At 56.8% G+C, this 56,760-nt stretch carries 60 protein-coding genes (2 of these 60 running past the window's edge); 48 read left to right on the top strand and 12 right to left on the bottom strand.

Annotation, left to right across the window (positions count from 1 at the left end; genetic code table 11):
* The 34 genes from fliJ to G5179_RS05000 all read left to right on the top strand — a co-directional run.
* Positions 1-198: the end of a flagellar export protein FliJ gene (gene fliJ / locus G5179_RS04835; protein WP_216951813.1), read on the top strand. 243 nt of this gene lie to the left of the window's left edge; only the last 198 of its 441 coding nucleotides appear in the window; the start codon falls outside the window, past its left edge; its stop codon occupies positions 196-198.
* A 67-nt stretch (positions 199-265) separates the two neighbouring features.
* Complete coding sequence (locus G5179_RS04840; RefSeq protein ID WP_421257979.1) at positions 266-2,200, top strand: flagellar hook-length control protein FliK; 1,935 nt, start codon at positions 266-268, stop codon at positions 2,198-2,200.
* 57 nt (positions 2,201-2,257) lie between these two features.
* Positions 2,258-2,773, top strand: coding sequence for a flagellar basal body-associated protein FliL (gene fliL, locus G5179_RS04845; RefSeq protein ID WP_227341088.1), 516 nt, complete (start codon positions 2,258-2,260; stop codon positions 2,771-2,773).
* A 7-nt stretch (positions 2,774-2,780) separates the two neighbouring features.
* Entirely contained in the window at positions 2,781-3,851 is a 1,071-nt protein-coding gene (gene fliM, locus G5179_RS04850; protein ID WP_005343961.1) for a flagellar motor switch protein FliM, read from the top strand.
* A gap of 49 nt (positions 3,852-3,900) precedes the next feature.
* Entirely contained in the window at positions 3,901-4,293 is a 393-nt protein-coding gene (gene fliN / locus G5179_RS04855) for a flagellar motor switch protein FliN (RefSeq protein WP_005343964.1), read from the top strand.
* Positions 4,290-4,670, top strand: a complete 381-nt coding sequence (gene fliO / locus G5179_RS04860; RefSeq protein ID WP_421209535.1) for a flagellar biosynthetic protein FliO — start codon at positions 4,290-4,292, stop codon at positions 4,668-4,670. The genes fliN and fliO overlap by 4 nt, the downstream gene beginning before the upstream one ends.
* Positions 4,657-5,430, top strand: a complete 774-nt coding sequence (gene fliP, locus G5179_RS04865; RefSeq protein ID WP_421209533.1) for a flagellar type III secretion system pore protein FliP — start codon at positions 4,657-4,659, stop codon at positions 5,428-5,430. The genes fliO and fliP overlap by 14 nt, the downstream gene beginning before the upstream one ends.
* A gap of 25 nt (positions 5,431-5,455) precedes the next feature.
* Entirely contained in the window at positions 5,456-5,725 is a 270-nt protein-coding gene (gene fliQ, locus G5179_RS04870) for a flagellar biosynthesis protein FliQ (RefSeq protein WP_005334727.1), read from the top strand.
* Positions 5,722-6,519, top strand: coding sequence for a flagellar biosynthetic protein FliR (fliR, locus tag G5179_RS04875; protein ID WP_216951808.1), 798 nt, complete (start codon positions 5,722-5,724; stop codon positions 6,517-6,519). Before fliQ ends, fliR begins: the two co-directional genes overlap by 4 nt.
* The gene (flhB, locus tag G5179_RS04880; protein WP_421257980.1) at positions 6,512-7,642 is read left to right on the top strand and encodes a flagellar biosynthesis protein FlhB; all 1,131 of its coding nucleotides are present in this window, start codon (positions 6,512-6,514) and stop codon (positions 7,640-7,642) included. Before fliR ends, flhB begins: the two co-directional genes overlap by 8 nt.
* A gap of 107 nt (positions 7,643-7,749) precedes the next feature.
* On the top strand, positions 7,750-9,855 hold the full coding sequence (gene flhA / locus G5179_RS04885) for a flagellar biosynthesis protein FlhA (RefSeq protein WP_216951806.1): 2,106 nt from the start codon (positions 7,750-7,752) through the stop codon (positions 9,853-9,855).
* 16 nt (positions 9,856-9,871) lie between these two features.
* On the top strand, positions 9,872-11,296 hold the full coding sequence (gene flhF, locus G5179_RS04890; protein WP_227341085.1) for a flagellar biosynthesis protein FlhF: 1,425 nt from the start codon (positions 9,872-9,874) through the stop codon (positions 11,294-11,296).
* Positions 11,297-11,330: 34 nt separating this feature from the next.
* Positions 11,331-12,173, top strand: a complete 843-nt coding sequence (locus tag G5179_RS04895) for a MinD/ParA family protein (protein WP_408082997.1) — start codon at positions 11,331-11,333, stop codon at positions 12,171-12,173.
* Complete coding sequence (locus G5179_RS04900) at positions 12,166-12,885, top strand: RNA polymerase sigma factor FliA (RefSeq protein WP_216951804.1); 720 nt, start codon at positions 12,166-12,168, stop codon at positions 12,883-12,885. Before G5179_RS04895 ends, G5179_RS04900 begins: the two co-directional genes overlap by 8 nt.
* Before the next feature lie 111 nt (positions 12,886-12,996).
* Positions 12,997-13,380, top strand: coding sequence for a chemotaxis response regulator CheY (cheY, locus tag G5179_RS04905; RefSeq protein ID WP_041234108.1), 384 nt, complete (start codon positions 12,997-12,999; stop codon positions 13,378-13,380).
* A gap of 12 nt (positions 13,381-13,392) precedes the next feature.
* A complete protein-coding gene (locus tag G5179_RS04910) occupies positions 13,393-14,142 on the top strand; it encodes a protein phosphatase CheZ (protein WP_421257981.1) in 750 nt (249 codons plus the stop codon).
* An 11-nt stretch (positions 14,143-14,153) separates the two neighbouring features.
* A complete protein-coding gene (locus G5179_RS04915) occupies positions 14,154-16,373 on the top strand; it encodes a chemotaxis protein CheA (protein ID WP_421257982.1) in 2,220 nt (739 codons plus the stop codon).
* 32 nt (positions 16,374-16,405) lie between these two features.
* A complete protein-coding gene (locus G5179_RS04920) occupies positions 16,406-17,515 on the top strand; it encodes a protein-glutamate methylesterase/protein-glutamine glutaminase (protein WP_266134061.1) in 1,110 nt (369 codons plus the stop codon).
* 2 nt (positions 17,516-17,517) lie between these two features.
* Entirely contained in the window at positions 17,518-18,255 is a 738-nt protein-coding gene (locus tag G5179_RS04925) for a flagellar motor protein (RefSeq protein ID WP_227341082.1), read from the top strand.
* A gap of 2 nt (positions 18,256-18,257) precedes the next feature.
* Entirely contained in the window at positions 18,258-19,178 is a 921-nt protein-coding gene (locus tag G5179_RS04930) for a flagellar motor protein MotB (protein ID WP_421172546.1), read from the top strand.
* Positions 19,179-19,182: 4 nt separating this feature from the next.
* On the top strand, positions 19,183-19,977 hold the full coding sequence (locus G5179_RS04935) for a ParA family protein (RefSeq protein ID WP_266134059.1): 795 nt from the start codon (positions 19,183-19,185) through the stop codon (positions 19,975-19,977).
* Positions 19,974-20,846, top strand: coding sequence for a chemotaxis protein CheW (locus tag G5179_RS04940; protein ID WP_421172547.1), 873 nt, complete (start codon positions 19,974-19,976; stop codon positions 20,844-20,846). Before G5179_RS04935 ends, G5179_RS04940 begins: the two co-directional genes overlap by 4 nt.
* A gap of 69 nt (positions 20,847-20,915) precedes the next feature.
* Complete coding sequence (locus G5179_RS04945) at positions 20,916-21,404, top strand: chemotaxis protein CheW (protein ID WP_005343991.1); 489 nt, start codon at positions 20,916-20,918, stop codon at positions 21,402-21,404.
* Between the two features lie 28 nt (positions 21,405-21,432).
* Positions 21,433-21,810: a DUF2802 domain-containing protein gene (locus G5179_RS04950; protein WP_005334692.1), complete on the top strand. Its 378-nt coding sequence runs from the start codon at positions 21,433-21,435 to the stop codon at positions 21,808-21,810.
* Between the two features lie 293 nt (positions 21,811-22,103).
* Positions 22,104-22,739 (top strand): cytochrome c biogenesis heme-transporting ATPase CcmA, encoded by a 636-nt coding sequence (ccmA, locus tag G5179_RS04955; protein ID WP_216951798.1) that lies wholly within the window; start codon positions 22,104-22,106, stop codon positions 22,737-22,739.
* Positions 22,740-22,744: 5 nt separating this feature from the next.
* A complete protein-coding gene (gene ccmB / locus G5179_RS04960; RefSeq protein ID WP_216951797.1) occupies positions 22,745-23,413 on the top strand; it encodes a heme exporter protein CcmB in 669 nt (222 codons plus the stop codon).
* A gap of 171 nt (positions 23,414-23,584) precedes the next feature.
* A complete protein-coding gene (locus tag G5179_RS04965) occupies positions 23,585-24,325 on the top strand; it encodes a heme ABC transporter permease (protein WP_216951796.1) in 741 nt (246 codons plus the stop codon).
* Positions 24,326-24,327: 2 nt separating this feature from the next.
* Positions 24,328-24,534 carry a heme exporter protein CcmD gene (gene ccmD, locus G5179_RS04970; RefSeq protein WP_216951795.1) on the top strand — a complete coding sequence of 69 codons (207 nt, stop codon included), beginning with the start codon at positions 24,328-24,330 and terminating at the stop codon, positions 24,532-24,534.
* A complete protein-coding gene (gene ccmE / locus G5179_RS04975) occupies positions 24,531-25,022 on the top strand; it encodes a cytochrome c maturation protein CcmE (protein WP_005344003.1) in 492 nt (163 codons plus the stop codon). The genes ccmD and ccmE overlap by 4 nt, the downstream gene beginning before the upstream one ends.
* Positions 25,019-26,974: a heme lyase CcmF/NrfE family subunit gene (locus G5179_RS04980; RefSeq protein WP_216951794.1), complete on the top strand. Its 1,956-nt coding sequence runs from the start codon at positions 25,019-25,021 to the stop codon at positions 26,972-26,974. Before ccmE ends, G5179_RS04980 begins: the two co-directional genes overlap by 4 nt.
* Positions 26,971-27,501, top strand: a complete 531-nt coding sequence (locus tag G5179_RS04985) for a DsbE family thiol:disulfide interchange protein (protein WP_227341077.1) — start codon at positions 26,971-26,973, stop codon at positions 27,499-27,501. The genes G5179_RS04980 and G5179_RS04985 overlap by 4 nt, the downstream gene beginning before the upstream one ends.
* 11 nt (positions 27,502-27,512) lie before the next feature.
* Positions 27,513-27,992, top strand: a complete 480-nt coding sequence (locus tag G5179_RS04990) for a cytochrome c-type biogenesis protein (protein ID WP_227341076.1) — start codon at positions 27,513-27,515, stop codon at positions 27,990-27,992.
* A complete protein-coding gene (gene ccmI / locus G5179_RS04995) occupies positions 27,989-29,257 on the top strand; it encodes a c-type cytochrome biogenesis protein CcmI (RefSeq protein WP_421257983.1) in 1,269 nt (422 codons plus the stop codon). Before G5179_RS04990 ends, ccmI begins: the two co-directional genes overlap by 4 nt.
* 85 nt (positions 29,258-29,342) lie before the next feature.
* Positions 29,343-30,155, top strand: coding sequence for an MlaA family lipoprotein (locus tag G5179_RS05000; RefSeq protein ID WP_021229893.1), 813 nt, complete (start codon positions 29,343-29,345; stop codon positions 30,153-30,155).
* Between the two features lie 112 nt (positions 30,156-30,267).
* Here G5179_RS05000 and sodB read toward each other — a convergent pair whose 3' ends face one another.
* Positions 30,268-30,852, bottom strand: a complete 585-nt coding sequence (sodB, locus tag G5179_RS05005; RefSeq protein WP_005334664.1) for a superoxide dismutase [Fe] — start codon at positions 30,850-30,852, stop codon at positions 30,268-30,270.
* Positions 30,853-31,140: 288 nt separating this feature from the next.
* On the opposite strand from sodB, the gene G5179_RS05010 reads away from it, so the two are divergent.
* The 6 genes from G5179_RS05010 to G5179_RS05035 all read left to right on the top strand — a co-directional run bounded on the left by G5179_RS05010 (position 31,141) and on the right by G5179_RS05035 (position 38,394).
* On the top strand, positions 31,141-31,485 hold the full coding sequence (locus G5179_RS05010; protein ID WP_005353650.1) for a Grx4 family monothiol glutaredoxin: 345 nt from the start codon (positions 31,141-31,143) through the stop codon (positions 31,483-31,485).
* Between the two features lie 359 nt (positions 31,486-31,844).
* Positions 31,845-32,849, top strand: a complete 1,005-nt coding sequence (gene tdcB / locus G5179_RS05015; RefSeq protein WP_227341074.1) for a bifunctional threonine ammonia-lyase/L-serine ammonia-lyase TdcB — start codon at positions 31,845-31,847, stop codon at positions 32,847-32,849.
* Between the two features lie 11 nt (positions 32,850-32,860).
* On the top strand, positions 32,861-34,192 hold the full coding sequence (gene tdcC / locus G5179_RS05020; protein WP_421257984.1) for a threonine/serine transporter TdcC: 1,332 nt from the start codon (positions 32,861-32,863) through the stop codon (positions 34,190-34,192).
* A gap of 201 nt (positions 34,193-34,393) precedes the next feature.
* A complete protein-coding gene (gene tdcD / locus G5179_RS05025) occupies positions 34,394-35,602 on the top strand; it encodes a propionate kinase (RefSeq protein ID WP_421257985.1) in 1,209 nt (402 codons plus the stop codon).
* 44 nt (positions 35,603-35,646) lie between these two features.
* Positions 35,647-37,941, top strand: coding sequence for a formate C-acetyltransferase (pflB, locus tag G5179_RS05030; protein ID WP_421257986.1), 2,295 nt, complete (start codon positions 35,647-35,649; stop codon positions 37,939-37,941).
* A gap of 69 nt (positions 37,942-38,010) precedes the next feature.
* Complete coding sequence (locus G5179_RS05035; protein WP_216951785.1) at positions 38,011-38,394, top strand: RidA family protein; 384 nt, start codon at positions 38,011-38,013, stop codon at positions 38,392-38,394.
* Positions 38,395-38,474: 80 nt separating this feature from the next.
* Here the strand turns inward: G5179_RS05035 and G5179_RS05040 are convergent, their stop codons facing one another.
* Positions 38,475-39,686, bottom strand: a complete 1,212-nt coding sequence (locus G5179_RS05040; protein ID WP_058052860.1) for an RsmB/NOP family class I SAM-dependent RNA methyltransferase — start codon at positions 39,684-39,686, stop codon at positions 38,475-38,477.
* A gap of 222 nt (positions 39,687-39,908) precedes the next feature.
* On the opposite strand from G5179_RS05040, the gene G5179_RS05045 reads away from it, so the two are divergent.
* From G5179_RS05045 to G5179_RS05080, 8 genes are all read left to right on the top strand, one after another.
* On the top strand, positions 39,909-41,915 hold the full coding sequence (locus tag G5179_RS05045; RefSeq protein ID WP_216951784.1) for a reprolysin-like metallopeptidase: 2,007 nt from the start codon (positions 39,909-39,911) through the stop codon (positions 41,913-41,915).
* Entirely contained in the window at positions 41,912-42,241 is a 330-nt protein-coding gene (locus tag G5179_RS05050; RefSeq protein WP_216951783.1) for a hypothetical protein, read from the top strand. The genes G5179_RS05045 and G5179_RS05050 overlap by 4 nt, the downstream gene beginning before the upstream one ends.
* A 252-nt stretch (positions 42,242-42,493) precedes the next feature.
* Positions 42,494-44,458 (top strand): reprolysin-like metallopeptidase, encoded by a 1,965-nt coding sequence (locus G5179_RS05055; RefSeq protein WP_421257987.1) that lies wholly within the window; start codon positions 42,494-42,496, stop codon positions 44,456-44,458.
* Entirely contained in the window at positions 44,437-44,772 is a 336-nt protein-coding gene (locus G5179_RS05060; protein WP_323912681.1) for a hypothetical protein, read from the top strand. Before G5179_RS05055 ends, G5179_RS05060 begins: the two co-directional genes overlap by 22 nt.
* A gap of 175 nt (positions 44,773-44,947) precedes the next feature.
* Entirely contained in the window at positions 44,948-45,586 is a 639-nt protein-coding gene (pdxH, locus tag G5179_RS05065) for a pyridoxamine 5'-phosphate oxidase (protein ID WP_103251238.1), read from the top strand.
* Between the two features lie 36 nt (positions 45,587-45,622).
* Complete coding sequence (locus G5179_RS05070) at positions 45,623-46,237, top strand: glutathione S-transferase family protein (protein WP_323912678.1); 615 nt, start codon at positions 45,623-45,625, stop codon at positions 46,235-46,237.
* On the top strand, positions 46,237-47,877 hold the full coding sequence (locus G5179_RS05075; RefSeq protein WP_421257988.1) for a GNAT family N-acetyltransferase: 1,641 nt from the start codon (positions 46,237-46,239) through the stop codon (positions 47,875-47,877). Before G5179_RS05070 ends, G5179_RS05075 begins: the two co-directional genes overlap by 1 nt.
* 6 nt (positions 47,878-47,883) lie before the next feature.
* Complete coding sequence (locus tag G5179_RS05080; RefSeq protein ID WP_167556828.1) at positions 47,884-48,423, top strand: GNAT family N-acetyltransferase; 540 nt, start codon at positions 47,884-47,886, stop codon at positions 48,421-48,423.
* 96 nt (positions 48,424-48,519) lie between these two features.
* Here G5179_RS05080 and G5179_RS05085 read toward each other — a convergent pair whose 3' ends face one another.
* The 10 genes from G5179_RS05085 to uhpT form a co-directional block, all read right to left on the bottom strand.
* Positions 48,520-48,933, bottom strand: coding sequence for a hypothetical protein (locus G5179_RS05085; RefSeq protein WP_335873548.1), 414 nt, complete (start codon positions 48,931-48,933; stop codon positions 48,520-48,522).
* 182 nt (positions 48,934-49,115) lie between these two features.
* The gene (locus G5179_RS05090) at positions 49,116-50,246 is read right to left on the bottom strand and encodes a JmjC domain-containing protein (protein WP_421257989.1); all 1,131 of its coding nucleotides are present in this window, start codon (positions 50,244-50,246) and stop codon (positions 49,116-49,118) included.
* A 139-nt stretch (positions 50,247-50,385) separates the two neighbouring features.
* Positions 50,386-51,756 (bottom strand): adenylosuccinate lyase, encoded by a 1,371-nt coding sequence (gene purB, locus G5179_RS05095; protein ID WP_005334624.1) that lies wholly within the window; start codon positions 51,754-51,756, stop codon positions 50,386-50,388.
* A gap of 130 nt (positions 51,757-51,886) precedes the next feature.
* Positions 51,887-52,501: a high frequency lysogenization protein HflD gene (gene hflD, locus G5179_RS05100; RefSeq protein ID WP_047434253.1), complete on the bottom strand. Its 615-nt coding sequence runs from the start codon at positions 52,499-52,501 to the stop codon at positions 51,887-51,889.
* Between the two features lie 23 nt (positions 52,502-52,524).
* The gene (gene mnmA / locus G5179_RS05105) at positions 52,525-53,631 is read right to left on the bottom strand and encodes a tRNA 2-thiouridine(34) synthase MnmA (RefSeq protein WP_005353619.1); all 1,107 of its coding nucleotides are present in this window, start codon (positions 53,629-53,631) and stop codon (positions 52,525-52,527) included.
* A 157-nt stretch (positions 53,632-53,788) separates the two neighbouring features.
* Positions 53,789-54,280 carry an NUDIX hydrolase gene (locus tag G5179_RS05110; protein WP_368150332.1) on the bottom strand — a complete coding sequence of 164 codons (492 nt, stop codon included), beginning with the start codon at positions 54,278-54,280 and terminating at the stop codon, positions 53,789-53,791.
* Positions 54,280-55,203, bottom strand: a complete 924-nt coding sequence (gene rluE, locus G5179_RS05115; protein WP_421257990.1) for a 23S rRNA pseudouridine(2457) synthase RluE — start codon at positions 55,201-55,203, stop codon at positions 54,280-54,282. The genes G5179_RS05110 and rluE overlap by 1 nt, the downstream gene beginning before the upstream one ends.
* Positions 55,204-55,309: 106 nt before the next feature.
* The gene (locus tag G5179_RS05120; protein ID WP_421257991.1) at positions 55,310-56,077 is read right to left on the bottom strand and encodes a PTS sugar transporter subunit IIA; all 768 of its coding nucleotides are present in this window, start codon (positions 56,075-56,077) and stop codon (positions 55,310-55,312) included.
* Positions 56,077-56,382, bottom strand: coding sequence for a PTS fructose transporter subunit IIB (locus G5179_RS05125; RefSeq protein WP_421257992.1), 306 nt, complete (start codon positions 56,380-56,382; stop codon positions 56,077-56,079). The genes G5179_RS05120 and G5179_RS05125 overlap by 1 nt, the downstream gene beginning before the upstream one ends.
* A 219-nt stretch (positions 56,383-56,601) precedes the next feature.
* A protein-coding gene (gene uhpT, locus G5179_RS05130) for a hexose-6-phosphate:phosphate antiporter (RefSeq protein ID WP_005353611.1) crosses the window boundary here: on the bottom strand, positions 56,602-56,760 show its 3' portion. It continues 1,248 nt past the right edge of the window; 159 of the gene's 1,407 nt are visible here — the last part of the coding sequence; the start codon falls outside the window, past its right edge; it ends in the stop codon at positions 56,602-56,604.

Raw genomic sequence — 56,760 nt, forward strand, 5'->3', positions numbered from 1 at the left:
TACGAAGGGGTGCTGCAGGTGCGTCAGGCGCTGGAGCAACGTCGTGGAGAGTGGCTGGCTGCCCAGCAGCGACGCAAGGCGGTAGAGCTGTTGCTGGAGAAGCAGGCGAGCCGCGAGCAGCAGAAAGCTCTGCGTCAGGAGCAGAAGATGCTGGATGAGTACGCCATGTTGCGGCGTTTTCATCAATCTGGCCTGTAACTTGCTTTGATCTGGACATTGTCGGCGGCCATCTCGTAGGGGGCCGCCAGAATTCAGGGATGCCATCATGATGCAGACAGTGTTGACACAAACGCCTTCGGCTGCGGCCAACGGATTGGACAAAGCGCCTCTGAGCAGCTCAGTCGAGAGCAATGGCATCGATCTGGGGGGGCGCGACAGCAAGGGTGATTTCGCCACTCTGATTGCCAAGGCCCGGAACAGCGAACAGGGCGCCGCCGAGGCTACTCAGGGCGATAAAAATGTCCGTTCAGCCAAATCTTTGGCGACCGAGGGCGCCTCTCCCAAAGAGGAGGCCAGCAAGGAGCAGGAGCCTGGCGCCGACAACAAGGCGGAGGAGCTTCCTGCCACCGACTTTCTGCTCCGTCTGCAAGATTCCCTCAAGCTCGATACCTCGCTAGTGACACCCCAACTGGCGGTGGCGGCCCAACAGAGCGCCACTGCGGCAGACGGCAATCCGTTGCCGCAAGAGGGTGCGCTGGAGGGGATTGCGCTTGATGAAAGCGAGCAGTCCCCTGCAACTGTCAGGACTGTACGCCAACTTGCCGATCAGTCCGGGGCGCAGTCGCTTCTGGCTACGACTGGTAAATCTTCCCTTGAAACTCCGGTTTCACTCTCTGCAGGAGGAGTGATTGAGCAGGGCGACGCCTCGACCGCCGTACTGTCCTCCGCTCCCAACACTTCTGAGGGGAAGGATGCCGCCGCCACCCAAGATGGTCAGCCCGGGGAGAAAGTCTCTGCCAAGGGTGAAACTCTCGGGGCAGATGGCAAGCTCACCAAGCCCCTTACGGGGGCTGAGCGGATGGCCCAACTGGCCAGGGTGTTGCCGGTTGAGGCGTCCGCCAATGCGGCAAATAGTGGTGAGTCACCCGCAGTGAAAGAGGGAGATGACAGCAAATCCGACCCCGCTGCCAGCAGCGTCGTGACCGGCAAGGGACAAGCTGCTCAAGCCGCGACTCAGGGGGCGGTGCTCAAGGCATTCGGTGAGGGGGGCAAACAACCAGATGCGGGTAGCTCAACCACTTCTACTGCCGTAGAGAGCATCGCTAATGGGGCTGGCAAGGGAGCTGATAAGAGTAGCGCCGAGGGGGGACAGCAGGCAGCGACAACCACATCCTCCAATCCAGGTGCGGCGCAAGTGACGACAGTGCAAAGTGCCACAGCCCAGAGCAGCGTGACGCCAAATGTGACGACTCAGACCGATAGCGCTGCCGCACCCGTGATGGTGGCGCCGCAGCAGGTGTTGGCGCAGTCCGAATCTCAGGGGCCGCAAGCACCGCTGTCGAGCATTTCAGCCGGGATCAGGCAGATGGAAGTGACGGGCACCGACGAGGTGCGCAAAGCGGTTTCGCTTGAGGTAAAACCGAAGGCCGGTGAGTCTGAGAAGAGTCTTGTCGCTACGACATCGAGCAGCGAGAGCAGCCAGAGCCAGACTGTACAGCATGGCCAGAACAGCCAGCCTCAGCCCCAGGTGGCCGACAGCCGGGCGCCCGCCGCTGAGGGCACGTTGCGCCGTGAACCGCAGAATTTACCCCATTTGAAACTGTCTAGTCAGGAAGCACCCGCCGAATTGCACCAGAAGGTAAACCTGATGCTGGCCGACAAGCTGCAGCAGGCCGAGCTTCAGCTAGACCCCATCGGCCTTGGCAAGATGAAGATCAAGATCCAGATCGACGCATCCAGCCAGGCGAGCGTCCATTTTGTAGTCCAGCACGGACAGACCCGTGAGATGCTGGAGCAGGCGATGCCCCGTCTGCGTGAAATGCTGGCGGGGCAGGGGATCCAGCTTGGCCAGACCCAGGTGCAGCAGCAGTCACAACAGTCACCGCAGCAACAACAGCAGGGTCAGTCGGCGTTTGCCGGGCAGGGACAATCAGGAGAGGGACACTCCGGTCATAGCCATCTTGACGGGGAGGTCACTACGACCAACCCCAATTTGTCGGTGGAATCGACAAACGGTTCAGGAATAGATTTCTATGCTTGATGCAATCCCGAGTAAGTTTATGATATCGAACAAGTTTGAGACTAGGGTGGACAAGGGATGGCTGACGATAACGAATTGACGCTAAAAGACCCGGCTGCGGGCAAGAAAAAGAAGCTGATTATTATCATTGCCCTGGCGGTCATTTTGCTGGGCGGTGGTGGAGCTGGCGCCTGGCTTATGCTGTCCGGCTCGGATACCCCCCCTGCCGAAGCGGCGGAGGGTGCTGAGGCCAAACCCAAGGTGGAAGCACCCCAGCCATCCCTTTATGTCGGGATGCCGCGTCCCTTTGTCTTCAACGTCGCGGGAGCCCAGCGGGATCGACTGGTGCAGATCAAGATCCAGCTGATGGTGCGCGGCACCGCCGACGAGACGCTGGCCAAACAGAATATACCCCTGATTGAAGGCACCTTGCTGCGGGTGTTCAGTGCAGCCAGTGCCGAACAGCTGATGACCTTTGAAGGCAAGGAGAAGCTGCGCAAGGATTCACTGGAAGAGTGCCGTCGGGTGCTTAAGGACCTGGTCTCTTCCCCCGTTATCGAACAAGTGCTGTTTACCGGCTTTGTAATGCAGTAGGTGAAGCGTGAGCGATCTGTTAAGTCAGGACGAAATTGATGCCCTCTTGCACGGTGTCGATGATGTCGAAGAGGAAGAGATAGGCGGTGCCGGAGACCCCGGCGTTGCCCAGTTTGACTTCTCTTCCCAGGACCGCATCGTCCGTGGCCGGATGCCGACCCTGGAGCTGGTGAACGAACGTTTTGCTCGCCACATGCGGATCAGCCTGTTCAACATGATGCGTCGTACCGCCGAGGTCTCCATCAACGGGGTGCAGATGCTGAAGTTTGGTGAGTATGTTCACACCCTGTTCGTGCCGACCAGCCTCAATATGGTGCGTTTCCGGCCATTGAAAGGAACCGCACTCATCACCATGGAGGCACGACTGGTTTTCATCCTGGTGGAGAACTTCTTCGGTGGTGACGGGCGCTACCACGCCAAGATTGAGGGGCGCGAGTTCACGCCGACCGAGCGACGGATCATCCAGATGCTGCTCAAACTGGTGTTTGAGGATTACAAGGATGCCTGGGCGCCGGTGATGGACGTAGGGTTCGAGTATCTCGACTCTGAAGTGAACCCGGCGATGGCCAACATCGTCAGCCCGACCGAAGTGATTGTGGTGAGCTCGTTTCACATCGAACTCGATGGTGGCGGCGGCGATTTCCACGTGGCCATGCCCTACTCCATGCTGGAGCCGATCCGTGAACTGCTCGATGCCGGTGTACAGAGTGACAAGGGTGACACAGACGTGCGCTGGAGCAAGGCACTTCGTGACGAGATCATGGATGTAAAGGTCGAGTTGAGGGCCAAACTGCTGGAGACCGAACTCACCCTGCGTGAACTGATGGAGCTGCAGCCGGGAGATATTATTCCGGTCGACATGCCCGAACATTTGCTGGTCTACGTGGAAGATTTGCCCACCTTCCATGCCAAGATGGGGCGGACCAAGGAGAATGTGGCACTCAAGATCACCGACAAGCTCAAGCGCCCGGAAGGGGTCAAGACCGAGATGCATCTGGTGACCCGGGGTGGTGTACGTATCGATGGTGAGGCCGAGCTTGAAGAGCTTGAGCGCAGCATCGAAGAACAACAGCGTTAATCGACGGTTTGCAGTTATTGATCGTCACGAAGTGGCATAAGGAAACAAGATGAGCGGAACAGAGGAAGAGGATCTGATGGCTGATGCCTGGGCGGCAGCACTGGAGGAGCAGGTGACGGCGGAAGCCAAACCGGCCCCGCTGGAAGAGCTCAAGGACGATGCCCCTATCAGTGCCGAGGAGCGGCGCAAGCTTGACACCATTCTGGATATTCCGGTCACCATCTCGATGGAGGTCGGTCGCAGCCAGATTAGCATTCGTAACCTGCTGCAGCTCAACCAGGGCTCGGTCGTGGAGCTGGATAGGGTGGCGGGCGAGCCCCTCGACGTGCTGGTTAACGGTACCCTGATCGCTCACGGCGAGGTGGTGGTGGTGAACGACAAGTTCGGTATTCGCCTGACCGACGTCATCAGCCAGATTGAACGGATTAAGAAACTCAAATGATGCGTCTGCTGCTGTTGTGGCTGCCATTGCCGGTGTTTGCCGAGGTGGGGGGGGCCGCCAACCCTCCCAGCCTGAGTTCCTGGCTGCTCTCCAGCCTGATGGTGCTCGGGCTTATTCTGGTGCTGGGTTTCTTGCTCAAGAAGAGCAAAATTGCCACCGCCATGGGGGGCGGGCAGATGAGAGTGATTGCTACGCTGCCTGTGGGCTACAAGGAGAAGTTGCTGGTGGTCAAGGTGGGTGAGCAGCAGCTGCTGGTCGGCGTAACGCCGCAGCAGGTCAACTTTCTCTATCGGCTGGAGGAGCCGCTGGACGAACAGCAGCCGCAGGCATTTTCCCAGCAGCTGGGTAAGTTGATGGGCAAACATGAAAAAAACTAACGGCTTGTTGTGGCAAAGCGGATTGCTGGCCAGCCTGTTGATTTCGCTGCTTTGCGCCTGGCCTGCGTTGGCGCAGGACGGCATGTCGGCAGTGACCGTCAAGACCATGGGGGATGGCTCTCAGGAGTACAGCCTGACCCTGCAGGTGCTGGCGTTGATGACGGCACTTTCATTCCTGCCGGCAATGGTCATCATGATGACCTCGTTTACCCGTATCATCATAGTGTTGGGTATCTTGCGTCAGGCGATCGGTCTGCAACAGAGCCCCTCCAATCAGGTGTTGATCGGCATAGCCCTGTTCATGTCGTTCTTCATCATGTCGCCTGTGCTGGATCGCATAAATGACGAGGCACTGCAGCCCTATCTTGCCGAAACCATTGAGGCCAAGGAGGCGCTGGAACGGGCTGAATTGCCCATCCACCAGTTCATGCTGGCCCAGACCCGGATCAAGGATCTCAATACTTTTATGGAGATCGCCAACGTGCAGGTGGAGAAGCCTGCCGATGTGCCGCTGCGGGTGCTGATCCCGGCCTTTGTCACCAGCGAACTGAAAACAGCCTTCCAGATTGGCTTTATGCTGTTCTTGCCGTTTCTGGTCATCGATCTGGTGGTCGCCAGTATCTTGATGGCGATGGGGATGATGATGCTCTCGCCGATGATCGTCTCGTTGCCTTTCAAACTGATGCTGTTTGTGATGGTGGATGGCTGGAACCTGATCCTGGGTTCGCTGGCCAACAGTTTCGGACTGGGTGCCGGTTAACCGGTCCCATGCAAGGAGCCCGAACATGAGTCCAGAAACCTTTGTCGATGTATTTCGTGAGGCGCTCTGGCTGGTCAATATCATGGTCAGCGCCGTGATCCTGCCCAGCCTTGCTATCGGGTTGGTGGTAGCCATCTTTCAGGCCGCCACCTCCATCAACGAACAGACCTTGAGCTTTCTGCCCCGTCTCATCGTGACCCTTTTGGCCCTAGGGATTGGTGCTCACTGGGGAATGCAGAGTCTGATGGACTTCTTCATCCTGATGGTCAATCAAATTCCCGAGGTGGTGGGGTGACCTATACCACCGCTCTGATCATGGAGTGGTTGTCGTCCATTCTCTGGCCACTGGCTAGAATAAGCAGCCTTTTCATGGTGATGGCGGTATTTGGCAGCCGGCTGGTCGCCGCTCGGATCAGGTTGGGGCTGGCGGTAGCCGTGACGTTTCTGGTTGCTCCTCTGCTCCCTCCCATGCCCCCAGTGGAGCTCTTCTCTGCCGGCAGTTTTCTGGTCTTGGGCCAGCAGCTGCTGATCGGTATTGCGCTGGGGTTGATGACCCAGTTTCTGATGGAAAGCTTCGTGATGGCGGGGCAGGTGATAGCCATGCAAACCAGTCTGGGTTTTGCCACCCTGGTGGATCCGATGAATGGCCAGTCGGCCCCTGTGGTCGGTCAGTTTTATCTGATGCTGGCGACTCTGGTATTTCTGGCGCTTGATGGTCATCTGGTGATGCTACGCCTGGTTATCCTCAGTTTTGAGACGCTACCCATCTCCGATAGCGGTCTGTCACTCTCTTCTATGCAAACCCTGAGCGCGTTCCTGGGGGTCATGTATCAGGCCTCGCTGGTGATGGCCCTCTCTGCCATCGTGGCGCTGTTGCTTATCAACTTCGCTTTTGGCGTGATGACCCGGGCAGCCCCCCAGCTCAATATTTTCAGTATCGGTTTTGCCGTCAGCATGATGTCGGGTTTGCTTATCCTCTGGCTTACGATCGGCGGGTTCCTCGGCCATTTCGACACCTTGTGGGAGCGGGTGCAGGAGGTCAGTTGCGAGCTGATTGACACCCAATGTTTCGGAGGTGTCAATGGCTGATACCGACCAGGAACGTACCGAACAACCCACGGGCAAACGACTGCAACAGGCCCGTGAAAAAGGGCAGATTGCACGTTCAAAGGAGCTGGGAACAGCCAGTGTGCTGTTGTCAGCCGTATTTGGCCTGCTGTTTATCAAGGGTTACCTGGCGAACGCCATGCTCAAGGTGGTGACCATGGGCTTCACGCTGAACAGAGAGCAGGCTTTCGATCCCAATGCCATGGTTGCCATGGTGCCGGCGCTGCTGGGGGAACTGGTGTTTCCGCTCGGATTGCTATTCGCTCTGGTCGCTATTGCAGCTTTTATCGGCAATATCCTGATGGGGGGGATGAACTTCTCCACTGAAGCAATGATGCCGAAATTCAGCAAGATGAGCCCCATCAGCGGGTTCAAGCGGATGTTTGGGGTGCAGTCACTGATTGAGCTGGTCAAGTCCATCGCCAAGGTGGTGTTCATCACCCTGTTTGCCTGGTGGATGCTCTCCAGCCAGTTTGATCATCTGCTCAACCTCTCCATGGAGGGATTCCCCGGTGGGATTATAGATGCCCTCGACCTTTTTTTGTGGATGCTGATCATTCTTTGCTGTGCCCTGTTGCCTATTGTGGCCATCGATGTGCCGTTCCAAAAATGGAACCATATGCGTCAGCTCAAGATGACCAAGCAGGAGGTGAAGGACGAGTTCAAGGATAGCGAGGGTAAACCCGAGGTAAAGGGCAAGATCCGCCAGTTGCAGATGCAGATGGCGATGCGCCGGATGATGGGGGATGTACCCAAGGCTGATGTGGTGATCACCAACCCGACTCACTACTCGGTAGCGCTCAAGTATGATGCGGGCAAACCCGGTACTGCGCCCAAGGTCTTGGCCAAGGGAACTGATGAAATTGCAATGAAGATCAGGGAGATAGCTAGAGAATACGAGATACCCATCATGCCGTCACCGGCCTTGACCCGGGCTATCTACCACTCTACCGAGTTGGGCCACGAGATCCCGGAAGGGTTGTTTGCGGCGGTTGCCCAGGTTCTGGCCTATGTCTTCCAGCTCAAGAAATTCCGCCGTGGCCAGGGGCGCCGTCCTCAGCCGCTGGCTAAAGATCTGCCCATTCCGACCGAATATCGCAAATGACAAAGTTCTGACGTTGTCAAAATAAATTCATTGCATTTCAATGTGTTGCATTGTTGGCTTAATGTTTGCTTTAATCTGGCACCAGCAGGTTGACATTGAGAAGAGCGATGGAATTCAAGGCAGTATTGGGCCAGTTAAAACAGTCTCGGGGAGTATTGAGCAAAGGCCTTGGTACCCCTCTGCTGGTATTGGCCGCGCTCGGCATGGTGGTGTTGCCCATCCCGCCACTGATGCTGGATGTGCTCTTCTCCTTCAACATTGCGCTCTCTATCGTGGTGCTGCTGGTATCCGTCTATACCCGGCGCCCCCTCGAATTTGCTGCTTTCCCGACCGTATTGCTGCTGGCCACCTTGCTGCGGCTGGCATTGAACGTGGCCTCGACCCGGGTGGTGTTGCTGGAAGGTCACAATGGCAGTGCAGCGGCAGGCCATGTGATCGAGGCATTCGGTAATGTGGTGATCGGCGGTAACTATGCAGTCGGCATCATCGTCTTTACTATCCTGATGATCATCAACTTTGTGGTTATCACCAAGGGGGCCGGGCGGATCGCGGAAGTGAGCGCCCGTTTTACTCTGGATGCGATGCCGGGCAAACAGATGGCCATCGATGCCGATTTGAATGCCGGCCTCATCAACCAGGAAGAGGCGAAGAAGCGTCGCCAGGATGTGACCCAGGAAGCGGACTTCTATGGCTCTATGGATGGTGCTTCCAAGTTCGTCAAAGGGGATGCCATTGCGGGCATCATGATCCTCTTCATCAACATCATCGGCGGCTTTATCATCGGGATGATGCAGCATCATCTTACCTTCAGGGAGTCTGCCGAGATCTATACCCTGCTGGCGATAGGTGACGGTCTGGTGGCGCAGATCCCCTCCCTGTTGCTCTCTATCGCCGCCGCCATCATAGTGACCCGTCAGAATACCGATCAGGATATGGGCACGGCGGTATTGGGCCAACTGTTCGACAATCCCAAGGCCTTGATCATCTCTGCCGGTATCCTGCTGATGATGGGACTGGTGCCGGGGATGCCGCACTTCGCCTTCCTGAGTCTGGGGGCGATCGCTGCCGCTGGAGCCTGGTGGCTGCTGCGCCGCGAGAAGCTGGCGGTAGCCAAAGCAGCCAGCGGCGAGTTGATGCCGACCAGTACTGACCAGCCATCGCATGAACAGAAAGAGTTGAGCTGGGACGATGTGATGCCGGTAGACATCATCGGGCTGGAAGTGGGTTACCAGCTAATCCCGCTGGTGGATCGCAATCAGGGGGGCGAACTGCTCAACCGGATCAAAGGGGTGCGCAAGAAACTCTCGCAAGAACTGGGCTTTCTGGTGCCTGCCGTCCACATCCGCGACAACCTGGATCTGGCACCAAATCAATATCGCATCACCTTGATGGGAGTCAGTACCGGCGAGGCCAGCGTCTACCATGATAAAGAGATGGCCATCAACCCGGGGCAGGTATTCGGCCAAATTCAGGGGATTGCTACCCGGGATCCCGCGTTTGGACTTGAAGCAGTGTGGGTAGCCAAGGAGCAGGTGTCACAGGCGCAGACCCTGGGGTATACAGTGGTGGATACTGCGACCGTAGTTGCCACCCATTTGAGTCAGATCTTGACCAACCATGCCTCACTGTTGCTCGGCCATGACGAGGTACAACAACTGCTCGACATGATTGGCAAACACCAGAGCAAGTTGGTCGAAGGGCTGGTGCCGGAAGTGATCAGCATGGGTAACCTTGTGAAGGTATTGCAGAATTTGCTCAATGAAGGGGTGCCAATCCGCGATATGCGCACTATCCTGCAGACCCTGGTTGAATACGCGCCGCGCAGTCCGGATCCGGAAGTGCTCACCGCGGCTTGCCGGATTGCCCTGCGTCGTCTGATTGTGCAGGAGATTGCCGGCCCAGACCCAGAGCTACCGGTGATAACATTGGCACCTGAATTGGAACGTATATTGCATCAATCCCTGCAGGCGGGTGGAGGTGATGGTGCCGGTATTGAGCCGGGTCTGGCGGAGCGAATGCAGCGCTCGCTGGTGGAAGCCACTCAACGACAAGAATTGGAAGGCCAACCGGCCGTGCTTCTGACATCGGGGATCTTGCGCAATACCCTGGCAAAATTTGTCAAGAATGCCATTCCTGGATTGCGCGTTCTGTCTTATCAGGAAGTGCCCGACGACAAGCAGATCCGCATCGTCAGTGCGGTAGGGCAGAACTAGTTAGCGGAGACGACGGGTGAAGATTAAGCGGTTTTTTGCCAAGGATATGCGAACGGCTCTGGCCGAGGTCAAGGAGACGCTCGGGCCTGACGCTGTCATCATGTCCAACAAGAAGGTCACCGGAGGGGTAGAGATAGTCGCCGCAGTCGATTATCAATCCCAGGTTCCGGGGCCCAAAGATGCGCCGGTTCGCCGTCAGCTGAACGATGAGAGTGTCAATATTTCGTCTGCTGCTCGGCAGATGACCCGCCCCGAGCCCACAAAGGTTCAGGAACAGAACGAACATTATGCCGATACCCTGGCAGCCTTGCTGGCGCGCCAGCAGAAGCTCAAGCCGGGCAATGGGGCGCCAATGGGCAATACCCAATCGGCCGGTCTGGCCGCTGCCAATGCAGCGCCCAGAACATTGGCCGAGCAGGGGCAATGGGGCGCCGCCCCGGAACCTGTCAAGCCCAAAGCCCGGGTTGCCTCCGCCCAGCGTTCTTCTCAACCTGCTCAGCGGGATCAGGAGATGGAGGGGATGCGCAAGGAGATGGCCAGTATCCGCAAATTGCTGGAGCACCAGATCTCCGGTCTGATGTGGCAGGAAGTTGAGCGACGTGAGCCGATGCGGGCTCTGCTGATCAAGGAGCTCAAAAAGATGGGCTTTGACGATGCGTTTGCCGATCAACTGGCGGGGCTGATCCCTGAAGACATGCCCATCCATCAGGCGATGGCCCAGTTGGCGGAAGTGTTGACGGCTCAGCTCAAGATCAGCGAGGACGAGATTTTACGTCAGGGGGGCGCCGTTGCCCTGCTGGGGCCGACCGGGGTGGGCAAGACCACCACCATCGCCAAATTAGCCGCCCGTTTTGCCATGAAGTATGGTGCCGAGCAGGTGGCCCTTATCACCACTGACAACTACCGGATCGGTGCTCATGAGCAATTACAGACTTATGGCCGGATCATGGGCTGTCCGGTACGTCAGGTGCGTGATGCCGAAGAGCTGGCCAATGCCCTCTATCAGTTCCGCCACCGTCGGCTGGTATTGATCGATACGGCAGGCGTGGGGCAGCGGGATATCCGGCTGACCGAGCAGCTCGATACCCTGGTCAAGAATGCCAAGGTGAGGATCCGCAGCTATCTGGTGATGTCGGCAACCTCCCAGCGTCGGGTAATGCAGGAAGCGGTTGACCATTTCCGGCGCATTCCCTTGAGCGGCTGCATACTTACAAAGTTGGATGAGAGTCTGAATCTGGGCGAAGTAATTAACGTGTGTATCCAGAATGCCTTGCCTATCAGTTACATCACGGATGGGCAGCGGGTTCCGGAAGATATTCAGGTTGCCAATGCGGCGCAGCTTGTCGGCGCGGCCATGGGCTCGCTGGAGCGAGAAACAGAAGAGCCCTATTTCTGGGGCACAGGCTTTGGCGAGGCCGAAGATTCGGAGTTTTATGAGTAACATGTATATGGATCAGGCGAGTGGTCTGCGCAAAATGCGTCAAAACAATCGAGTAAAAGTGATCGCCGTTTCCGGTGGTAAAGGTGGCGTGGGCAAGACCAACGTGACCCTGAACGTGGCCGGAGCCATGGCGGCCCAAGGCAAACGGGTAATGGTGCTGGATGCTGACCTTGGTCTGGCCAACGTCGACGTCATGCTGGGGCTGCGGGTTCATCGCAATCTCTCTCACGTGCTGGCAGGTGAGTGCACTATCGACGACATTATCGTTGAGGGACCGTATGGCATGATGATTGTACCTGCAACCTCGGGGACCCAGTCCATGGTCGAGCTTTCACCGGTACAACATGCCGGACTGATCCGCGCCTTCAGCGAGATGAAGACCCAGGTCGATATTCTGATGGTGGATACGGCGGCGGGGATCTCGGACATGGTGTTGAGTTTCACCCGTGCTGCGCAGGACATCATGGTGGTGGTGTGTGACGAGCCGACTTCCATTACCGATGCCTATGCCCTCATCAAGATCCTCTCCAAAGAGCACGGTGTATTTCGCTTCAAGGTAGTGGCAAATATGGTGCGCAGCCTGCGTGAAGGGCAGGAGCTTTTTGCCAAGCTGACCCGGGTAACCGATCGTTTCCTCGATACGTCACTGGAACTGGTTGCCTGCGTGCCTTATGACACCAATCTGCGTGCCGCCGTGCGCAAGCAGAAACTGATTGTCGAGGCGTTTCCCAAGTCGCCGGCGGCTTTGGCTTTCCGCGCATTGGCCAACAAAGCAGCTAGCTGGCCGGTACCAAACCAGCCTGGCGGTCATCTGGAGTTTTTCCTGGAGAATCTGTTGCAGACTCAGGCCACCACACAGGAAGGTTCCCGTGAATAAAGCCCAAGCGTACTTGCGTCATCAGGATTCCTATCTGCTGGTAGAGCGCCATGCTCCACTGGTCAAGCGGATAGCCCAGCATTTGCTGGCTCGCCTGCCAAGCAGTGTCTTGCTGGATGACCTGATACAGGCAGGTATGATTGGGCTGCTCGAAGCGTCACGGAACTTTGATGGTAGCAAGGGAGCCAGTTTCGAGACCTATGCCGGGATCCGTATCCGTGGTGCCATGCTGGATGAGATCCGGCGTGGTGATTGGGTGCCCCGTTCCGTGCATCGAAACAGCAGAGCGATTGCCGAAGCGATCGAAAATGTGGAGCAAGCCAATGGACGGGATGCTCGCGACGCGGAAGTCGCAGCGCAAATGGGGGTCTCTCTCGCTGATTATCATGTCATGCTGCAGGATGTCTCCTGTGGCAAGATCATCGGTATCGAGGATCTGGGGGTCAGTGAGGATGTGATCGGTAACCCTGATGAAGCTCCGTCAGGCTCGGGGTTTGATGAACTGGCCACAGAACGATTTCAAATTCAACTGTCGGAGCAAATTGGTCGCTTACCGGAGAGAGAAGCCCTGGTTCTCTCTCTTTACTACGATGAAGAGCTGAATTTACGTGAAATTGGCGAGGTTTTGAATGTGAGTGAGTCGCGCGTGAGTCAGATACATAGTCAGGCAATGCACAGACTACGCGCTCGTTTGAGAGATTGGCATCTATAAGTGTTTGTACTGGCTACACTGAGATGAAACTCTAAGGCATAATCCGCATGACACAACCCGTTTTTAGCATCATGTAAGTGAGCCACTGAGGTGGCTATTGAGGAGGGAATTTTGGACAAGAACATGAAAATCCTCATTGTTGACGATTTTTCAACGATGCGCCGGATTATCAAGAACTTGCTTCGCGACCTTGGGTTCAACAATACCCATGAAGCGGATGACGGCAACACAGCATTGCCGATGCTGAAAAATGGTGATTTCCAGTTTGTGGTTACCGACTGGAACATGCCAGGCATGCAAGGTATCGACCTGCTGAAAGCCATTCGTGTCGATGAAAAGCTCAAGCATCTGCCGGTACTGATGGTGACGGCAGAAGCCAAACGCGAGCAGATCATCGAAGCCGCGCAAGCCGGCGTTAACGGTTATATCGTCAAGCCTTTCACTGCAGCAACGCTCAAAGAAAAACTCGACAAAATTTTTGAACGCCTTGGCTAAGGAGCAGCAGGGATGATGGCCAAAACGAAAGCAATGATTTCGCTCGACCAGGCAAGGATGCTTGTTGCTCATCTGGAGCAAGGTGAATTCGAGCTGGCCGATGAACTGCTTGCCAATGTATGTGCCCCCAACGCAGCCGATCTGTTTGAAAAAGTTGGTCAGCTGACCCGACAACTGCATAACTCACTTCAAGAATTTCGTCTCGACCCCCGAATTCCCGATTTGGCCACCCATGACATTCCCGATGCGAGGGAGCGCCTCAATTACGTCATAGATATGACCGACAAGGCTGCTAATCGCACCATGGATGCGGTAGAGGCCAGTCTGCCAATAGCGGATCGCCTGAATGATAATATCCAGCTGGTGATGCCCAACTGGAATGCACTGATGTCCAGAGATATGAGCGTGGGGCAGTTTAAGTCCTTATGCCATCAACTTGATGATTTCATTAAGGCTTCTGAGTCAGATGCCGATAAGTTACGACAACTGCTGACAGAAATTCTGATGGCACAAGACTTTCAGGATTTGACAGGCCAGATGATCCGCAAGGTCATAAAACTGGTTCAGGAAGTTGAAACAAAATTAATAGAAATGCTGACTATGTTTGGTGAGGCTGCAGCTGAGCATTCAACTCGTACTCTCCCTGTGAACGCTGTGAACGGGATTGAAGCCGAAGGCCCAATCATGAATCCAGAGGCGCGTGCCGATGTAGTCAATGGTCAGGATGATGTGGACGATCTGCTGTCTAGCTTGGGATTCTAATGGAGTGACGCATGGCCTTCGAAGTTGATGAAGACATACTGCAAGACTTTCTGGTCGAAGCATCCGAAATATTGGAACAGTTGTCTGAGCAACTGGTCGACTTGGAAAAGCGGCCTGATGACAAGAATCTGTTAAATGCCATCTTTCGCGGTTTCCATACCGTAAAAGGTGGTGCCGGTTTCCTGTCTTTGGGGGAGTTGGTTGACGTATGCCACGGCGCTGAAAACGTATTTGATATCTTGCGTAATGGCAAGCGAACCGTGACTGCCGAACTGATGGACGTGATCCTGCAAGCGCTGGACGCCATAAACGTCATGTTCGCCCAAGTACAAAACCGTGAAGCGCCAAGTCCTGCGTCTGATGATCTGCTCCATGACCTCCACGAGTTGTGCAAGCCTGAAGGAGAAGAGCAACTCCGAACCGCGACAAGTGGCGCTATTGCCATGGAGCAGGAGGCTGTCACTCCTGTTGTTGAGGTTGTCTCCGACCCCGAGGTTGTTGAACCGATAAACCAGGCCAGCGATCCTGCTCCTGTTAACGGGGGCGGATCCATAGACGAGATTTCAGCTGATGAATTCGAGCGTCTGCTGGATGAGCTGCATGGCGTGGGGGGCACACCAACCAAGAGTGCGGCAGGAGCGACTGTTGCTGGCGAATCTGGCGATATAACCGATGATGAGTTTGAGGCCTTGCTGGATCAACTCCATGGTCAGGGACAGCACATGGGGGCGCCAGAGGTGAATCCTCTGAAGTCGGTGCAAAAAGAGGTGGACGAGCTTATCGATGATGATGAGTTTGAACGCCTGCTTGATGAATTGCATGGTCGTGGCCAAGGTCCTCAGAGTAGTATGGCACCTGCCGCACCTGCCGCACCTGCCGCACCTGCCGCACCTGCCGCACCTGCCGCACCTGCCGCACCTGCCGCGGTGACTGCGCCCAAACCGACAACACCTGTAGCCAAACCTGCACAGGCTGACCCCGCAAAACCTGCCGAAGCAGCCAAGGCATCAGCGCCTGCCGCCAAGGCTACGCCAGCTCCTGGCGAAAACAGTGCAGTGCAAAGCGATACGACGGTGCGGGTGGATACCAAGACCCTTGATGTCATTATGAACATGGTAGGTGAGTTGGTACTGGTTCGTAACCGGCTGGTGAGTCTGGGTATTGCCAGTAATGATGAAGAGATGTCAAAGGCGGTTGCCAATCTGGATGTGGTAACGGCTGACCTGCAAGGTGCGGTGATGAAAACCCGCATGCAGCCAATCAAGAAGGTATTTGGTCGTTTCCCGCGCGTGGTACGTGATCTGGCCAGAACCCTCAAAAAAGAGATTGAGCTGGTGATGGTTGGGGAAGAGACCGACCTCGACAAAAACCTGGTGGAGGCGCTCGCCGATCCTCTTGTTCACCTTGTTCGCAACTCCTGCGATCACGGGGTCGAAATGCCGGATGTGCGAGAGAAAGCGGGCAAGCCGCGGCAAGGGACGATCACCCTTAGCGCCTCCCAGCAAGGCGATCATATCCTGCTTTGCATTGAGGATGATGGCGCCGGGATGGACCCGGAAAAACTCAAGTCTATTGCGATCAGCCGCGGTGTGCTGGATGCAGATACTGCCGCGCGCATGAGTGATAACGATGCCTATAACCTGATCTTTGCCCCCGGATTTTCGACCAAGTCCGAGATCTCCGATATCTCTGGCCGTGGTGTCGGAATGGATGTGGTCAAAACCAGTATTGTCAGCCTCAATGGGTCAGTGCACATCGATTCTACCTGGGGTAAAGGCACCCGTCTCGAAATCAAGGTTCCGTTGACGCTAGCCATTCTGCCGACCCTGATGGTTGAAGTGGGTGAGCAGACCTTCGCGCTTCCCCTTGGTTGTGTGAACGAGATTTTCCATCTGGATCTGAAGAAGGCCAATATGGTCGATGGTCAGCTCACCATCATTGTGCGTGATAAGGCGATTCCCCTCTTTTATCTACACAAGTGGTTGATCCGTGGTACCAACAAGCGCTCACGTCAGGATACCGGGCATGTGGTGATCGTGCAGATTGGCACTCAGCAAATCGGGTTTGTGGTCGACAGCCTGATTGGTCAAGAAGAGGTGGTGATCAAGCCGCTCGATAATCTGCTGCAAGGCACCCCTGGCATGGCCGGGGCGACCATTACCAGTGATGGTGGAATTGCCCTTATTCTGGATGTGCCGAGTCTGCTCAAAGCATATGCGCGTAGACATTAATCGCTCAGGCCCAAGGAGTTAGAAAAACAACAATGGCAGTCAAGGTATTAGTTGTCGACGATTCGAGCTTCTTTCGCCGTCGGGTGAGCGAGATCATCAATCAGGATCCCATGCTGACGGTGATTGATACGGCCCAGAATGGACGTGAGGCGGTGGACAAGGCCATGTCGCTGCGCCCTGATGTGATCACCATGGACATCGAGATGCCCGTGATGGATGGTATCAGTGCAGTGCGGGAGATAATGGCCAAGTGCCCAACTCCCATTCTGATGTTCTCCTCACTGACTCATGAAGGCGCCAAGGCAACGCTGGATGCACTGGACGCCGGTGCTCTTGACTTCTTGCCCAAAAAATTTGAAGACATTGCCAGAGACAAGGACGAGGCGGTCAGACTGTTGCAACAACGGGTGAAGGAGATTTCCCGCAAGCGCTTCCTGATGACATCCGCTGCTCGCCCCAAAGCATCTGAACCGGTTCGTCCGCTAGGTAGCACAGCCGCCAGAGCTCCTGAGCGTCAGTCTGAGCTGCAACGCACTGTACCAAGTGCCTCATTCAAGCGAAGTGGCAAGAGTTATCAGTTGGTGGCGATCGGGACTTCTACCGGCGGCCCGGTAGCCTTGCAAAATGTGCTGACCAAGTTGCCGGGGGATTTTCCTCACCCAATCTTGCTTATCCAGCATATGCCAGCCACCTTCACCGCAGCTTTTGCTGCCCGTCTGAACGGATTATGCCAGATAGGTGTCAAGGAGGCCGAGGATGGAGACGTCCTCAAACCGGGCCATGCCTACCTGGCTCCCGGTGGCAAGCAGATGCTGTTGGAGGGTCGTGGTGCAGGCGCCCGTATTCGCATCGTTGATGGCAACGACAAGGTAAATTACAAGCCTTGCGTGGACATTACCTTTGCCTCTGCGGCCAAGACCTATGCCGACAAGGTATTGGCGATTGTGCTAACCGGTATGGGGGCTGATGGCCGTGATGGTGCCAGACTGCTGAAAGAGCAGGGCTCTACAATCTGGGCTCAGGATGAGGCTTCCTGCGTGGTATATGGCATGCCTCAAGCGGTTGCAAAGGCAGGTATTGCCAGTGAATCACTTCCTCTGGACAAGGTGGCCCAGCGTATTCTGGTTGAGTTGGGGCGCTAATCATGGGCTTGCTCGGTCTGCTCCTCGCACTGGGGGCTATTGCTATTGCCCAGCTGTGGCATGGTGGCTCCCTGTTGACGTTGTTGGACGGGCCTGCTTTTCTCATTGTTCTTGGCGGTACAGTTGGTGCCGTTACATTGCAGACCCCTGCCAAGTTTGTTTTGCTGGCATTGCGCCAGTGTCTATGGATTTTCAATCCGCCACGGCAGGATCTCTCTGCCCAGGCTGAACGGCTACAATCCTGGGCTGCCTTTGCACGCCAGCAGGGGCTGCTGGCCCTCGAAAATCAGGCTGAGCAGGAGGAGGACCATTTTACCCGCCAAGGGTTGAACATGATTGTCGATGGTGTCTCCACGGAGGATATTCGCATGTTGCTCGAAGCCGATATCGATATCGAGCAGGAGCGTAATGAACATGCGGCCCGGGTGTTCGAAGCCATGGGGGGATATAGTCCGACTATCGGGATTATCGGCGCTGTCTTGGGCCTTATCCAGGCCATGTTTCATCTTGAAGAGCCATCTGCTCTGGGGGCTGGCATCGCAGTGGCATTTGTGGCAACCATCTATGGTGTCGGGTTTGCCAACCTGATCTATCTACCGATAGCCAACCGGTTGCGAGCGTTTCACTATCACTATGCACTGTTTCAGGAGATGACCCTGGAAGGGCTGTTAGCCATTGCCCATGGTGAGAATGGTTTACAGGTTGAACGTCGGCTCAGGGCCTATTTGAAAGGAGAGTAGCCATGCGCAAGCGCTATCGTTTGCACTTGCAGGGGCGTGAACACCTTGACCGCTGGCTGGTCTCCTATGCCGATTACATGACGCTGATATTTGCTCTGTTTGTGGTGCTCTACTCTGTTGCGCTGGTGAACAAGGACAAATATCGTGCGGTGATAGATGGCATGAGTCAGGCGTTCAGTGTCATGCAGTCTCGCAGTGATGGTCTGCTGGAGGGGCAGGGCAATTCACTGTTGGAGAATGCTGTTTCTGCCTCCCCCTCGTTGCTGGAAAGCGCAACGTCCCCCTCTCCTTCACTTGCCCCCATTTCTGGTGTCCCTGTGCTGCAAGATGGCACGACACTTGCCAAACTTGATATGCAGTTGCAAGAGAGCATGGGGTCACTGGTGGATGCCGGGATAGTCAAAATGACGCAAGACGAGAACTGGCTGACTGTGGAACTCAGTTCAGGTCTGCTGTTTGGCAGTGGTAGCGCCTTTATGGGACCGAATGCTGCACCGGTAATCAATACTCTTTCAAGTATTCTCAAACCGGTCGATAACTATGTAAGGGTTCGGGGATATACAGATAACCAACAGATAAATAATGAAATTTATCGTTCTAATTGGGCGCTTTCTGCTGCGAGGGCCGAAGCGGTGCTCAATGGCTTGATTGCTGATGGCATCGCACCCCAGCGTCTGGCATTTGAGGCATATGGCGAGTTTTCCCCTTTTGCCGATAACAGCACCGAGCAAGGCCGGCTGCAAAATCGCAAGGTCGTGGTCGCAATCTCCAAATTCGCCTGGGTGCCGCCAGCTCCTGTGTCGGTAAAGCCCCCGGTGGTTGCCGAGCCGGTTCCTGCGGTGCAGCAGGCGGTGGATGCTGGAGAGATAAAGGTTATCTCTTTGCCCGGTGGCGGCATACGTATAACAACAAGGCAGGATTGATACAGTGATTGTTTGGACGGTTGCCAACCAGAAAGGTGGTGTGGGTAAAACCACCACAGTGGTCTCGCTTGCCGGGATCCTGGCCCAGCGTGGTCAGCGAGTGCTGTTGATTGACACCGACCCTCACGCCTCGCTGACTGCATATCTTGATTTTGATTCAGATCGTCTGGATGGAACCCTCTATGAGTTGTTTCAAGCTGTCAAACCGACAGCCGAGCTTGTCAATAAACTGACGCTCAAGACCAAGTTCGAGAATATCAATTTACTACCCGCATCTATTACCCTGGCGACTCTTGATCGGGTAATGGGAAATCGTGAGGGAATGGGGCTGGTGCTGAAGCGGGCGCTGCTGCGCATTCAGGATCAATATGATTATGTGCTGATCGACTGCCCGCCTGTGCTTGGGGTGATGATGGTCAATGCGCTGGCTGCCTGCGATCGTATTCTTGTGCCGGTTCAGACCGAGTTTCTCGCTCTCAAAGGGTTGGAGCGGATGATGAAGACATTCGAGATCATGCAGCGTTCCAAGCGTGACAAGTTCCGTTATACCGTGATCCCGACTATGTTCGACAAGCGTACCCGGGCCTCACTGATGACCTTGAAATCGATCAAGGATCAATATGGTGAATCGGTGTGGAATGCGGTGATCCCTATTGATACCAAGTTTCGGGATGCCAGCTTGTTGCACATCCCTCCATCCATTTATTCCCCCGGGAGTCGTGGTACCTATGCCTATGAGACGCTGCTCAACCATCTTGATGCCCTTGAACGGCAACGGGTTCATGAGGTGACGGCATGAGAGATACCATTCAAGTACGGGCAATGGATGACTATTTCCACTCCCTGCTGCTCGATGAGCCGCTGGTCATGGATGAGGTGGAAGACGTTCAATCCGCCCCTGTTTTACAGTTGCAACATCAGCCCCAGAGTGTCCCCGAGGTGGTCGCTGCACCTTATTTGGAAAGCGATCCACGGCTTGCCCAGCTCGGTGAGCTATTGGCTCAGGTGGGACAAGTTCAGTTTGAAAATGATGCCTTCACTCAGGAGGTGACACTGACGGCCCCATTGGAGATTGTGGCCGAGGAGTCATTGTTGCCGGTTGAGCCTGAATGGCCTGAGGAGGTGCTGCTGCCCGAAGTTGCAGAGCCCCACACCACCATCTTGACTGAAACTGCGTTGGAGGTTGCTCCGGTAGAAGCAACTGAACCTGTCACTTGGGAGAATATCGATACCGGTAAAGAGTTTCAGGCCCTCTTTTTTGAAGTCGCGGGCGTGACGTTTGCGGTGCCGTTGACCGAGCTTGGTGGTATTCACCAGCTGGGCGAGATCACCTCCCTGTTTGGCCAGCCGGGCTGGTACAAGGGGATCATGACCTCCCGCGAGCAGAAGATGAATGTGGTCGATACCGCCCAGTGGGTCATGCCGGGTCAGCATCTCGAGATGGATGATTACAAGTATCTGATTATGCTGGGTGAATCCCCTTGGGGGCTGGCTTGTCATCATCTCAAAGGGACTGAATTGTTACACCGTGACCAGGTTAAATGGCGCCATCAGGAGGGCAAGCGCCCTTGGTTGGCGGGCATGGTCAAAGAAAAAATGTGTGCCCTGTTACACGTTCGTGAACTGCTCTTGTTGCTGGAGCGTGGGGTTAACATAGAAGGTCGCTGATAACTTCTGCAATCGAGCTGTTTTATTGCTAGTTTTAGCAGTAGACGTTTTCATAAAAGGAATAAAAACATGACAGAAAAGCGCAATATCGCACAGAATCTGGCCGAAGATGAAGTGCTGCAATGGGTAACCTTCCAGCTGGAAAACGAAACCTACGGCATCAATGTGATGCAGGTTCAGGAGGTGTTGCGCTACACCGAAATTGCACCGGTGCCGGGGGCGCCTGAGTACGTACTGGGGATCATCAACCTGCGTGGCAATGTGGTGACTGTCATCGATACCCGTTCCCGTTTCGGTCTGCCTTCCGGTGATGTGAGCGAAAATTCCCGTATTGTTATCATCGAGGCCGAGAAGCAGGTGATTGGCATCATGGTCGACAGCGTGGCAGAAGTGGTATATCTGAAATCTTCCGAAATCGATGCTGCTCCAGCTGTAGGTACCGAAGAGAGCGCCAAGTTTATTCAGGGGGTGAGCAACCGCGATGGGCAACTGCTGATCCTGGTTGACTTGAACAAGCTGCTCTCCGATGAAGAGTGGGAAGATATCGGTTCCCTCTGATAAGTAAGGTGATGTTTTGATAATCGAGATGGTTGCCTTGGGGATGTCCCTGATTGCCTTGGCGTTTGCCTCTTATATCTGGTTCAAGAGCAAGCGTAGCAAGCAGGAGTCCGAGGCTAGTGTGGCTACGCTGCAAGGTCAGTTGGAAAGCTTGCGCAAGCAGATGATGGAGCTTCATACCGGCGCCATCGGCATGGGACAGCGGTTACAGTCGGTAGAAGGGGCGATGCAGCAGGTCAATGAACGCCAGCAAGAATTGACCATGCAGGATCCCGAGCGACGGCTTTACAGTCGAGCGGCCAAGATGGTCGAACTGGGCGCCGACCTTGATGAGGTCATGAGTGAGTGTGAGTTGCCAAAGGCAGAAGCCGAGCTCTTGATATCGTTGCGAAAAGGCCGCTCTTGATGATTCAGGAAGGCAACTTGCCTTCCTGAATTTTTTCTGTTGCATGTATGGCGCTCTTTCATGGAGCGCCATGTACAGTGATCGAGAAGAATAGTTATTTGCTAATACTGGTTTGTTATGAGGTTTCCAGTTTGATCTATTTGGATGCCTTTGATTGTCATCATTTTCCACGCCTATTTTTCCTTGTGCGCGATCTTCTCCACAAAAACAGTGGATGAAGGGCATCTTGGAAAAGACGTATTCCAATACTGTGTTAAGATGCAAGCCGCTTCATTTTCTCTGAAAAAATCTCCATGCTGCTTCAAGTTAACAATCTGAGCTGCGTGCGTGAAGATCGCACTCTGTTTGAACATCTCTCCTTTGCGGTAGTTCCCGGTGATCTGGTGCAAATTGAAGGTCCCAACGGGGTTGGCAAGACCAGCCTGCTGCGTCTGCTGACTGGCCTGTCTCAGCCGTTTTCCGGTGAAGTGTGCTGGAATGGTGAAAATATTCGCCATTGCCGTGATGAGTACCATGCCAATCTGCTCTATCTCGGTCATCAGCCCGGGGTCAAAGCTGCCTTGACTCCGCTCGAAAATCTCGCCTTTTACCAGAAGCTGCATCATGTATCCCGGCAGACAGTGGATTTGTGGCAGGTGCTTGCCCAGGTTGGGTTGGCCGGTTTTGAAGAGAACCCGACCGGACAGCTCTCGGCAGGTCAACAGCGTCGGGTGGCTCTGGCCAGGCTCTGGCTCAGTGACAAACCGGCTCTCTGGATCCTGGATGAGCCTTTTACCGCCATTGATAAGCAGGGGGTCAAGGTGCTGGAGAGGTTGTTTCTGGCTCATGCCGAGCGGGGGGGGATGGTGATCCTCACCACTCATCAGGATATGACGCTGATGCAGGGTCGACTGAAAACACTCTCGCTTACGCCCTTGCTGCAGGAGTAGTTTCGATGTTGCGTGCCGTCATGTATTTGATCCACCGCGAGTTATTGATGGCCCTGCGCCAGCGTGCAGATATTCTTAACCCGCTCTGGTTTTTCCTTATTGTCATCACCCTGTTCCCACTCGGTATCGGCCCTGAGCCCAAGTTGTTGGCTCGCATTGCTCCCGGCATCATCTGGGTGGCAGCCTTGCTGGCGGCCATGCTGTCGCTGGAGCGACTGTTTCGCGACGACTTTGGCGACGGTTCGTTGGAGCAGATCATGTTGATGCCCCATTCACTCGGGTTGCTGGCGCTGGCCAAAGTGATTGCTCACTGGTTACTGACTGGATTGCCGCTGCTGCTGATTTCGCCCTTGCTGGCAATTTTGCTATCGCTGGATATGAACAGTTATCTGGCGGTAGTCGCCACTCTGGCACTCGGCACACCGGTGCTGAGCCTGCTCGGTGCAGTCGGGGTTGCCCTGACGGTCGGGTTGCGCAAGGGCGGAGTGCTGCTCAGTCTGCTTATCCTGCCGCTCTATATTCCGGTACTGATTTTTGCCACCTCTGCAATTGATGCGGCGGGGATGGGCTTGCCCTATGGCGGACAGCTTGCCATTCTGGCCGCCATGCTGGTTGGTGCCCTGACGCTGACGCCGTTGGCCGTTTCGGCCGCATTGAGGGTCAGTCTTAACTGATGATCTATTGGTAGAACGCAACATGGTTTCGCATGGGGCATTCTTTTCCAGAAATAAAGTTGCGATGGATCAAGCGGATTGCCGCTTATTGCTTTCGAGGTATTTGATGTTATCCCGAGGTCAGTATGTTAGGCCTCGCCAAACAATTAATAACAAAAAGGTTTGTGAGTTATGTGGAAATGGTTGCACCCTTACGCTAAACCCGAACGGGCCTATCGGCTGGCTGGGACCCTGTTGCCCTGGTTTGCTGTGATAAGTCTGCTATCGTTCATCATCGGCACTGTCTGGGGACTGGCTTTTGCACCCGCCGATTATCAGCAGGGTGACTCCTTCCGGATCATCTATATCCATGTTCCTTCCGCCATTCTTTCGATGGGGGCCTACTCCACCATGGCAGTTGCCGCCTTTATCGGGCTGGTATGGCAACTGCGGATGGCGGACATGACGGTGGCGGCTATCGCACCTGTCGGCGCTGTGTTCACTTTTATTGCACTGTTTACCGGTGCCGCCTGGGGCAAGCCCATGTGGGGAACCTGGTGGGTGTGGGATGCACGGCTCACCTCTGAGCTGATCCTGCTGTTTCTCTATCTCGGCGTGATTGCCCTCTACAACGCCTTCAGTGACAAGGTGGTTGCTGGCCGTGCTGCCGGCATTCTGGCACTGGTGGGGGTGATCAACCTCCCCATCATTCACTACTCGGTGGAGTGGTGGAACACCTTGCACCAGGGGGCCACTATCACCAAGTTTGACAAACCCTCCATCTCTCCCGAGATGCTTTGGCCACTGCTCATCATGATCTTGGCGTTTGTTGCCTTTCTCGGGGCCCTTACCCTGATGCGTTTTCGAAACGAGCTCTTGATGCGGGAGTGGCATCGTCCCTGGGTTCAAGAGATTGCCGAACAGGAGAAGTAAGCATGCACTTTGCCTCATTCAGTGACTTTTTGGCGATGGGCGGTTACGCCTTCTACGTCTGGCTCTCCTTCGGTCTGACCCTGCTCTGTCTGGTCGGTATCATCATTTCTACCCGCATGAAAACCCGTCGTCTGTTTAATGAGTTACGCAGCAAGCAGGCACGCGAGAGCCGTCGCAAGGCGGCCCGGCAGATGGAGAACACCCTATGAACCCGAGACGCAAAAAACGCCTCACCATCATTCTGGCCATCACCCTGGGCCTCGCCACCGTGAGCGGCCTGGTGCTTTACGCCCTCAGTCAGAATATCGACCTCTTCTATACCCCGAGCGAGCTGGTGGAAGGGAAGGGGCCGGACAAGATCAAACCGGAAGAGGGGCAGCGCCTGCGCATTGGTGGTCTGGTGGTCCCCGGCACTGTCAAGCGCGATCCGAACAGCCTCAAGGTTAGCTTCAACCTGATCGACAATGGTGGTCATCAGGTGATGGTGCAATTTGATGGCATCCTGCCGGATCTGTTCCGCGAGGGGCAGGGGATTGTGGCGCAAGGAACTCTCAAGGATGCCACCACGGTCGAAGCGTTCGAGGTACTGGCCAAACACGATGAAAACTACATGCCGCCAGAAGTGGCCGATGCCACCAGTGGCATGCACTTCAAACCTGAATACACCGATGCGCAGTTGAAGGGGAATAAGCCATGATCCCGGAATTAGGACAGTTTGCGCTGATCCTGGCCTTTGCCACCTCCCTGTTGCTGGGTAGCTATCCGCTGCTTGGCGCAAGTCGGGGGCGTCTTGGCATGATGTCGGCGGCTCGTCCGCTCGCCTATGCCCAGTTTTTGTTGCTGCTGCTGTCGTTTCTCTGCCTGACCTGGGCCTTTATCGATAACGACTTTACCGTGCAGTATGTGGCCACTAACTCCAACAGCTTGCTGCCGCTCGCCTATCGTATCTCGGCGGTGTGGGGGGCCCACGAAGGTTCCCTGCTGCTGTGGGTACTGACCCTAGGTGGCTGGACTGCGGCGGTAGCCATGTTCAGCCGCCGTCTGCCGCTCGATGCGGTGGCGCGGGTGCTCGGCGTGTTGGGGCTGATCTCGGTCGGTTTCACCGCCTTCGTGCTGTTCACCTCTGATCCCTTCACCCGCACCTTGCCCTATTTTCCGGTCGATGGCCGTGACCTCAATCCGCTGCTGCAGGATCCGGGTCTCATCTTCCATCCGCCGATGCTCTACATGGGTTATGTAGGATTCTCGGTGGCATTTGCCTTCGCCATAGCCTCATTGATGACCGGTCGTCTTGATGCAACCTGGGCCCGCTGGTCGCGCCCCTGGACCATGGCGGCCTGGGTATTCCTGACCCTCGGCATAGTGCTGGGCTCCTGGTGGGCCTACTACGAGCTCGGTTGGGGCGGCTGGTGGTTCTGGGATCCGGTAGAAAATGCCTCCTTCATGCCCTGGTTGGCGGGTACCGCTCTGCTGCATTCGCTGGCGGTGAGCGAGAAGCGCGCCACCTTCAAGGCGTGGACCGTGCTGCTGGCCCTTTCGGCCTTCTCGCTGAGCCTGCTCGGTACCTTCCTAGTGCGCTCCGGCGTGCTGGTGTCGGTGCATGCGTTTGCCTCCGACCCGACCCGCGGCCTGTTTATTCTCGGCTTCCTGCTGGCGGTGATCGGTTCATCCTTGCTGCTGTTTGCCTTTAAAGGTTCGCAGGTGAAAAGCCACGGCAAGCATGAGCTGTGGAGTCGCGAAACCCTGCTGCTTTGTAACAACATCATGCTGGTGGCTGGCCTGCTGACTGTGCTGCTTGGCACCTTGCTGCCGCTGGTGCACAAGGAGCTGGGGCTGGGGAGCATCTCTATCGGTACTCCCTTCTTCAACCATATCTACAGTTGGCTGATCATTCCGTTTGCCCTGCTGCTGGGGGTTGGTCCGCTGTTTCGCTGGCGCCGCCAGGAGCTTGGCGAGCTCAAGGGCAAGGTGATTCTTGCGCTGGTGCTGAGCCTGGCAGCAGCCCTGCTGTTGCCGCTGATCTTTGCCGAAACCTTCAAGCCGTGGGCTGCGGTGGGGATTGGTCTGGGGGCCTGGGTCATCGTTACCAGCCTGCAGGAGACCTGGGTGCGCGCGACCCACAAGCACAGCTTTGCGGTCGGTGTGCGCAAGCTTGGCAACAGTCACTGGGCTATGATCCTTGGCCATGTGGGGCTGGCAGTCAGCATCATAGGTATCGCCTGCACCCAGAACTACAGCATCGAGAAGGATCTGCGGATGCAGGCGGGTGATCGGGTGCACTTTGCCGATTACGAGTTCGTTTTTGCCGGGATCAAAGAGAAGAACGGCCCCAACTACGATGGCTTCAAGGGCGTGCTGGAAGTGCACAAAAATGGCAAGCAGGTCGCCCTGCTCAAGCCCGAGAAGCGGATGTACACAGTGACCCGGATGCCGATGACCGAAGCGGCCATCGATGCCGGTTTCACGCGAGATCTTTATGCGGCCCTTGGCGAGCAGCTAGACAACAATGCCTGGGCAGTGAGGATCTACTACAAGCCGTTCGTGCGCTGGATCTGGTTCGGCGGCGTCTTTATGGCTATCGGTGGCGTGCTGGCGATGCTCGACAAGCGTTACCGTTTCGGCCGTCGTGAGGAGGAAGCCAAGGCATGAACAAAAAGGTCTGGTTGTTTTTAATTCCCTTTATCGTTTTTTTGCTGGGGGCTGTGTTCCTGTTCAAGGGGCTCTACTCCGATCCCACCAAGCTCGAATCCGTGATGGTGGGCAAGGAGGTACCGGTGTTTACCCTGCAGGACATTTACGATCTGAACAAACAGCACGATCGCAGTATCCTGACCGGTCGCCCCATGCTGCTCAACGTCTGGGCCACCTGGTGCCCGACCTGCTACGGCGAGCACACCTACCTCAAACAGTTGGCAGGGCAGGGCATTCCCATCATCGGCATGAACTACAAGGATGAGCGCGACAAGGCGATCAAATGGCTGGCGGAGCTGGGCAACCCCTATCTGGTCAATCTCTATGATCCGGACGGCATGCTGGGACTGGATCTTGGGGTGTACGGCGCGCCGGAGACCTTCTTTATCGACAGCAAGGGGATCATCCGTTATCGCCACGTGGGGGATATCAATCCCGAGAACTGGGTGTCGACCCTCAAACCCATCTTTGATGCCATGAAGTGAGGGGCGTGCTGATGAGAGTATTTATTGCTTCCCTGCTGCTGTTGCTGGGATGGGTGGTACAAACGCCGGTCATGGCTGCTATCGATGTCTACACCTTCGACAACGACAATCAGGAGCAGGTCTTTCGCGAACTGACCAAAGAGCTGCGCTGCCCCAAGTGCCAGAACCAGGATATCGCCGATTCCAATGCGGGGCTGGCCAAGGACTTGCGCGACAAGACCTACCAGATGGTGCGCGAGGGTAAGGATAAAGAGGAGATCGTGGACTATATGGTTGCCCGCTATGGCAACTTTATTCTCTATAACCCGCCCCTGATGGCATCGACCCTGATCCTCTGGCTTGGCCCGCTGTTAGTGATCGTTATCGGCATCGGCGTGGTGGTGATACGTAGCCGACGCTCTGCGGCAACGTCAGAGCCTGTGGAAAGCACCCTGAGCGATGAAGAGCAGCGTCGCCTGGCCGAGCTGCTCAAAGAGGAAGAGAAACAATGACCGCCTTTTGGATTGTGATTGCGGCCCTGCTGGTGCTGGTGAGTCTGGCTCTGGTGTTACCGTTGTGGCGCAGTGAGGGAAACCAGAGCATCAGTCGCTCGGCGCTCAACAAACAGCTCTATCGTCAGCGCTTGCTAGAGATTGGCGAGGAGCGAGAGCAGGGTGTGCTTGCCGAGGAGCCCGAATCGCTGGTCGAGTTGCAGCGCAGCCTCTTGGATGATATTCCCGATGTGGAGCAGACAGCCCGCAGTGGCAAGAGTCTGAGCTGGATCCCAGGTGTGCTGGTGCTGGTGGTGGTGAGCCTGGGTATCTACTACAAGCTGGGTTCATGGCAGGAGGTGAGCCGCTGGCAGGATGCCAGCAACCGTCTTGGTGAGCTCAGCAACCGGATTCTTGTGGAGCGTGATGCCCAGGTAACCGAGCAGGATCTGCTGGACTTCACGCTGGCACTGCGTACCCGCCTAAAGGATGAACCGAACGACTACCGCGGCTGGTTGCTGCTCGGACGTTTGGCGCTGGATGGCAATGATCCCGAGATGGCCAACGATGCGCTGTCGCGTGCCTACAAGCTTGCTCCCCAGAAATCGCTGGTGGCGGTGCCCTATGCCCAAGCGCTGATGATGACGGGGGAGGAGGTGCAGGCCGATGCACTGCTGCGTGCAGCCATCGCGCAGGAGCCTGATAATATCGAGGCGCGCTCCGTCTATGCCTTTATGGCGCTGCAGAAAGAGGACTTCCAGACCGCGCTGTCTCGCTGGCAGGCGATGTTGCCCTTGATGGAAAAAGGCTCTCCCCGTTATGTGATGGTTGAGCGCTCCATGGAGTATGCCCGCACGCAGCTCAAGCAGCGTGGCATAGAGGTGACGAATTCAGGCGTAGCCAAAACGGGAACAGAGCAGGTAAAGCAGTCTGACGTTAATGAGGGAGAGTTCCCCATCCACATCACGCTGGCTGCGGGCATCCAGATGCCGGAAGATGCTCACCTCTTCGTCTTTGCCGTGGTGCCCAACGGACCACCCATGCCCATCGCGGTGAAACGTATCGCTGGGCCAACCCTGCCTGTCACCCTTTCACTGGGGGATGGTGACGCCATGATGGAGGGCAGCAAGCTGGAAGCGTATCCAGAACTGCAGTTCAAGGCGCGTCTCTCGCGTGGTGGCAATGTGATGAACAAGGAAGGAGCCTTCGAAGGGGTATCCGTGCCGGTCAAGACGGCCGAGATCCCTGCTGCTCCGATTGACATCCGCATCGATCACGCCCTCTAATATGCCTTTGGATAACCCGGCTCCTGGATAGGGGCCGGGTTATCTATACTTCTGATAAATCAAAATAAAACGTCAGGACAATCATATGTATCTTCGTTCAGGGGCCATACTGGCAGCCCTCTTGCTGGCTGGCTGTGCCGGTGGTCCACCCAAGCCTGGCCCAGAGAGTCTGGATCTCAATCCCGGCATGAATAATCCGGGCGCAACCAGTACGGCGGCCGATCCGCGCGATCCCTTCCAGGGGGCCAACCGGGCCATGTGGGCGGTCAACTATGATGTGCTGGAGCCCTATGTAGCACGTCCTGTGGTACATGCTTACGCTCGCTATATTCCGGTGGGGGTGAAGGATGGCATTGCCAACTTTGTTGCCAACTTTGATGAGCCAAGCAGCATGGTGAACCATCTGATCACCGGTGATTTGAAGGGGGCAGGGACCAACCTGGGGCGCTTTACCCTCAACACCACCGTCGGTCTGTTGGGTATCTTCGATGTGGCCAAACATGCCGGCCTCGAGCGCAACAAGCTGGAGATGGACACAGTGCTGGGCAGGGCCGATATCGGTAATGGTGCCTACATCATGGTGCCTGTTTACGGTCCGACCACCACTCGGGAGCTGGTTGGTGACACCATTGACACCATCTACTTCCCCTATGCCTTGCTGACTATCCCGTTAAGGGTTACTCATTGGGTTCTGGATGGCTTGGGCAATCGCGCCAAGCTGATCGATCAGGAGCGGATCATCGACAACTCCCTCGACCCCTATGCGCTAACCAAGGACTTCTACCTGCAATATAACCAGGGCAAGGTGACGGGCAAGCAGACCGAGCTGAAAGCGTCTCAGCAAGAGCAGGCCGACGATGCCAATCTGGATGAATACATGGACGAGCTGGACCAGTAAACTGGCTATCTCGATATGTAAAAGGCGCCTGCGGGCGCCTCTTTCATTTACGCAGCCATCTAGATATAAAAAAACGCCCCGCAGTGCGGGGCGTTTTGGCAAGCGAGGCTGATTAGGCAGCCAAGTTCTTGGCCACGAATTCCCAGTTAACCAGAGCCCAGAAGGTTTCCATGTACTTCGGACGCAGGTTGCGGAAGTCGATGTAGTAGGCGTGCTCCCACAGGTCAACGGTCAGCAGCGGGGTGGTACCGGCTTCAGTCAGCGGGCAGCCAGCGTTGGAGGTGTTGACGATAGCCAGAGAGCCGTCAGCTTTTTTCACCAGCCAAGTCCAGCTGGAACCGAAGTTGCCGATGGCTGATTTGGTGAAGGCATCTTTGAACTCGGCGAAGGAGCCGAATGCCTTGTTGATAGCATCAGCCAGGGCGCCAGTCGGCTCGCCACCGCCATTCGGGGAGAGGCAGTGCCAGTAGAAGGTGTGGTTCCAGATCTGGGCGGCGTTGTTGAAGATGCCGCCGTTGGAGGTCTTGATGATCTCTTCCAGAGACTTGCCTTCAAACTCGGTACCCGGCACCAGATTGTTCAGGTTGACCACGTAGGTGTTGTGGTGCTTGCCGTGGTGATATTCCAGAGTTTCCTGGGAGATGTGCGGTTCCAGAGCGTTGATTGCATAGGGCAGAGCGGGAAGTTCGAATGCCATTTTCTACTCTCCATTGGCTGGACCGTGCGAAGGCGACGGTTGCAAGACATTGCGTACTCTTTTCTATATGTGAAAAGAGTTGTTTTTAAAATGATGGGGCTGGGTAGCCCAAAGCCAAGGGATTGTAGCAGTATCAAAGATGGCCTAACAACTCTTGATTGGCGCCATGATCGCGATCAATCCTGTGTGGGTTCTTTGCACAATTCGAGCCGGGTCACCCCTTTGTCAGTTTGTGCTCGGGCAAGATTGCAGTAGAATGGCCGCCGAAATCGCTCTAGTGAGGCACCTATGGAAACTATTGAAAAGATTAAGCAGCAGCTGGCTGACAACCCCATCATCATCTACATGAAGGGCTCCCCCAAGCTACCCAGCTGTGGCTTCTCTGCCCAGGCCTCCCAGGCTCTGATGTCCTGCGGCGAGCCGTTTGCCTACGTTGATATCCTGCAGAATCCGGATATCCGCGCCGAATTGCCAAAATTCGCCAACTGGCCGACCTTCCCGCAACTGTGGGTTGAAGGTGAGCTGATCGGTGGCTGTGACATCATGATCGAGATGTTCCAGGCTGGCGAGTTGCAGGCTCTGATCAAAGAGACTGCTGCCAAGTACAAGAAAGATGATGCAGCAGCCGAGTAATCGGTCCTGTGTTGTCGATAGGGAGCCACATCGGCTCCTTTTTTATTATCCCGGTTCTGGCAGGCAAGCAACTGATTGTCGGTTGCAAAAAGCAACGCGTTCGCCCTGAAAAATCTAATCTTTGCCGCTTTGTTTTGGAGTTGTTAACCATATTGATTTCCCAATCTTCGATTACTTTTTTTAATCATTTTGGATTCAAGTGTTGCTGCCATCACATTTTTTGATAATTTCACCGTAACGCAGTCTCTTTGTAGATTTTTTTGTGTTTATGCTCACATTAATTGCAAGTGATAGAACCTAGTATCGCTTCGCCCAGTGAAATAAAACCCTACAAATTAATAAATAAAAAGAGATTTGCGATGAAGATGTATAGCAATCTGCCCATTGGTCTTCATGATATTACTGAAGCCCAAAAAAGACTGACCAACCATATATACAAGACCGCGCAATTACCCTCTAACTACATCAGCGAACGTTGCCATGGCGAGGTTTACCTCAAGCTTGAAAACATGCAACGTACAGGCTCTTTTAAAATTCGCGGTGCCTTCAACAAACTCAGTTCATTAAGTCTGGAGGATCGTCAAAAAGGTGTTGTCGCCTGCTCTGCCGGTAATCACGCGCAGGGGGTATCTTTGTCCAGTGCCATGCTGGGAATTGATGCCAAGGTGGTCATGCCTTGCTGCGCACCCAAATCAAAAATTGCTGCAACCAGCGATTATTCGGCGGAAGTTATTCTGCATGGCAATAGTTTCAATGACACCATTGCCAAAGTCAGCGAAATCGTGGAGATGGAAGGCCGCGTATTTATCCCCCCCTTCGACGATGCAAAAGTGATTGCCGGCCAGGGAACCATCGGCCTGGAAATTATCGAAGATTTGTATGATGTCGATAACATCATAGTGCCGATCGGTGGCGGTGGTTTGATTGCCGGTGTCGCCATGGCCATCAAATCCATCAACCCGACTATCCGGGTGATTGGCGTGCAGTCGGAGAATGTCCACGGCATGGCGGCTTCATACTACGCAGGCACCATTACCAATCACAGAACCAGCAGTACGCTGGCCGATGGCTGTGACGTGGCAAGACCCGGCACCCTGACCTTCGAAATCGTCAAACAATTGGTGGATGATATTGTACTGGTCACCGAGGATGATATTCGTCACAGCATGGTTGACCTTATTCAGCGCAACAAGGTGATTACCGAAGGGGCGGGAGCTCTGGCCTCGGCAGCGCTGCTGAGCGGCAAACTCAAACATTATGTCGAAGGCAAAAAAACCGTCAGCATTATTTCTGGTGGCAATATTGACCTGACCCGGATCACCGAAATTATCGAACAGAACAATATTCGTCAATTTAGCCTGTAAGGAATGCAGTCATGATATTAGACAGTGTTGTCACCGGCAGTAAAGAGAATACACGTGCATGGCGTAAATCGGATACCACATGGGGATTAGGTCTGTTTGGTACAGCGATCGGTGCAGGTGTTCTATTTTTCCCTATTCGGGCCGGATATGGTGGCCTGATACCTATATTAATCATGTTGGTGCTGGCTTACCCTATTGCATTTTATTGCCACAGGGCGTTGGCCAGATTATGTCTTTCTGGCAGCAATCCATCGGCAAATATTACCGAGACCGTTGAAGAACATTTTGGCAAAATGGGTGGGGTAGTGATTACCTTCCTCTATTTCTTTGCCATCTGCCCACTGCTGTGGATATATGGTGTGACGATCACCAATACCTTTATGGCATTCTGGGAGCATCAACTGCAAATGGCGCCGCTTAATCGGGGTGTTGTCGCCCTTGGGCTGCTGATATTGATGGCATTTGTGATCTATTTTGGTAAGGATCTGATGGTTCGCGTAATGAGCTATCTGGTATTTCCTTTCATCGCCAGCCTGGTGGTCATCTCTCTCTCCCTCGTTCCGTACTGGAATAGTGCCGTCTTTGATCAGGTCAACCTTAGCGAGATATCCATGTTCGGTCACGATGGTATTCTGGTCACCGTCTGGCTGGGGATCTCCATCATGGTTTTCTCCTTCAACTTCTCGCCGATTGTCTCCTCTTTCATCGTCTCCAAGCGGGAAGAGTATGAGCAGGAGTTCGGTCGTGATTTTACCGAGAAGCGCTGCTCGAAGATTATCTCCGGTGCCAGCATGCTGATGGTGGCCGTGGTGATGTTCTTTGCCTTCAGCTGCCTGTTTACCCTGTCGCCGCAAAATATGGCGGAAGCCAAGGCCCAGAATATTCCGGTGCTCTCCTATCTGGCCAACCACTTCTCCTCGATGACGGGCAGCAAGTCTGCGTTTGCCACCACTCTGGAGTATGCGGCGTCCATTATCGCGCTGGTTGCTATCTTCAAATCCTTCTTCGGCCACTATCTGGGGACGCTGGAAGGGTTGAACGGCCTTATCCTCCGCTTTGGCTACCAGGGCGACAAGAGCAAGGTTTCCAGTAAAAAACTCAATATGGTCAGTATGTTGTTCATCATGGGCTCCACCTGGCTGGTCGCTTATGTGAACCCCAACATCCTCGACCTGATTGAGGCAATGGGGGCGCCGATCATCGCTTCCCTGCTCTGTCTGCTGCCGATGTATGCCGTCAACAAGACACCGGCACTGGCAAAATATAAAGGTCAGGCCAGCAACCTGTTTGTCACCATCATAGGTGTGCTGACCATCCTGAATATTGTTTCCAAGCTGTTCTGAAAACCTTTTCTGCAAGTCATCAGCCATTCAGATCCCCTTGGCGGGGTCTGCATGGCGTAGTCAGAAGCGCGCAATAACCGGTTCTTGGTTGGCCCAATTATTTGGGCCGAGGGCAAGGCTATCCGTTATTTGGCCACTAAACACAGTGGTAAATATGTTCTGACAGCAGTGACTCGACAGCATAAATATCGAGGCGATGTAATGAAGTTTGATTCGTTGGTTCTGGTTATCAATTGCGGCTCTTCGTCGGTCAAATTCTCGGTACTGGATAGTAAAACCTGCGAGGTGGTGATATCCGGTATGGCGGATGGTATTGAGACGGCCCATCCCCAATTGCAAGTGGGTAAAGAGCCCGCAATGTCATTAGCTGAAAATAACCACACCTGTGCATTGGCTGCCATCGCGGCGGAATTGAAAAAACGGGATCTGCTGGATGCCATTGCACTGGTGGGTCATCGAATTGCTCATGGTGGCAGTGAATTTAGCGAAGCCGTGATCATTGATGAACATGTATTGGCCAAAATAAAGCAGGTGTCACCCTTGGCTCCCCTGCACAATCACGCCAATTTGAGTGGTGTGATGGCGGCTCGTCAGCTATTTCCCACACAACCCCAAATTGCGGTATTTGATACCGGTTTTCACCAGACCCTGAAGCCGGAAGCCTATATCTATGGGCTGCCTTACCAATATCTGCAGGATTATGGCGTGCGCCGCTATGGCTTCCATGGCACCTCCCATCGCTATGTCGCCGAGCAGGCGGTCTCCTTCCTTGGGTTGAATGGCCACGATGCCGGTCTGGTCATTGCTCATCTGGGTAATGGCGCCTCTGTTTGCGCAGTACAGGATGGCAAGAGCGTCGATACCTCGATGGGGATGACGCCGCTGGAGGGGCTGATCATGGGCAGCCGCAGCGGCGATATCGATTTTGGCGCGCTGGCCTATATCGCCAGCAAGACCGGACAATCCATCGAGGATATCGAGCGGGTATTGAACAAGCAGTCCGGCCTGCTGGGTATTTCGGGGCTCTCCTCCGATATGCGGGTATTGGAAGCGGCCTATCACGAAGGACATCCCGGGGCAAAATTGGCCATTCACGCTTTTGTCCATCGTATTGCCCGCCATATCGGCGGCCATGCAACCTCATTGCGCCGGCTGGATGCCGTTATTTTCAGCGGCGGTATTGGCGAGAACTCGGCATTTATAAGAAAGCTGGTATGCGAGCGGCTTCAGGTATTTGGCGTAGCGATCAGCGAGCCGTTTAACCAGCGTCCCAATAGCGAGGGTTGCCGGGTGATTTCGGCGGCAGAGTCCATGGTGCTGGCGGCGGTTATTCCCACCAATGAAGAGAAAATGATCGCACTGGATGCCATTCGTCTGGGGCAGCTGGTTCGTCAGGCCGAGTGCGTCTGACATCTTCCACTGTAGTGTCATGAGTAGTGAATGAGGTTTATTTGATGAAAGTTGATATGCAATTGGATCAGGATAAATTCCGTCAGGCATGGCAAGGGTTTGCCGGTGAAAACTGGAAGCACGAGATCAACGTCCGTGATTTTATCCAGCAGAACTACACCCCCTATGAAGGTGACGAGCAGTTTTTAGCAGATGCGACCGAAGCGACCACCACTTTGTGGAACAAGGTGATGGAGGGGATCTGCATTGAGAATGCCACCCACGCACCGGTCGATTTTGATACCAATATTGCCACCACAATCACCGCCCATGGGCCGGGTTATATCGAGCAGGGGCTGGAAAAAATCGTTGGCCTGCAAACCGACAAGCCCCTTAAAAGAGCTCTGCACCCGTTTGGCGGCGTAAATATGATCCGCAGCTCGTTTGAAGCGTATGGCCGGGAGATGGATCCCGATTTTGAATATACCTTCAGCGAATTGCGTAAAACCCACAATCAGGGGGTGTTCGACGTCTACTCTCCCGAGATGTTGCGCTGCCGAAAATCAGGGGTATTGACCGGTTTGCCGGATGGTTACGGCCGTGGTCGCATTATCGGAGATTATCGTCGGGTGGCGCTCTATGGCATAGATTATCTAATCCGTGAACGGGAGCTGCAGTTTGCCGATCTGCAACCGGCTCTCGAGCGGGGAGAGCAGCTGGAGCAGGTGATCCGCCAGCGCGAGGAGCTGGCCGAGCACAAGCGGGCACTGGTGCAGATCAAGCAGATGGCGGCCAGCTATGGCTTTGACATCTCCGGGCCGGCACGCACTGCCCAGCAGGCGGTGCAGTGGCTCTACTTTGCTTATCTGGCGGCGGTGAAGTCGCAAAATGGTGGGGCCATGTCCCTCGGTCGTACCGCTACCTTCCTCGACATCTATATCGAGCGGGATCTGAAGGCGGGGCTTATCAACGAGCAGGATGCCCAGGAGCTGGTCGATCACTTCATCATGAAGATCCGCATGGTGCGCTTCCTGCGTACTCCCGAGTTTGACTCCCTCTTCTCCGGCGATCCCATCTGGGCCACCGAGGTGATCGGCGGCATGGGGCTGGATGGTCGCACCCTGGTGACCAGGAACTCCTTCCGTTATCTCCATACCCTCAAGACCATGGGGCCGGCGCCCGAGCCTAACCTCACCATCCTCTGGGCGGAAGGGTTGCCACGTGCCTTCAAGACCTATGCGGCCCGCGTCTCCATCGATACCTCATCCCTGCAGTATGAGAATGATGACCTGATGCGCACCGATTTCGAGAGCGATGACTACGCCATCGCCTGCTGCGTGAGCCCCATGGTGATCGGCAAGCAGATGCAGTTCTTTGGTGCCCGCGCCAACCTCGCCAAGACCCTGCTCTATTGCATCAACGGTGGCGTTGACGAGAAGCTGAAGATCCAGGTTGGCCCGAAAGTGGCCCCCATCATGGACGAGGTGCTGGAATACGACACCGTCATGGCCAGCCTCGACAGCTTTATGGATTGGTTGGCGGTGCAGTACATCAGCGCGCTCAACCTTATTCACTACATGCACGACAAGTACAGCTATGAGGCCTCGCTGATGGCGCTGCACGATCGCGACGTCTATCGCACCATGGCCTGCGGCATTGCCGGTCTGTCGGTGGCGGTCGATTCGCTGGCGGCCATCAAGTACGCCAGGGTCAAGCCGGTGCGCGATGCTGACGGGCTGGCGGTCGATTTCGTGATTGAGGGGGAGTATCCCCAGTACGGCAACAACGACGAGCGGGCCGACTCCATCGCCTGCGATCTGGTCGAGCGCTTCATGAAGAAGATCCAGGCGCTGCCGACCTACCGCAATGCGGTGCCAACTCAGTCGATCCTGACCATCACCTCCAACGTGGTCTATGGCCAGAAGACTGGCAACACCCCGGATGGCCGCCGTGCCGGTGCCCCGTTTGCACCGGGAGCCAACCCGATGCACGGTCGGGATCGCAATGGGGCGGTCGCTTCGCTCGCCTCGGTGGCCAAGCTGCCGTTCAAATACGCCAAGGACGGGATCTCCTACACCTTCTCCATCGTGCCGGGGGCGCTCGGCAAGGAGCCAGCCAATCGCGAGAGCAATCTGGTGGGGCTGATGGATGGCTACTTCCATCATGAGCGGGATGTGGAAGGGGGTCAGCACCTCAACGTCAACGTGATGAACCGCGAGATGCTGCTGGATGCCATCGACAATCCGGACAAGTACCCCAGCCTGACCATCCGGGTCTCCGGTTATGCGGTGCGCTTCAACGCCCTGACCCGCGAGCAGCAGCAGGACGTCATCTCCAGAACCTTCACCAACATGATGTAACTCTCATGCCCGGGGTGAGCAGGCTTGCTCCGGGCCTACTTTTTGTTTGTCAGCACGAGGAAGTAACAGATGCGACAGGTTATCACTACCAAGGCGGCGCCGGGCGCCATCGGCCCCTATGTGCAGGCCACCCGGATTGGCAACATCCTATACACCTCCGGTCAGATCCCGCTGGACCCGGTGAGCGGCGACGTTGCGGAGGGGATCGAAGCGCAGACCCTGCGCTCCCTGCAAAACGTACAGGCGATTGTCGAGGCGGCAGGCGGTCAGGTGCGCAACATCATCAAGACCACGGTGTTTGTCTCTGATCTGAACGACTTTGCTGTGGTGAATCAGGTCTACAACGACTTTTTCACCAAGCACGATGCCATGTATCCGGCGCGATCCTGTGTGGAAGTGGCCCGCTTGCCGAAGGATGTAAAGATCGAGATTGAGGCGATTGCTGCGCTGTAACCCCATCGGGTGTGGGTCAGCAAGCCAAAACAAAGCGGCTGCCATTGGCAGCCGCTTTTTCTATCTGGTCATCGGGCAGATCAGGCGATCCGCTCGATACGAGCCATGTAGAAACCGTCGAAGCCGGTCTCGGACGGGCTTACGGTGTGATCGTCACGCAGACGGAAGTTCTCGTTGGCCGCGAGGAACTTGTCCACCTGCTGGCGGTTCTCCTGCGGCAAGATGGAGCAGGTTGCATAGACCAGCAGACCACCCACCTTCACCATCTGGCTGTAACGCTGCAGGATCTCTTCTTGCAGCGCGACCAGCACCGGCAGACGCTCGGCGGTATCACGCCACTTGGCATCCGGATTGCGCTTGAGTACGCCAAGACCGGAGCAGGGCACGTCCAGCAGTACGCGGTCGGCGCTCTCTTTGAGGCGCTTGACGGTCTTGCTGCTGGTGATGACCCGGGTCTCCACGTTGTGGGCACCGGCGCGACGGGCGCGCTGCTTGAGGTTCTCCAGCTTCCACTCTTCCACATCCATCGCCAGCAGACGGCCTTTGCCCTGCATCATGGCGGCGATGTGCAGAGTCTTGCCACCGGCCCCGGCGCAGGCGTCGATGACGCGCATGCCCGGGGTGACCTCCAGAGCCGCAGCAACCAGCTGGGAGCCTGCGTCCTGCTGCTCGAAGCAACCATCGGCAAAGGCCTTGGTACGGAACAGGGCGGCGTCCGAGGTGACCTGCAGGGCAGTCTCCACACCATCAACCGGAATGGTGGTGACCTGCTCTTTGGCCAGAATGGCTTGAAGCTCATCACGGGTGCACTTGAGGGTGTTGACCCGCAGGTAGCGCTTGGGCATCCAGGCCAGAGCGGCACGCTCGGCAGGCCAGGCTTCACCCAGCTGTTCGCTGCCCAGTTTCTCCAGCCAGGAAGGGCAGCCATCCATCAATACCGGGTTCTTCTTCGCCTCGGTCAGACGGCGGCGGAATGCTTCTTCATTGAAGCGATCCAGGGTCGGGTTGTTGGGCTGGGCAATTTTGTGGAAGGCGTGCCAGCTGTGTAGCAGCGGCCAGACATTCTTTTCGGCCTGACGGACCTGGATGCCGGTCAGGAAGCAATAGAGGCTGAGACGACGCAGCAGGTCGCCGGTGACCAGGGCAATCCTTGCCTGTTCTTGCGGTTTGAGTTCGATGCCGGAGAAGTGACGGGCATAAGCGCGGTCGAGGGTAAGACCCTGACCGAGCACATCGTCAACAATGGCAACGACCAGATCCCCGAAACGGGGCAACAGTGGGGATTTGAGCATGAGATTAACCTTGGCCAGATAAAGATGAACCGCACCTTTGTGAAGAGGGGCAGTTCTAAAATTGACAAATCCGCGCAATGATAGGGGTTAGACGGGGTTGGCGCAACACTCCCACTCGGGAATGGTGGAAAGGGTTGCTTCAGCTTTGTATTGATGTGGCCGAATAAAAATAAAGTACAGGCCGCAATTCAGGCGATTGCATTAATACAAGGACTAAAAACAATGCATGTGACGAAATACTCTACGGTTGCCTTGCTGATGGCCAGTATGCTGGGCTCAACCAGCCTGATGGCCAGCGAATGGGGCACGGTTGCCGCCAGAGCAACAGCAGATGAGGGCTATGAGGTGCGGGCCCATCAGTTCCGGGTCGCCAAGGTGCCTCTCGACTATTTTGCCGGGTTGCAAGCGGGAGCCAACAAGCTGACCTTGCCGCTACCCGATGGGGGGGAGGTCACCTTTGCTCTGGAAGCCTACGACTTGCTGCCTGCAGATCTTGCCGCCAAGTATCCGCAGATCCGCACCTTCAAGGGGTACAACCCGGCGCATCCGATAGAGACGGGGCGCTTCGATCTGGGGCCACAGGGTTTCCATGCCATGTTCAGCCATCAGGGCAAGATGGTGTTTGTCGATCCGCTGCGCAATGCCGAAGGGTATGCCGTCTATTACCAGCAGGATGCCCATAGTCGCTTGGAGGATGAGGCGGACAAGGTGCTTGGCCATGATGCCGACAGGGCGTTGCAGCAAAGGGTGCAGGTGGATGGTAATGTGCGTAAGCGCTACACCATCGCCATTTCGGCGACGGGGGAATATACCCGATACCACGGAGGCTCCAGGGTTCTGACCATGGCGGCCATCACAACCCTGCTCAACCGAGTGAATCAGGTCTATCAACAGGATGTGGGGGCCGAGTTTGTATTGGCCAGTGGCAATGACAACCTGGTCTTTACCGATCCGGCCAGCGATCCCTTTGATAACACCAATGCGGATGCTGATCTGAACGTAGATGTGCAGGCTCAGGCGTTTGCTGCCGGGGATGTGGGGGCATTTGATATCGGCCATGTCCTCAATACTGGAGGCGGTGGTTTGGCGAGTTTGGGGGTGTTATGTGTTGATACCCTGCCACCCTATTACGCCTATGGCGCCAAGTCATCTGGCATGACGGGTTCAAAAGAACCAGTCGGTGATGCTTTCTTTATAGACTATGTGGCCCATGAAATTGGCCACCAGTTTGGTGCCGAGCATACCTTCAACGGCACGACCGGCAATTGTGGTGCGGGTAACCGTGCTGAGGAGCAAGCTTGGGAGCCGGGCAGTGGCAGCTCCATCATGGCCTATGCCGGCATCTGCGGTGAGGAGAATATCCAGCCACACAGCGATCCCTATTTCCATAGCAAGTCCATCGAGCAGATGCGAGCTCATATGGCGAGCGTATCGACCTGCGGAACCACGCTCGCGTTGAGCAATAATGCTCCGCAGGTTGCGGCCGGCAACGATTATGTGATCCCGGCCAATACGCCCTTTGCCCTGAAGGGGGCGGGGGCGGATCTGGATGGTAACCCTCTGCTCTTCAACTGGGAGCAGATCGACAAAGGCACCGAATCGAGCAGCGTCGCTACCATGGTTGACGATGGCTCCCGGCCGCTGTTTCGTTTTGTCTCTCCCACGGCATCGCCGGAGCGGATCCTGCCGAGTTTGCCATCCCTGCTCTCCGGCACGCTTGCCAAAGGAGAGGCCTGGCCGACCACCAACCGGGATCTCAATTTCAGACTGACGGTGCGAGATGGTCAGGGTGGCGTTGCCAGCGATGACATGAAGGTGCAGGTGGTCAATACCGGCACAGCATTTCGCATCACCAACCCGTTTTACGGGGTGACTCTCACTCCGGGGGCCAGTCAGGCAGTGGCATGGGATGTGGCGGGCACAACTCTGGCGCCGATCAGTTGCAGCAAGGTGGATATCTCGGTGACCCAGGATGAGGGCGTAAGCTGGACAATGCTCGCCGCCGGACAACCCAATAACGGCGCAGCAACGGTAACGTTGCCTGCCGATCTCACCAGCAGCGTCAGGCTGAAAGTGGCATGCAGCGACAATATCTTCTTTGCCATCAGTCCCCTCAAATTGCCTCTGGTGCAAGGTGGCTCTAATTCAGGTGGCGGTGGTGGTGGCGGGGTGCTCGGATTGTGGACGCTAGCACTGGCGCTGCTTGGCTGGCAACGGAGGCGCACATGAGGGGAATCCCCCTGTTGCTGCTTGCCATGCTCGGCGGTTGTCGGGTCGATGCCAGCACCCTGGAGCAGGAGCTGAGTGCAAACCTTGCCAGGCAGGATTACCGCCTCATCGTGATCGCGGGGCGGGGAGAGTTCGCCCCCGGTATTGCAGCCGAGCAGCAGGAGGAGGCTAAGGGACGCTGTGGGGTGCGTTATCTTGATGGGCTGGGTGATGTCATCAGGCCCGGCCAGCACGAAACGCATGCCAAACTGAGTGCCTACGCCAGCGAGTTTAACCGGCGCATGGTGATTCATTGCCCGATAGCATCGGGCGCGGATAAGCAGTAATACGCCAACGAACCAATCCAAATGGGGGGATATTCAGCCCCCTATCTATCCGTGAAGGCGCCAATGGCGCCTTCACTTTTTTCCGTTGTTGAATCGGGTCAGTCTGTATCGCCTGAGATGGGGAGCGTGGGTGTAGCACGATGTCTCAGCGTGACAGAAGTTTTGTGCGAATTTTCTTTTCTGTCTGTCACGCAGATCGTCAATTGACGCTGCACCATACTTGTTGTCACCAAGGTAGGGCAAGGAGGCTCTATGAAGCATGGCATTGCGGTGATTATCACCAGTTTGTCTGTTCAGATTGCAGCAGAACCACAGTGGACCTTCATGGATGAAAACTTGGAAAGGGGAGGGATCTATGATGTGCGAGCTGAAAAGGTCAGAGTGGTGGTTCCTGACAAGCCTTTTGAGCCCGGGCATCTCGCCAGTGTGTTGACTTTGCCACTGCCGGATGGCACTACGGTGCAGTTTGATGTTCATCCCAATGCCTTGCTCCCGGAGCCTTTGGCCCAGCGCTACCCTTCTATCAATACTTACAGTGGGAAGGCTATCGATCGGGCGGCGGATACAGGCCGATTTGATGTCACCATACATGGTTTTCACGGTATGTTTACCCATCAGGGGCGTACCTTTTATGTCGATCCGCTTCAGAATGGTTTCTCCTATGCCGTTTATGAACAGCAAGATGCCTGGCGGCGACAGGATGTGGATCAGGTGATTGATCCTCATGGTATCGAGCGTGAGCGAGCTGTGCTGGTCGATGGCAATTTGCGCAAGCGCTACACCATCGCCACCTCGGCAACCGGGGAATATACCCAGTATCACGGTGGTACCAAGGTTGCAGCACTCTCGGCCATTGCAACACTGCTTAATCGGGTCAATGAAGTCTATCGCCGTGATGTGGGGGCCGAGTTTCAGCTTGCAGCTGATACGGATAATGTGATTTTCACCGATCCTGCGACGGATCCTTTCACCAACTCGACCCAGGATATCGCCATCAACCAGACCCAACAGGGGGTGTTGCTCAATCCTTCTTTTGATCTGGGCCATCTGCTTGCGACATCAGGCGGCGGTGTGGCGACCCTGAGATCTTTATGCAACCCTTTCAGCCGTTCACGGGGCATGACCGGAGGCTCACAGCCTATCGGTGATGCATTCTTTATTGATTATGTGGCTCACGAATTGGGGCACCAGCTGGGGGCCGAGCACTCCTTCAATGGCATGGCCGACAGTTGTGCAACAGGTCGCAAGGCTAGCTCAGCCTGGGAACCGGGCAGTGGCTCGACCATCATGGCCTATGCCGGGATCTGTGGTGAGGAGAATCTGCAGGTTAACAGCACACCTTTTTTTCACAGCAAGTCGATCGAGCAGATGCGGGCTCTGATGGCCTCTCTGCCCTCCTGCGGCACCGACCTAGCACTTGCCAATAATGCGCCGGTCGTGGATGCGGGTGTTGATCGCGTGATCCCGGCCAATACCCCTTTCACCCTTGGCGGCAGCGCGCTGGATCTGGATGGAGATGCCTTGAGTTACACCTGGGAGCAAGTGGATCTGGGCAACGCATCCAGCAGTTTGGCCACCATGGTGGATGATGGGTCACGCCCGCTGTTTCGCTTTGTTTCACCAACATCGGATCCCCGTAGAACATTGCCCGCCATGAGCTCTCTGATATCGGGTGTCTTGGCCAAAGGAGAGGCGTGGCCTGCGACCAATCGCAATCTCCAGTTCCGCCTTACCGTACGTGATGGTCAGGGGGCGGTGAGCAGTGATGAAATGGTGGTTCAGGTGATCAATACCGGCGCGGCATTTGCCATCACTGCTCCGCAGATCGGCGCCATGATGGCGGGTAGCACTCAGCTAGTGACATGGAATGTTGCCGGGACCGATCAGCCTCCTATCAATTGTCCCAGCGTGGATTTGGCACTGACACAGAATGGAGGTTCTACTTGGACTACGCTGGCAAGCGGGCTTGCCAATAACGGTTCGGCCAGTGTGGTGTTGCCTGCACCGTTGACCAGCACGGCCAGGCTGAAGCTGGCATGCAGCAATAATATTTTTTTCTCTATCAATGGGATAAGAGGTAATGCGTCTGCCACTACGGAAAGTGCAACTGTCATTACCGACAACAATGCGGGTGGCGGCGGTGGTGGTGGTGCAGTGAATCTTATCGTGATCCTCCTGATGGGAGGGGCAGCCGGATGGCGCAGGTATTACGGTTAGCCGTCAGTTTGCTGTTTCTATATATCTGCGCAGCGCCTGTTGTGGCCGCATCACTGACCGAGGCAATAGATGAAAGTCTTGCTGCTCAGGATTATCGGCTCATCGTGCGTGGCGGGCGCGGCGGCATGGCCCCGGGGGTTGTGGAGTCATTGCAAGCAGAAGCGAGAACCCGGTGCGGAGTCCGTTATCTGAAAGGGTTCGGCGATGTGATTGAGATGGGCAAGGAGGCGGAGTTTGAGCAGCGGATTGACTATGCCACCCGATATAACCGACAGATGCTGGAAAGGTGCATGCCGGAGGCGATTCAGAGGTAATAGTTTGCAGGTAAACACAGCGGGGAGGCAGTTGCCTCCCCGCTGTGTTATGGCTTGTCACTGACATTGCCTCCCCGCTGTGTTATGGCTTGTCACTGACAGATGAGCGGAGCACAATGCCTGCGTCACTCTCTTGATGGTCGTGGAACCATTATTTATTTGAAGGAAAATCAAGATGATGGATGTTGCTGATCTGCGCCGTGAGTATACCCGTGGCGGGCTGCACCGGGCCGATCTGCCGGCCGAGCCGCTGGCGCTGTTCGAGAAGTGGTTGGCGCAGGCTTGTGAGGCCAAACTGACCGATCCTACCGCCATGGTGGTAGCGACGGTGGATGCCGATGGTCAGCCCTGGCAGCGCACCGTGCTGCTCAAGCACTACGACGCCCAGGGGATGGTTTTTTACACCAACATGGGCAGCCGCAAGGCGCAGCAGCTGGAAGGCAATCCCCGTATCAGCCTGCTCTTTCCCTGGCATACGCTCGACCGTCAGGTGCATGTGACCGGTCGGGTGGAGAAGATGAGCACTTTCGAGGTGATGAAGTATTTCCACAGCCGTCCCAAGGATAGCCAGATCGCTGCCTGGGTCTCCAAGCAGTCGACCCGCATCTCGGCCCGCGGCGTGCTGGAGGCCAAGTTCCTCGAGCTCAAGCAGAAGTTCGCCAATGGCGAAGTGCCGCTGCCGAGCTTCTGGGGCGGATTCCGGGTAGTGATCGAGACAGTGGAGTTCTGGCAGGGGGGCGAGCACCGACTGCACGACCGCTTCTACTACACCCGCGAAGGGGATGGCTGGCATATCGAGCGTCTGGCTCCCTGATCGCGCTGTTCAAATCTGTTTTCACAAGGAGTGTGTATGCGTCTGTATGGTGATCTGCGTTCCGGCAACTGCTACAAGGTGTGGCTGCTGGCCCGCTGGCTGGAGTTGCCCCTTGAGTGGGTTGAGGTGGATATTCAGGCGGGGGATACCCGTACCCCCGCATTTCTGGCCATGAACCCCAACGGCAAGATCCCGGTGCTGGAGATTGGCCAGGGCGATACGCTGGCGGAATCCAACGCCATCCTCTTCTATCTGGGGCAAGGCAGTACCTTGTGGCCAACCGAGCCGCGCCAGCAGGCCGAGGTGCTCAAATGGATGTTCTTTGAGCAGTACAGCCATGAGCCCTACATCGCGGTGGCCCGCTTTATCGTTCACTATCTCGGCCGACCCGAGTCGCAGGAGGCGCGGCTCGACGGTCTGAAAGCCGGTGGCGAGAAGGCGCTGGCGGTAATGGAGCAGCAGCTGAAACAGAGCCCCTACCTGTGCGGTGATGCGCCGACCATCGCCGATATCGCCCTTTATGCCTACACCCATGTGGCAGAGGAGGGGATCTTCTCTCTGCAGGGGTGGCCCGCTATCCGTAGCTGGATCGCCCGTATCGAAGCCCATCCCCGTCACCTGACGCTGCCAGCGGCCTGTCAGGCCAGCTGATGGAACTGCTGATCGAGGCCAGTCTGTGGCAACCGCAGTGGGCTGCGCTGTTGCTGCACTGGCAGCAGCAAGGTCATCGCTGGCAGCTGCTGCTGGGCAAAGAGGCGGCGGCCGCCCTCGATCAAACCGATGCACCCTGGGCGAGCAGCCCTCCAGACGGGGTGTTCTGCCTGGGAGCCCTGCTGGCTGCCTGGCTCGATGGGGATCTGCTGGTGGATTTTCATGTTGATCCCAGCCGCCAGATCCTGATCAGCGCCTCTACTTCCCTATTGACCCTCGCCAGGGAGCAGGGACTGCTCACCCTTGGCCCTGTGGGGGCCGATCTGCCGCTCACCCCCGAGGCCGATTTGGGCGCCGTGCTAAATCGCCTGCTGGCGCGCCGCGTGACGGTGCCGACCCTGGTTGAGGATCATCCGCTATCAGGCGTCGCGCTGCGACCGCTGCAGGCCGCCGATGATCGCGAGATAGTACGCTACTGCAACGACGAGGCGCTGGCCCGCTACACCCTTAATATTCCTCATCCCTATCCGCCGGAGGGGGCCCGCGACTGGCTGGCGCTCAGCTGGCGCAAGGCGGCGCTTGGTCTTGGCTGGAGCTGGGCCATCACCTTGCCAGAGGAGCAAGGTGCGGCGTTGCTTGGGGTGATCTCCCTGCACTGGAATGGCGAGCTCGCCTGGTGGGTGGGCGTGCCCTGGCAAAATCGCGGTCTGGCTACTCGGGCCGCTGGCTTGGTCAAGGGGTTCGCCTTTGACCAACTGCAACTGCCTGCGCTGACGGCTCGCCATATGCCAGACAATTTAGCCTCCGGCCGGGTGATGGCAAAAGTGGGGATGCACTATCGCGGGCGGCGCCATATCAGTGGTCGCCAGCCGTGTGATGTGAGTTACTGGCGACTGGATCGCGCCCCCTCCTTACCCAATCCCTTGGCCGAGGAGATTGCCTGCTGGCTTGCTGATGAGCGGATCGCCGTGGTGATCCTGTGGGATCCTGTAACGTTGGATCGGCAGAGTGCCAACGGCAAGCTGGCCATCTCGCTCTTTGTGGATGAGAGGGGCGCGGGGGAGGAGTCCTGCTCTATTCGCTGCCCGCCGCATCTTGAGAGGTCTCTGGAGGTGCACTGTTACCCCGTCGAACTGCTGGAGCAGGCCGAACCGGAGCAGTTGTCCCATCTTGGCGGCGTCTTGCTGAAAGACAGGGATGAACAGGGGCTGGCGTGGTTGCTGCAACTGGCCGCACTGCAGCGTCAAGGGCCCGAGCTGCTTAGCCGCGAGGAGCGCGCATCACGGCTCCACTGGTTCAACCAATTGATGGCGCAGGCGCTGGGCGGCAACGGTGACTCGCCGCAGATACGCTATCAGCAGTTACGGCTGCTGGTGGAGCTGCCGGAGCTGGTCGATGAGCTGGATGGCTGTTGGTATCAAACGCCAGAACTGACCTTTGAGCGGTTGGCGCGGGAGGCTCCCGCCCTCTGGTTTGCCTACCGGGAGGCGATGAACAGGGTCACCCCGGCTACGCTAACCGCCTTGCAGCAGCAGTTTGCAGCTCGTTTTCCTGAGTGCACCCTCCCATTTTTGGACAAAGGTACTCAGAATGACCAGCCGTTGTGTGGAATAATGCCCGCTCTGCTGTACGAGGAGTAATACCTGATGTTGAGAACCGAGCGCCCCGGTGACATGCTGCCGGTCTATGAGCTGCTGAGTGCCGCCTTCGGTCGTTCCGATGAGGCCGAACTGGTCAACCGCCTGCGCGAATGTGGCGCTGCCGTGGTGACCATGGTCGAAGAGGAAGAGTACGAGTTCATGGGGCACCTGATGCTAAGCCCGATCACCATTAACGGCATGGAAGGGCCCTGGCTCGGTCTGGCGCCGGTCGCGGTTCATCCCGACTGGCAAGGCCAGGGGATTGGCTCGGATCTTATCCGTGAAGGGCTTGATACGGCGCTCGAGATGGACTGGAAAGGGGTGGTGGTACTCGGGGATCCGGCCTATTACAGCCGTTTCGGTTTCCGCCCGGCCAGCGAGTTTGGCCTGCACTGCATCTATGAGGTACCTGCCGACTGCTTTATGGCGATGGAGCTGCAGGAGCGCGGTTTTTCGGGTGTGCAGGGTGAGGTGCTCTATCACCCCCTGTTTGATGAACTCCCCGACGAGCTGCCGGACGCGCAGGCAGAAGTGTCCCATTTATAGCGAGACGTCGCAGCGATAAGCCATAGCGAAAAAGCCCTCATTGAGGGCTTTTTCATCTTGTATTGATCCCTGCCGGGCTTATTCGAGCAAATTGGCTCAGGCAATGATGTCGAGCTGGGTGCCCTTGCGATTATCTTCGCCCACCATGTCACCCATCTGCTGGGCGAGCGGGCTCTGCTGGAATTGCATGTAGTCGCTGAGATTCTGCTGGCGCTGGTAGCGAGTCGCAGCCTGATACATATCAGCCGTGCTCGGGCCCGACTTGCTGTCGCTCTCCTGACCGCTGGCTTCCAGGTAGCGCTCCACCACGGCTTTATCTTGCTGGTTAGCCGTATAAGAGACAGCCAGGGTTCTGCGAGCCGTTGCTTTCTCTTCGCTCTGTGCCTGTAATTCATCCTTCTTGATCAGCGCTTCGTTACGGGCCTGATTGACCTGTTCGGGCGTGACAGCCGGAGAGGAGGGATATTTGCCGTAATCGGGCAGCGGCATGGGCCGGGAGGTGATTTGCATGGTGGCGCTTCTCTTGTGAACAGGGACGGACGCATGATACTCATCCATGTTAGCTCAATAAATCACCACTTGTCGGTTCATCAAGAGTAGGTTCAGCTTCGCGCATCGATTGTTAATTGAACCGCATCTGAGTGACAAAAAGGCGCCATAAGGCGCCTTTTTATCCTTCAGTTACCGCCGGATCAGTTGAAGAACCAGTAACCGCGGTTGACCAGACGGGTCAGCAGTTGCAGGAAACCGGCCTGATCGGCCAGCTCCACCATGTCGGCCTGGGTGATGATGTCCTTGTCGCACAGGAGGGAAATGGCTGCCGCGTCTTCGCTCTGCAGCGTCCAGGCTTCGCCGTCGATGAAGCACTGCTGGCTCTCGCCGCTAAACCAGACGGTGCGCAGACCCGGTACCTTGATGGCAGGCTCGCCCTGGGTCAGCATGTCGGCCACTTCCTCGGCGCTGTAGTCTGGCTCGACCGGATTGACGTCCAGATCGTGCTTGGCCTCGGAGATCATGGTGCCGAACCACTCCTTGAACAGGGTCTCGTCATCGAGAGCCTGCTGCATCAGCTCGCGCAGACGGTGCAGCTCGTGGGGCTGGATCTCGCCGTGACGGGCGCGGGGCTTGAGATCGGCATCGCCGTAACGCTCGGTACGCACCTCGTTGTCGATCAGATGATCGGCAAAGGAGGAGATAAGTGCTTTGGCATCCGGTGCGCGGAAGCCCACCGAGAAGTTCATGGAGGGCTCGATGGCGTAGCCTTCGTGGGGGAATCCGGGCGGAATGTAGAGGATGTCGCCCGGCTCCATGATGACGTCGATGATCGCCTCGAACGGCTCGCAGTGCAGCAGGGCTGCGTGGGCGGCGAACTCGTTGAGGGGCTTGGCATCGCCGACTCGCCAGTGGCGTTTGCCCAGACCCTGGGTGATAAACACATCGTAATTGTCGATGTGGGGGCCGACACCCGCATGGGGGGTGGAGAAGCTCACCATCACATCGTCAAAGCGCCAGCCCGGAATGAACTGGAACGGCACCGCCAGCTCGTTCACCTCGGGAGCCCAGTGGTTGCAAGCCTGTACCAGAATGGTCCAGTTCTCTTCGCCCAGATGGTCGTAGGATTCGAAGGGGCCGTGGGCGGCATCCCACTTGCCGTCGAAACGGGTGACGAGGCGGGACTCGACCACCTCTTCCATGGCCAGACCCGCCAGCTCGTCCGGGCTGATAGGGTCCTGAAAGTCGGTGAAGCCGCCCTTGATAAGGAGCGGGCGCTTCTGCCAGTAGTGCTCGAGGAAGTGAGCGATATCCAGATTGAGTTCGTACATGCTGTTTCTCGTGTCTCGCAAAGAGGTTTTGCCCAAGGCAGGCTTGGGAAAAGCCACTCGGGATCCTGCCGTGGCAGGGAAAATAACAGGGGCCCTGTGGCGTATCGTGCACAGGGCCCCTTCGTCACTGCCGGTTGGCTTACTTCAGCAGATCGACCAGACGCTGGGCGTCACCGATGTAGTTGGCCGGGGTCAGCTTCTTCAGCTCAACCTTGACAGCTTCCGGCAACTCCAGGGTGTCGATAAAGGTACGCATCCCTTCGGCATCGACGCGGCGACCACGGGTTAGCTCCTTGAGCTTCTCGTAGGGCTTCTCGATACCGTAGCGGCGCATCACGGTCTGGATCGGCTCGGCCAGCACTTCCCAGTTGGCATCCAGATCGGCGGCCATGGCGGCGTCGTTGGCTTCCAGCTTGGAAATACCCTTGAGGGTCGCCTGATAGGCAATCAGGGAGTAACCCACCGCCACACCCAGGTTGCGCAGCACGGTCGAGTCGGTCAGATCACGCTGCCAGCGGGAGATGGGCAGCTTGCTGGCCAGATGCTGGAACACCGCGTTGGCCAGACCCAGATTGCCTTCGGAGTTCTCGAAGTCGATGGGGTTGACCTTGTGCGGCATGGTGGAGGAGCCGATTTCCCCCGCGATGGTGCGCTGCTTGAAGTGACCCAGGGAGATGTAACCCCACACATCGCGGTCGAAGTCGATCAGGATGGTGTTGAAGCGAGCCATGGCGTCGAACAGCTCGGCGATATAGTCGTGCGGCTCGATCTGGGTGGTGTAGGGGTTCCAGGTCAGGCCCAGAGAGGTCACGAACTCCTCGGAGAACTGGTGCCAGTCCACATCCGGGTAGGCGCTGAGGTGGGCGTTGTAGTTGCCGACTGCACCGTTGATCTTGCCGAGGATCTCCACCGCCATGATCTGCTTGAACTGGCGCTCAAGACGGTAGGCGACGTTGGCCATCTCCTTGCCCATGGTGCTCGGGGTGGCAGGCTGACCGTGGGTGCGGGAGAGCAGCGGCATGTCACGGTACTCGTGAGCCAGACGCTTGAGCTCGCTGATCAGCTTTTCGCAATAAGGCTTGATGACCTCTTCGCGGGCAGTTTTCAGCATCAGACCGTGGGAGTTGTTGTTGATGTCTTCCGAGGTGCAGGCGAAGTGGATGAACTCGCTGACAGCCGCCAGTTCCGGGTTCACTTCGACTTTCTCTTTGAGGAAGTACTCCACCGCTTTCACATCATGGTTGGTGGTGCGCTCGATCTGTTTGATGCGGGCGGCGTCACTCTCGTTGAAGTTGCTGACTATGCCGTCGAGCAGGGCGTTGGCAGCCGCGCTCAGGGCAGGGACTTCCGGGATCCCGGCATGGCTGGCCAGTTTTTGCAACCAGCGAACCTCGACTTCAACGCGAAAACGCAGCAGGCCGAATTCGGAGAAGATAGGGCGCAGGGCATCGGCCTTGTCGCCATAACGACCGTCAATCGGGGAAACAGCAGTCAGCGCGGACAGCTCCATGGGGTGAACTCCTGATGATTTGTGTGGGGGATCCGTATTCACTCGCGCGTGGGGCTGAGTCGTCGTCAGGGCGGATGTGCGGCTGTTCACCCTGATGTCGACCTCGGCTGGCCCGCGCGCGAGCCGATGATTAGTAACGTTTGGCCAGCTCCACCATCTTCTTGCGAGCGAAGATGATCTGAGTGCGGCTGCCACCGAGCTGACGCCACAGCACGCAGGCACGAATGCCCGCCAGCAGCAGGGCGCGCACCTTGTGCTGCACCAGCGGCTGCTGCAGGAACAGCGGGGTGCCCGCGACCTGGATTCTGGGGCCGATGGGGCTGATAAGATCGCTGTAGATGCTCGCCATGTTGGCCAAAATCTGCTCGTCGAGCAGATCGAAGTGCTGTTGTTGGCGGCCAATCTGACCGATCCGCTCACCCAGCATATTGAGAATGTCCTTGCGCTTGGCCAGCTTGCGCTCCAGTGCAATCAGGCTTACCACGTAGCGGGTCAGCTCGGCATTCTTCTGGCTGCCGTCGGCACCCAGCTGCTCGACCAGCGCACGGTAGCCGTCGCGAATGGCCAGATGGGTGTTGTTGAACACCTCGAGCGGTTGGCTCGGGTTGGTCACCAGAATGCTGGAGAGGCTCTCGCGCAGGGCGGCCTCGTCACAGCTGCCGTCTCGGGCCACCTTCTGCACCAGATACGCGGCCTGGCAGATGCCGGCAAAGGCCATTGTTCTGTCTTGGAATTTATCGCTCACGTCTGCTGCCTTCTGTTAAGGATTCAAACCGGATGGCTGAAACGTTGTTCGATGATGCCACCGCCCAGACACACTTCCCCGTCGTAGAAGACGGCGGATTGGCCCGGGGTGACCGCAGCCTGTTTTTCGTCGAAGATGACCCGGATGGTCTCGTCGTCGATGGGCTGGATCAAGCAGGGGATATCCTGCTGGCGGTAGCGGGTCTTGACGGTGCAGCGACGCGGTTCGCGAATGGGGGTGCGATCCACCCAGTGCAATTGGCTGGCAATCAAACCATCGGAGTAGAGGCGGGGATGCTCGCCCTGCGCCACGACCAGCACGTTGCGTTCGACCTCTTTGTCGACCACATACCAGGCCTCTTCGGTGGCATCTTTGCGCCCACCGATGCCGAGCCCCTTGCGCTGACCCAGGGTGTGATACATCAGACCCTGATGCTCGCCGATCACCTTGCCATCCACGGTCTCGATTTTACCGGGCTGGGCGGGCAGGAACTTGGCCAGGAAGTCCTTGAACTTGCGCTCGCCGATAAAGCAGATGCCGGTGGAGTCTTTCTTCTTGGCGGTGATGAGATCCAGCTGCTCGGCGATGCGGCGCACCTCCGGCTTTTCCAGATCGCCAACCGGGAACAGGCTCTGACCCACTTGCTTCTCGCTCAGGGTATAGAGGAAGTAGCTCTGATCCTTGTTGGTATCGAGACCGCGCAGCAGGCGCGGGCGGCCGGTGCTGTCGTCACGGCGCACATAGTGGCCGGTGGCGATGTAGGTGGCACCCAGCTCTTCGGCGGCAAATTCGAGGAACGCCTTAAACTTGATCTCCTTGTTGCACAGGATATCCGGGTTCGGCGTGCGGCCAGCCTTGTACTCTTCGAGGAAGTGCTCGAACACGTTGTCCCAGTACTCGGCCGCGAAGTTGATGGTGTGGAGTTTCATCCCCAGCTTGTCGCAGACGGCCTTGGCATCAGCCAAATCCTGGGCGGCAGAGCAGTACTCGTCCGTGTCGTCTTCTTCCCAGTTCTTCATGAACAAGCCTTCGACCTGATAGCCCTGCTGCTGGAGCAGGTAGGCCGAGACGGAAGAATCCACGCCGCCGGACATGCCGACGATCACCTTGATTTGGCTGTTGTCTGTCATTAGTCGAAGTTACCAGTTCGTTTAAACGGGGCGTATTCTACCAGAGTTTTGCGCCCCCGGTCACATATCCATGCCGCAGTTCCCATCAGGAGCCTGATAGCAGGAAATCGTTTTTCCGTTGTTGGCCTTTGTCACCGAAAAAGAGTGTCAAATGGCCTCAGATAAAGGCCTTGAGTGCCGACAGTGGCAGCCGTGTCCCTGTCAGATAATCCTGAATGCATTGCCACACCAGGGGGCTTCTCAGGGCCGGTTTGCATTCCGCTATTTCTTCCAGGGTGAGCCAGTGGCAAGCCAGCACATCGCCGTCAGGATCCTCTGGATGGTGCTGACCGGGCGCTTTTTCAAGGTCGAAGATGATGGCGGTGCGCACATAGGTGGCCTCGCTGTCGGCCGGTTTGAACAGATAGGTACCAAGCCAGGCGGTCGGCGTGGCGGTCAGCCCCGTCTCCTCTTTCAGCTCACGACAGGCCGCTTCAAGCAGGTTTTCCCCCGGCTCCACATGGCCGGCGGGTTGGTTGAAACGGCGCTGGCCCTTGATTTCCTCTTCCACCACCAGAAAGCGCCCCTGCCACTGCACCAGGGCGGCGACTGTCAGGCGCGCCTCCATGCGGGCGTGGCTGGTGGCCGATTGCTCTGCCTGATTGCTCATCATGACTCCTTGTCGTTGCTATCGGGATTGCCCGTACGGGCGGGTCTGCGTGCCGTACCACGCCCACTGCTGCGAAGTTTGCCGCCGGTCGGGGTCGTGGCTGCGCGCTCGGTTGGGTGAGTGCTGCGAGGACGCTCGTCCCGTCTCGGCTGGCTAGCCCGCCGTGGCGCCTCCCCTGCCGGTTTGGCCGGTTTGGCGGTATGAGCGCCTGAACGGGATGAGGAGGGACGCGGGCGGCTGCTGGAGCTCGGTGCCTGCTCGGGGGCGGGCAGGCTGCGGCTCTCGCCGGGTGCCAGACCATCGAGGGTCCAGTCGCCGATGGCGTAGCGAATAAGGCGCAGGGTGGGGTGGCCGATATGGGCAGTCATCCGCCGTACCTGGCGGTTGCGTCCCTCGATGATTTTGATCTCCAGCCAGCTGGTGGGGATCTCCTTGCGCTCGCGAATGGGCGGATTGCGCGGCCACACCGCAGGTTCATCCATGATGCGCGCCCCGGCAGGCAGGGTCATGCCGTCGTTGAGCTCCACTCCGGCGCGCAGGGCGGCCAGTTTCTCTTCGCTCGGGATCCCTTCCACCTGCACCCAGTAGGTCTTGGGGGTCTTCTCCCCCGGCTGGGTGAGGTGCGCCTGCAGCTTGCCGTCATTGGTGAGCAGCAACAGCCCCTCGCTGTCGCGGTCAAGCCGACCTGCGGCGTAGATGCCGGGCTCGCTGATGTAATGCTTGAGGGTCTCGCGGCCCGCCTCGTCGGTGAACTGGCAGAGCACCATGTAGGGCTTGTTCAGCAGGAGCAATTTGCGATCCGCTGGGGCCAGCTCCGGTTTGCGGGGGGATGCATGGCGAGGTGCGGCTGGTTTGGCCGCCGTGCGCGGGGCGTTATCGCGCGGCGAACGGCTGACAGAGAGACGGGGGCGGGGAGATTTCATCGGATACACACTTCAGACAGACGATGGCAGCGAGTGTACCACAGGGTGCTGAGGGCAGGATGAATGGCTGTGGCGTCACAACAAGCAGTGCCCAGAGCCAATTCGCCTAGCTCAGCAGGCTCTCGATGACGATAGCCTGACGGGCGGGGGCCGAGCCCGCCAACAGCAGGGCGTGGCTAACCACATCGTCGATCATCGCCTGCGCCAGTCTAGTGAGGGGGCGCAGGGTCTCCCGTCCGCTACCAACCGGCACCGCCAGCAAAATGATGGTTTGCACCGGCCCGATTTGAGAGCCCCACTCGATGGGCTCCTTGCAGCTAAGCAGGGTCAGCGCTGGCTGGCTGATCCCTTCGCTCAATACATGGGGCATGGCAAGGCCGGGGCGGATGATGGTGGCTGAGACCTGCTCGCGCCGTTCCACCGCGGCGGTCAGTGTAGCGCGGTCGGTGAGCAGCTCGGCGGGCAGCAGATCGATCAGATGCTCGAGGGCCTCGGCCTTGCTCACCGGTTCGGGGCTGTGGGCCAGCTGGCGCAGGGCAAACTGGTAGTCGGGCAGGGCGTTGGCCAGTCGCAACTCCGCCAGTGCGGCGGTGTGCGGGCGCACCAGCGGTTGACCCAGCTCCCCGCACCAGCAGGTGAAGGCCATATGGGCGAGCTCGGCATCGCACCCTTCGATCTGCAACTGGCAGAGATCGCCGGGTTGGGTGGCGAGGGTCAACAGGGAGAGCTGGTTGCTGGCGGCAACGGTCTGGCGCCGGGTGAGGTTGGCGCAGTGGATGGTGGATTTGAACATCCCCGCCAGCCGGTTCAACTGCTTGGCCTGGGTGATGCTCAACCCCTGCTGGCAGTAGAAGGTAATTTCGCGGGTCAGCATCAGGCCGGGATCGGCAGGTCCTTGAGTACGGCGTTGGCATCCAGCAGCACGGTTTCCAGTGTCACCTGATGGATGGGGCAGCCGAGGAAGCGCTCTTTCTGCTCAATCTCGATATCGGAGGCAATCAGCACCAGGTCGGCGCTGGCAATATCGCGGGCGGTCAGCATGTTTTCCATGCCCATGGCGCCCTGAGTCTCGACCTTGATCTTGAGTCCCAGCCCAGTGGCTGCTTTTTGCAGGGCATCGGCAGCCATATAGGTATGGGCGATACCGGTCGGGCAAGCGGTGACGGCGACGATCTTCATCTGCTCTCTGTGATGCTGACAAGGGGGAGCAACAAGATAGCGCCAGCGGGGGGCTTTTACCAAAAGTCCATATGAAAAGTGGGATCTTGATGGGGATATGCCCGTCCCTTGAACGGCAGTGCAGGTTCATGCCGGGCCAGTCGGGTGTCTGGTTGCTCCAAACAACAAGGGCCACCCCTGTGGGTGGCCCTGAACAATCTGCGTCTGTTGTTATGGCTATCAGGCGGTCTGGGCAGCCAGCTCGGCGGCTTTCAGTTCGCGCTTGATGCGGCGGATCTTGCGCTCCTCGGCGACCGCGACACAACCCATCAGCACCAGACAGGCGGCGGCTGCGATATCCAGCGCCGCGAAGGTGCCGGTCCAGCCGGTCAAACCGAA

It is taken from the genome of Aeromonas sp. 600886 (assembly GCF_049174935.1).
Taxonomy (GTDB): Bacteria; Pseudomonadota; Gammaproteobacteria; order Enterobacterales; family Aeromonadaceae; genus Aeromonas; species Aeromonas veronii_A.

Bases quoted from the DNA above. Each gene is read 5' to 3' on its own strand.
- G5179_RS04990 (WP_227341076.1), top strand. From the start codon at position 27,513: ATGAGAGTATTTATTGCTTCCCTGCTGCTGTTGCTGGGATGGGTGGTA.
- G5179_RS04940 (WP_421172547.1), top strand. From the start codon at position 19,974: ATGAGAGATACCATTCAAGTACGGGCAATGGATGACTATTTCCACTCC.
- G5179_RS05050 (WP_216951783.1), top strand. From the start codon at position 41,912: ATGAGGGGAATCCCCCTGTTGCTGCTTGCCATGCTCGGCGGTTGTCGG.
- fliP (WP_421209533.1), top strand. From the start codon at position 4,657: ATGAAAAAAACTAACGGCTTGTTGTGGCAAAGCGGATTGCTGGCCAGC.
- G5179_RS05040 (WP_058052860.1), bottom strand. From the start codon at position 39,686: ATGCTCAAATCCCCACTGTTGCCCCGTTTCGGGGATCTGGTCGTTGCC.
- fliQ (WP_005334727.1), top strand. From the start codon at position 5,456: ATGAGTCCAGAAACCTTTGTCGATGTATTTCGTGAGGCGCTCTGGCTG.
- G5179_RS04965 (WP_216951796.1), top strand. From the start codon at position 23,585: ATGTGGAAATGGTTGCACCCTTACGCTAAACCCGAACGGGCCTATCGG.
- G5179_RS05110 (WP_368150332.1), bottom strand. From the start codon at position 54,280: ATGAGCAATCAGGCAGAGCAATCGGCCACCAGCCACGCCCGCATGGAG.
- G5179_RS04910 (WP_421257981.1), top strand. From the start codon at position 13,393: ATGATGGCCAAAACGAAAGCAATGATTTCGCTCGACCAGGCAAGGATG.
- ccmI (WP_421257983.1), top strand. From the start codon at position 27,989: ATGACCGCCTTTTGGATTGTGATTGCGGCCCTGCTGGTGCTGGTGAGT.
- pflB (WP_421257986.1), top strand. From the start codon at position 35,647: ATGAAAGTTGATATGCAATTGGATCAGGATAAATTCCGTCAGGCATGG.
- tdcB (WP_227341074.1), top strand. From the start codon at position 31,845: ATGAAGATGTATAGCAATCTGCCCATTGGTCTTCATGATATTACTGAA.
- pdxH (WP_103251238.1), top strand. From the start codon at position 44,948: ATGATGGATGTTGCTGATCTGCGCCGTGAGTATACCCGTGGCGGGCTG.
- G5179_RS05125 (WP_421257992.1), bottom strand. From the start codon at position 56,382: ATGAAGATCGTCGCCGTCACCGCTTGCCCGACCGGTATCGCCCATACC.
- G5179_RS05035 (WP_216951785.1), top strand. From the start codon at position 38,011: ATGCGACAGGTTATCACTACCAAGGCGGCGCCGGGCGCCATCGGCCCC.
- ccmB (WP_216951797.1), top strand. From the start codon at position 22,745: ATGTTGCGTGCCGTCATGTATTTGATCCACCGCGAGTTATTGATGGCC.
- G5179_RS04840 (WP_421257979.1), top strand. From the start codon at position 266: ATGATGCAGACAGTGTTGACACAAACGCCTTCGGCTGCGGCCAACGGA.
- G5179_RS05075 (WP_421257988.1), top strand. From the start codon at position 46,237: ATGGAACTGCTGATCGAGGCCAGTCTGTGGCAACCGCAGTGGGCTGCG.
- flhB (WP_421257980.1), top strand. From the start codon at position 6,512: ATGGCTGATACCGACCAGGAACGTACCGAACAACCCACGGGCAAACGA.
- G5179_RS05090 (WP_421257989.1), bottom strand. From the start codon at position 50,246: ATGTACGAACTCAATCTGGATATCGCTCACTTCCTCGAGCACTACTGG.
- G5179_RS04980 (WP_216951794.1), top strand. From the start codon at position 25,019: ATGATCCCGGAATTAGGACAGTTTGCGCTGATCCTGGCCTTTGCCACC.
- purB (WP_005334624.1), bottom strand. From the start codon at position 51,756: ATGGAGCTGTCCGCGCTGACTGCTGTTTCCCCGATTGACGGTCGTTAT.
- G5179_RS05000 (WP_021229893.1), top strand. From the start codon at position 29,343: ATGTATCTTCGTTCAGGGGCCATACTGGCAGCCCTCTTGCTGGCTGGC.
- flhA (WP_216951806.1), top strand. From the start codon at position 7,750: ATGGAATTCAAGGCAGTATTGGGCCAGTTAAAACAGTCTCGGGGAGTA.
- sodB (WP_005334664.1), bottom strand. From the start codon at position 30,852: ATGGCATTCGAACTTCCCGCTCTGCCCTATGCAATCAACGCTCTGGAA.
- G5179_RS04915 (WP_421257982.1), top strand. From the start codon at position 14,154: ATGGCCTTCGAAGTTGATGAAGACATACTGCAAGACTTTCTGGTCGAA.
- tdcD (WP_421257985.1), top strand. From the start codon at position 34,394: ATGAAGTTTGATTCGTTGGTTCTGGTTATCAATTGCGGCTCTTCGTCG.
- ccmA (WP_216951798.1), top strand. From the start codon at position 22,104: ATGCTGCTTCAAGTTAACAATCTGAGCTGCGTGCGTGAAGATCGCACT.
- G5179_RS05010 (WP_005353650.1), top strand. From the start codon at position 31,141: ATGGAAACTATTGAAAAGATTAAGCAGCAGCTGGCTGACAACCCCATC.
- tdcC (WP_421257984.1), top strand. From the start codon at position 32,861: ATGATATTAGACAGTGTTGTCACCGGCAGTAAAGAGAATACACGTGCA.
- G5179_RS04920 (WP_266134061.1), top strand. From the start codon at position 16,406: ATGGCAGTCAAGGTATTAGTTGTCGACGATTCGAGCTTCTTTCGCCGT.
- G5179_RS04950 (WP_005334692.1), top strand. From the start codon at position 21,433: ATGGTTGCCTTGGGGATGTCCCTGATTGCCTTGGCGTTTGCCTCTTAT.
- G5179_RS04930 (WP_421172546.1), top strand. From the start codon at position 18,258: ATGCGCAAGCGCTATCGTTTGCACTTGCAGGGGCGTGAACACCTTGAC.
- fliO (WP_421209535.1), top strand. From the start codon at position 4,290: ATGATGCGTCTGCTGCTGTTGTGGCTGCCATTGCCGGTGTTTGCCGAG.
- G5179_RS04895 (WP_408082997.1), top strand. From the start codon at position 11,331: ATGCGTCAAAACAATCGAGTAAAAGTGATCGCCGTTTCCGGTGGTAAA.
- ccmE (WP_005344003.1), top strand. From the start codon at position 24,531: ATGAACCCGAGACGCAAAAAACGCCTCACCATCATTCTGGCCATCACC.
- G5179_RS05070 (WP_323912678.1), top strand. From the start codon at position 45,623: ATGCGTCTGTATGGTGATCTGCGTTCCGGCAACTGCTACAAGGTGTGG.
- G5179_RS05080 (WP_167556828.1), top strand. From the start codon at position 47,884: ATGTTGAGAACCGAGCGCCCCGGTGACATGCTGCCGGTCTATGAGCTG.
- G5179_RS04945 (WP_005343991.1), top strand. From the start codon at position 20,916: ATGACAGAAAAGCGCAATATCGCACAGAATCTGGCCGAAGATGAAGTG.
- G5179_RS05085 (WP_335873548.1), bottom strand. From the start codon at position 48,933: ATGCAAATCACCTCCCGGCCCATGCCGCTGCCCGATTACGGCAAATAT.
- G5179_RS05120 (WP_421257991.1), bottom strand. From the start codon at position 56,077: ATGCTGACCCGCGAAATTACCTTCTACTGCCAGCAGGGGTTGAGCATC.
- G5179_RS05045 (WP_216951784.1), top strand. From the start codon at position 39,909: ATGCATGTGACGAAATACTCTACGGTTGCCTTGCTGATGGCCAGTATG.
- fliL (WP_227341088.1), top strand. From the start codon at position 2,258: ATGGCTGACGATAACGAATTGACGCTAAAAGACCCGGCTGCGGGCAAG.
- ccmD (WP_216951795.1), top strand. From the start codon at position 24,328: ATGCACTTTGCCTCATTCAGTGACTTTTTGGCGATGGGCGGTTACGCC.
- rluE (WP_421257990.1), bottom strand. From the start codon at position 55,203: ATGAAATCTCCCCGCCCCCGTCTCTCTGTCAGCCGTTCGCCGCGCGAT.
- fliN (WP_005343964.1), top strand. From the start codon at position 3,901: ATGAGCGGAACAGAGGAAGAGGATCTGATGGCTGATGCCTGGGCGGCA.
- G5179_RS04985 (WP_227341077.1), top strand. From the start codon at position 26,971: ATGAACAAAAAGGTCTGGTTGTTTTTAATTCCCTTTATCGTTTTTTTG.
- G5179_RS04925 (WP_227341082.1), top strand. From the start codon at position 17,518: ATGGGCTTGCTCGGTCTGCTCCTCGCACTGGGGGCTATTGCTATTGCC.
- G5179_RS05055 (WP_421257987.1), top strand. From the start codon at position 42,494: ATGAAGCATGGCATTGCGGTGATTATCACCAGTTTGTCTGTTCAGATT.
- G5179_RS05060 (WP_323912681.1), top strand. From the start codon at position 44,437: ATGGCGCAGGTATTACGGTTAGCCGTCAGTTTGCTGTTTCTATATATC.
- mnmA (WP_005353619.1), bottom strand. From the start codon at position 53,631: ATGACAGACAACAGCCAAATCAAGGTGATCGTCGGCATGTCCGGCGGC.